52 protein-coding genes and 3 tRNA genes are annotated in these 48,439 nt (G+C 73.3%); 34 read left to right on the top strand and 21 right to left on the bottom strand.

Annotation, left to right across the window (positions count from 1 at the left end; genetic code table 11):
• The coding region (locus E1200_RS04760; RefSeq protein WP_165950195.1) for an MMPL family transporter at window positions 1-1,005 on the bottom strand (1,005 nt) is incomplete at its 3' end.
• A gap of 113 nt (window positions 1,006-1,118) precedes the next feature.
• Window positions 1,119-1,679, bottom strand: coding sequence for a helix-turn-helix domain-containing protein (locus E1200_RS04755; protein ID WP_131950543.1), 561 nt, complete (start codon window positions 1,677-1,679; stop codon window positions 1,119-1,121).
• Between the two features lie 161 nt (window positions 1,680-1,840).
• Between E1200_RS04755 and E1200_RS04750 the strand changes: the two genes are divergently transcribed.
• A complete protein-coding gene (locus E1200_RS04750; protein WP_131950542.1) occupies window positions 1,841-2,341 on the top strand; it encodes an XRE family transcriptional regulator in 501 nt (166 codons plus the stop codon).
• A gap of 66 nt (window positions 2,342-2,407) precedes the next feature.
• Here E1200_RS04750 and E1200_RS04745 read toward each other — a convergent pair whose 3' ends face one another.
• The 3 genes from E1200_RS04745 to E1200_RS04735 form a co-directional block, all read right to left on the bottom strand.
• The gene (locus tag E1200_RS04745; protein WP_131950541.1) at window positions 2,408-3,262 is read right to left on the bottom strand and encodes an MHYT domain-containing protein; all 855 of its coding nucleotides are present in this window, start codon (window positions 3,260-3,262) and stop codon (window positions 2,408-2,410) included.
• Between the two features lie 164 nt (window positions 3,263-3,426).
• Window positions 3,427-3,825 (bottom strand): NUDIX domain-containing protein, encoded by a 399-nt coding sequence (locus tag E1200_RS04740; protein ID WP_131950540.1) that lies wholly within the window; start codon window positions 3,823-3,825, stop codon window positions 3,427-3,429.
• A gap of 28 nt (window positions 3,826-3,853) precedes the next feature.
• The gene (locus E1200_RS04735) at window positions 3,854-4,669 is read right to left on the bottom strand and encodes an SAM-dependent chlorinase/fluorinase (protein WP_131950539.1); all 816 of its coding nucleotides are present in this window, start codon (window positions 4,667-4,669) and stop codon (window positions 3,854-3,856) included.
• Window positions 4,670-4,705: 36 nt separating this feature from the next.
• Between E1200_RS04735 and E1200_RS04730 the strand changes: the two genes are divergently transcribed.
• Window positions 4,706-5,617: a LysR family transcriptional regulator gene (locus E1200_RS04730; RefSeq protein ID WP_243708341.1), complete on the top strand. Its 912-nt coding sequence runs from the start codon at window positions 4,706-4,708 to the stop codon at window positions 5,615-5,617.
• A 49-nt stretch (window positions 5,618-5,666) separates the two neighbouring features.
• On the opposite strand, the gene E1200_RS04725 is transcribed toward E1200_RS04730, so the two are convergent.
• The 4 genes from E1200_RS04725 to E1200_RS04710 all read right to left on the bottom strand — a co-directional run bounded on the left by E1200_RS04725 (window position 5,667) and on the right by E1200_RS04710 (window position 9,953).
• Window positions 5,667-6,062 (bottom strand): RidA family protein, encoded by a 396-nt coding sequence (locus tag E1200_RS04725; RefSeq protein WP_131950538.1) that lies wholly within the window; start codon window positions 6,060-6,062, stop codon window positions 5,667-5,669.
• 129 nt (window positions 6,063-6,191) lie between these two features.
• Window positions 6,192-6,821: a MerR family transcriptional regulator gene (locus tag E1200_RS04720; RefSeq protein WP_131950537.1), complete on the bottom strand. Its 630-nt coding sequence runs from the start codon at window positions 6,819-6,821 to the stop codon at window positions 6,192-6,194.
• 61 nt (window positions 6,822-6,882) lie between these two features.
• On the bottom strand, window positions 6,883-9,204 hold the full coding sequence (locus E1200_RS04715) for a glycoside hydrolase family 3 C-terminal domain-containing protein (RefSeq protein WP_131950536.1): 2,322 nt from the start codon (window positions 9,202-9,204) through the stop codon (window positions 6,883-6,885).
• A gap of 29 nt (window positions 9,205-9,233) precedes the next feature.
• Entirely contained in the window at window positions 9,234-9,953 is a 720-nt protein-coding gene (locus E1200_RS04710) for an IclR family transcriptional regulator (protein ID WP_131950535.1), read from the bottom strand.
• A gap of 101 nt (window positions 9,954-10,054) precedes the next feature.
• Between E1200_RS04710 and leuC the strand changes: the two genes are divergently transcribed.
• The 4 genes from leuC to E1200_RS04690 all read left to right on the top strand — a co-directional run bounded on the left by leuC (window position 10,055) and on the right by E1200_RS04690 (window position 12,830).
• Complete coding sequence (leuC, locus tag E1200_RS04705; RefSeq protein ID WP_131950534.1) at window positions 10,055-11,452, top strand: 3-isopropylmalate dehydratase large subunit; 1,398 nt, start codon at window positions 10,055-10,057, stop codon at window positions 11,450-11,452.
• 9 nt (window positions 11,453-11,461) lie between these two features.
• Window positions 11,462-12,049 carry a 3-isopropylmalate dehydratase small subunit gene (leuD, locus tag E1200_RS04700; protein WP_131950533.1) on the top strand — a complete coding sequence of 196 codons (588 nt, stop codon included), beginning with the start codon at window positions 11,462-11,464 and terminating at the stop codon, window positions 12,047-12,049.
• A 111-nt stretch (window positions 12,050-12,160) separates the two neighbouring features.
• Window positions 12,161-12,394, top strand: a complete 234-nt coding sequence (locus E1200_RS04695; RefSeq protein ID WP_131950532.1) for a hypothetical protein — start codon at window positions 12,161-12,163, stop codon at window positions 12,392-12,394.
• Between the two features lie 157 nt (window positions 12,395-12,551).
• Window positions 12,552-12,830, top strand: coding sequence for an HU family DNA-binding protein (locus E1200_RS04690; RefSeq protein WP_021598708.1), 279 nt, complete (start codon window positions 12,552-12,554; stop codon window positions 12,828-12,830).
• Between the two features lie 64 nt (window positions 12,831-12,894).
• Here the strand turns inward: E1200_RS04690 and E1200_RS04685 are convergent, their stop codons facing one another.
• Both E1200_RS04685 and cofC read right to left on the bottom strand, forming a co-directional pair.
• Window positions 12,895-13,104 (bottom strand): hypothetical protein, encoded by a 210-nt coding sequence (locus E1200_RS04685; protein WP_131950531.1) that lies wholly within the window; start codon window positions 13,102-13,104, stop codon window positions 12,895-12,897.
• A gap of 120 nt (window positions 13,105-13,224) precedes the next feature.
• Window positions 13,225-13,887, bottom strand: coding sequence for a 2-phospho-L-lactate guanylyltransferase (cofC, locus tag E1200_RS04680; RefSeq protein WP_131950530.1), 663 nt, complete (start codon window positions 13,885-13,887; stop codon window positions 13,225-13,227).
• An 87-nt stretch (window positions 13,888-13,974) separates the two neighbouring features.
• Here cofC and E1200_RS04675 point away from each other — a divergent pair, with 87 nt between their 5' ends.
• From E1200_RS04675 to E1200_RS04665, 3 genes are all read left to right on the top strand, one after another.
• A complete protein-coding gene (locus tag E1200_RS04675; protein ID WP_131950529.1) occupies window positions 13,975-14,865 on the top strand; it encodes a lysophospholipid acyltransferase family protein in 891 nt (296 codons plus the stop codon).
• A gap of 17 nt (window positions 14,866-14,882) precedes the next feature.
• Window positions 14,883-15,872 (top strand): NAD(P)H-dependent glycerol-3-phosphate dehydrogenase, encoded by a 990-nt coding sequence (locus tag E1200_RS04670; RefSeq protein ID WP_131950547.1) that lies wholly within the window; start codon window positions 14,883-14,885, stop codon window positions 15,870-15,872.
• A gap of 97 nt (window positions 15,873-15,969) precedes the next feature.
• Window positions 15,970-17,091, top strand: a complete 1,122-nt coding sequence (locus E1200_RS04665) for a D-alanine--D-alanine ligase family protein (protein ID WP_131950528.1) — start codon at window positions 15,970-15,972, stop codon at window positions 17,089-17,091.
• A 165-nt stretch (window positions 17,092-17,256) separates the two neighbouring features.
• Here E1200_RS04665 and E1200_RS04660 read toward each other — a convergent pair whose 3' ends face one another.
• Complete coding sequence (locus E1200_RS04660; protein ID WP_131950527.1) at window positions 17,257-19,113, bottom strand: beta-propeller domain-containing protein; 1,857 nt, start codon at window positions 19,111-19,113, stop codon at window positions 17,257-17,259.
• A gap of 164 nt (window positions 19,114-19,277) precedes the next feature.
• On the opposite strand from E1200_RS04660, the gene E1200_RS04655 reads away from it, so the two are divergent.
• On the top strand, window positions 19,278-19,841 hold the full coding sequence (locus E1200_RS04655; protein WP_131950526.1) for an acetamidase/formamidase family protein: 564 nt from the start codon (window positions 19,278-19,280) through the stop codon (window positions 19,839-19,841).
• A gap of 106 nt (window positions 19,842-19,947) precedes the next feature.
• Here E1200_RS04655 and E1200_RS04650 read toward each other — a convergent pair whose 3' ends face one another.
• From E1200_RS04650 to E1200_RS04625, 6 genes are read right to left on the bottom strand one after another with little or no spacing between them, the layout of a single operon-like run.
• On the bottom strand, window positions 19,948-20,340 hold the full coding sequence (locus E1200_RS04650) for a carboxymuconolactone decarboxylase family protein (RefSeq protein ID WP_131950525.1): 393 nt from the start codon (window positions 20,338-20,340) through the stop codon (window positions 19,948-19,950).
• Window positions 20,333-21,202 carry an NAD(P)-dependent oxidoreductase gene (locus E1200_RS04645; protein ID WP_131950524.1) on the bottom strand — a complete coding sequence of 290 codons (870 nt, stop codon included), beginning with the start codon at window positions 21,200-21,202 and terminating at the stop codon, window positions 20,333-20,335. Before E1200_RS04645 ends, E1200_RS04650 begins: the two co-directional genes overlap by 8 nt.
• Entirely contained in the window at window positions 21,199-21,933 is a 735-nt protein-coding gene (locus E1200_RS04640; protein ID WP_131950523.1) for an SDR family oxidoreductase, read from the bottom strand. Before E1200_RS04640 ends, E1200_RS04645 begins: the two co-directional genes overlap by 4 nt.
• Window positions 21,930-23,396: an aldehyde dehydrogenase gene (locus tag E1200_RS04635; RefSeq protein ID WP_131950522.1), complete on the bottom strand. Its 1,467-nt coding sequence runs from the start codon at window positions 23,394-23,396 to the stop codon at window positions 21,930-21,932. The genes E1200_RS04640 and E1200_RS04635 overlap by 4 nt, the downstream gene beginning before the upstream one ends.
• A 53-nt stretch (window positions 23,397-23,449) precedes the next feature.
• On the bottom strand, window positions 23,450-24,010 hold the full coding sequence (locus tag E1200_RS04630) for a TetR/AcrR family transcriptional regulator (RefSeq protein WP_131950521.1): 561 nt from the start codon (window positions 24,008-24,010) through the stop codon (window positions 23,450-23,452).
• A gap of 10 nt (window positions 24,011-24,020) precedes the next feature.
• On the bottom strand, window positions 24,021-25,187 hold the full coding sequence (locus tag E1200_RS04625; RefSeq protein ID WP_131950520.1) for an acyl-CoA dehydrogenase family protein: 1,167 nt from the start codon (window positions 25,185-25,187) through the stop codon (window positions 24,021-24,023).
• A 269-nt stretch (window positions 25,188-25,456) separates the two neighbouring features.
• Between E1200_RS04625 and E1200_RS04620 the strand changes: the two genes are divergently transcribed.
• The 9 genes from E1200_RS04620 to E1200_RS04580 all read left to right on the top strand — a co-directional run bounded on the left by E1200_RS04620 (window position 25,457) and on the right by E1200_RS04580 (window position 30,472).
• Window positions 25,457-25,530: transfer RNA gene (locus E1200_RS04620), tRNA-Leu, on the top strand.
• 5 nt (window positions 25,531-25,535) lie between these two features.
• Window positions 25,536-25,608, top strand: a tRNA-Leu gene (locus E1200_RS04615).
• A gap of 27 nt (window positions 25,609-25,635) precedes the next feature.
• Window positions 25,636-25,722 (top strand) — tRNA-Tyr (locus tag E1200_RS04610).
• A gap of 94 nt (window positions 25,723-25,816) precedes the next feature.
• Entirely contained in the window at window positions 25,817-26,404 is a 588-nt protein-coding gene (locus tag E1200_RS04605) for a TetR/AcrR family transcriptional regulator (protein WP_243708340.1), read from the top strand.
• Window positions 26,405-26,414: 10 nt separating this feature from the next.
• Entirely contained in the window at window positions 26,415-27,611 is a 1,197-nt protein-coding gene (locus E1200_RS04600; RefSeq protein WP_243708339.1) for a cytochrome P450, read from the top strand.
• Window positions 27,612-27,613: 2 nt separating this feature from the next.
• Window positions 27,614-28,393, top strand: coding sequence for an SDR family oxidoreductase (locus E1200_RS04595; protein WP_131950519.1), 780 nt, complete (start codon window positions 27,614-27,616; stop codon window positions 28,391-28,393).
• On the top strand, window positions 28,390-29,730 hold the full coding sequence (locus E1200_RS04590; RefSeq protein WP_131950518.1) for a cytochrome P450: 1,341 nt from the start codon (window positions 28,390-28,392) through the stop codon (window positions 29,728-29,730). Before E1200_RS04595 ends, E1200_RS04590 begins: the two co-directional genes overlap by 4 nt.
• Window positions 29,727-29,921 (top strand): ferredoxin, encoded by a 195-nt coding sequence (locus tag E1200_RS04585; protein ID WP_131950517.1) that lies wholly within the window; start codon window positions 29,727-29,729, stop codon window positions 29,919-29,921. Before E1200_RS04590 ends, E1200_RS04585 begins: the two co-directional genes overlap by 4 nt.
• Entirely contained in the window at window positions 29,921-30,472 is a 552-nt protein-coding gene (locus tag E1200_RS04580) for a nuclear transport factor 2 family protein (protein ID WP_131950516.1), read from the top strand. The genes E1200_RS04585 and E1200_RS04580 overlap by 1 nt, the downstream gene beginning before the upstream one ends.
• A gap of 64 nt (window positions 30,473-30,536) precedes the next feature.
• On the opposite strand, the gene E1200_RS04575 is transcribed toward E1200_RS04580, so the two are convergent.
• Complete coding sequence (locus tag E1200_RS04575) at window positions 30,537-30,998, bottom strand: DUF3515 domain-containing protein (protein WP_243708338.1); 462 nt, start codon at window positions 30,996-30,998, stop codon at window positions 30,537-30,539.
• Window positions 30,985-31,218 (bottom strand): Lrp/AsnC ligand binding domain-containing protein, encoded by a 234-nt coding sequence (locus tag E1200_RS04570; RefSeq protein WP_131950515.1) that lies wholly within the window; start codon window positions 31,216-31,218, stop codon window positions 30,985-30,987. The genes E1200_RS04575 and E1200_RS04570 overlap by 14 nt, the downstream gene beginning before the upstream one ends.
• Window positions 31,219-31,352: 134 nt before the next feature.
• On the opposite strand from E1200_RS04570, the gene E1200_RS04565 reads away from it, so the two are divergent.
• The 3 genes from E1200_RS04565 (at window position 31,353) to thiD (ending at window position 34,093) form a co-directional block, all read left to right on the top strand.
• Window positions 31,353-32,273 carry a thiamine-phosphate kinase gene (locus E1200_RS04565; protein ID WP_131950514.1) on the top strand — a complete coding sequence of 307 codons (921 nt, stop codon included), beginning with the start codon at window positions 31,353-31,355 and terminating at the stop codon, window positions 32,271-32,273.
• Window positions 32,274-32,374: 101 nt separating this feature from the next.
• Window positions 32,375-33,226, top strand: coding sequence for a cellulose binding domain-containing protein (locus E1200_RS04560; protein WP_165950194.1), 852 nt, complete (start codon window positions 32,375-32,377; stop codon window positions 33,224-33,226).
• A gap of 54 nt (window positions 33,227-33,280) precedes the next feature.
• Entirely contained in the window at window positions 33,281-34,093 is an 813-nt protein-coding gene (gene thiD, locus E1200_RS04555) for a bifunctional hydroxymethylpyrimidine kinase/phosphomethylpyrimidine kinase (RefSeq protein ID WP_131950512.1), read from the top strand.
• Window positions 34,094-34,167: 74 nt separating this feature from the next.
• Here thiD and rpmB read toward each other — a convergent pair whose 3' ends face one another.
• A complete protein-coding gene (gene rpmB / locus E1200_RS04550) occupies window positions 34,168-34,362 on the bottom strand; it encodes a 50S ribosomal protein L28 (protein WP_030164391.1) in 195 nt (64 codons plus the stop codon).
• Between the two features lie 225 nt (window positions 34,363-34,587).
• Here rpmB and E1200_RS04545 point away from each other — a divergent pair, with 225 nt between their 5' ends.
• From E1200_RS04545 to smc, 12 genes are all read left to right on the top strand, one after another.
• Window positions 34,588-36,201, top strand: coding sequence for a DAK2 domain-containing protein (locus E1200_RS04545; protein WP_131950511.1), 1,614 nt, complete (start codon window positions 34,588-34,590; stop codon window positions 36,199-36,201).
• Between the two features lie 33 nt (window positions 36,202-36,234).
• Window positions 36,235-38,433: an ATP-dependent DNA helicase RecG gene (gene recG, locus E1200_RS04540; protein ID WP_131950510.1), complete on the top strand. Its 2,199-nt coding sequence runs from the start codon at window positions 36,235-36,237 to the stop codon at window positions 38,431-38,433.
• A gap of 54 nt (window positions 38,434-38,487) precedes the next feature.
• Window positions 38,488-39,054 (top strand): 16S rRNA (guanine(966)-N(2))-methyltransferase RsmD, encoded by a 567-nt coding sequence (gene rsmD / locus E1200_RS04535; protein WP_131950509.1) that lies wholly within the window; start codon window positions 38,488-38,490, stop codon window positions 39,052-39,054.
• A 30-nt stretch (window positions 39,055-39,084) separates the two neighbouring features.
• A complete protein-coding gene (locus tag E1200_RS04530; RefSeq protein WP_131950508.1) occupies window positions 39,085-40,539 on the top strand; it encodes a penicillin-binding transpeptidase domain-containing protein in 1,455 nt (484 codons plus the stop codon).
• Window positions 40,540-40,641: 102 nt separating this feature from the next.
• Entirely contained in the window at window positions 40,642-41,121 is a 480-nt protein-coding gene (coaD, locus tag E1200_RS04525) for a pantetheine-phosphate adenylyltransferase (RefSeq protein WP_131950507.1), read from the top strand.
• A gap of 129 nt (window positions 41,122-41,250) precedes the next feature.
• Window positions 41,251-41,898 carry a YceD family protein gene (locus tag E1200_RS04520; protein ID WP_131950506.1) on the top strand — a complete coding sequence of 216 codons (648 nt, stop codon included), beginning with the start codon at window positions 41,251-41,253 and terminating at the stop codon, window positions 41,896-41,898.
• A gap of 1 nt (window position 41,899) precedes the next feature.
• Window positions 41,900-42,079 (top strand): 50S ribosomal protein L32, encoded by a 180-nt coding sequence (rpmF, locus tag E1200_RS04515; RefSeq protein WP_131950505.1) that lies wholly within the window; start codon window positions 41,900-41,902, stop codon window positions 42,077-42,079.
• A gap of 282 nt (window positions 42,080-42,361) precedes the next feature.
• Window positions 42,362-43,174 (top strand): ribonuclease III, encoded by an 813-nt coding sequence (gene rnc / locus E1200_RS04510; protein ID WP_131950504.1) that lies wholly within the window; start codon window positions 42,362-42,364, stop codon window positions 43,172-43,174.
• The gene (gene mutM, locus E1200_RS04505) at window positions 43,167-44,063 is read left to right on the top strand and encodes a bifunctional DNA-formamidopyrimidine glycosylase/DNA-(apurinic or apyrimidinic site) lyase (RefSeq protein WP_131950503.1); all 897 of its coding nucleotides are present in this window, start codon (window positions 43,167-43,169) and stop codon (window positions 44,061-44,063) included. Before rnc ends, mutM begins: the two co-directional genes overlap by 8 nt.
• A 73-nt stretch (window positions 44,064-44,136) precedes the next feature.
• Window positions 44,137-44,445: an acylphosphatase gene (locus tag E1200_RS04500; RefSeq protein ID WP_131950502.1), complete on the top strand. Its 309-nt coding sequence runs from the start codon at window positions 44,137-44,139 to the stop codon at window positions 44,443-44,445.
• A gap of 178 nt (window positions 44,446-44,623) precedes the next feature.
• A complete protein-coding gene (locus E1200_RS04495) occupies window positions 44,624-44,821 on the top strand; it encodes a hypothetical protein (protein ID WP_083946295.1) in 198 nt (65 codons plus the stop codon).
• A 651-nt stretch (window positions 44,822-45,472) separates the two neighbouring features.
• The coding region (smc, locus tag E1200_RS04490; RefSeq protein ID WP_131950501.1) for a chromosome segregation protein SMC at window positions 45,473-48,439 on the top strand (2,967 nt) is incomplete at its 3' end.

The following is a 48,439-nucleotide window of genomic DNA, read 5'->3' as shown; positions in this document are numbered from 1 at the left end:
GGGGATGCGGGGCCAGAAGACCCACCGGCCGAGGACGACGAGGAGGGCGGGCAGCAGGGACATGACGACGGCGAGGCCGGCGAGGACGCCGATGGCGGCGACCGGGCCGAGCGCGTAGTTGAAGCCCATGTCGGCGGCGAGCAGGCACAGCAGGCCGAGCGCCACGGTCGCGGCGGACGCGGTGATCGGCGCGGCGGCGCGGCGCAGGGCGGCTCCCATGGCGCGGTGGCGGTCGCGGTGGCGGCGCAGTTCCTCCCGGTAGCGGGCGAGGAGCAGCAGGGCGTAGTCGGTGGAGATCCCGAAGACGAGCGCGTTCAGGATGGTGGACATGCCGTCCGCCACGTAGAGGCCGGCGTGCTCGCCGAGGAGGGAGACGACGGCGCCCGCGACCTGCAGCGCGATCGCCGCGTTCAGAATCGGCAGCAGCCACAGGACCGGGCTGCGGTAGGTCAGCAGCAGGACGGCCGCGACGACCAGAACCGTGGTGAGCAGGACCGGCTTGTCGATGCGCTCGAAGGCGTCGCCGACGTCGAGGGCGGCGCCGGCCGGGCCGGTCAGGCGGACCTCCAGGCCCGGCGGCGCGCCCTCCCGCGACGTGTCGCGGAGCCGCTCGGCCTTGTTGGTGAGGGCGTCGTCGTCGGCCAGCGGGACGTTCAGCATGAGCGCCTTGCCGTCGCGGGACGGCTCCGGCGGCGCGATCGGCGCGGCGGCGACCGGGGCGAGGGCGCGGCGGTCGGACTCGGCCTTCGCACGGTCCGCGCCGGTGATGCCGGACGGCCGGACGTAGGCGATGACGCCCGGCGCGAGTTCGCCGCCGGGGAACCGGGGCGCCAGCTCGTCGACCCGCGTGGACTGCGCGCCGCGGGGGAGTTCGGCGGACGAGTCGGCCTCGGCGACGCCGGGGAGCCGGCTCGCCGCCGGGACGGCCAGGACCGTGATCACGACCCAGGCGAGCAGGACTGCCCAGGCCAGTAGGCGGGGCGGTGGTTTGCGCGAGAGCAGCATCGGTGCTCTCCTCTCTGTGGGGGACTCGTGTTGCGTGCGAACACGCCGTCAGGCGTGGTGATACGGGCCTCCGCCCGTCCGGGCCGCCGAGCGGCAACTCGGCGGTCCGGGCTCTAGACCTCCGGGAACGCCAGGAACCTGGCGTGGAGGGTGCGCGCGTCCGGCGGCGGGTCGTCGTCGGCGCGCTTGTAGCGGTAGATGAGCGCGATGTACTCCTCGAAGAAGGGGCGTATCTGCTCCGGCGTCAGCGTGACGGTGGAGAACGAGAAGAGCAGGGCGTCGGCCCAGGGCCCCATGTCGTCGCGTTCCCGCAGGTAGCGGTCGAGCATGTCGAGTTCGTTGGCGAACTCCAGGCGGGTGACCTCGTCGACCGCCGCGCGCATCTCCGGTGACTGCTCCCGGCGCGGCGGGATGCGGCGGTCGGCGGGGACCGCCCGCCACCAGCGCTCCCGGCCGCGCGCCCGCTCCGGCACCTCCTCCACGAAGCCGTACTTGGCGAGCTGCCGCAGGTGGTAGCTCGTCGAGCCGGTGCTCTGGCCGAGTTCGCGCGCCAGGGTCGTGGACGAGACGGGACCGCGCCGCATGATCTCGGCGATCCGCCGCCGCAGCGGGTGGGCGAGCAGCCGCACCTGCTGCGGATCGGTGATCGTCTCGGGGACCGGCCGTTCCTTCATGCCCCGGACGCTAGAAGTTGCAAAGACCCTTTGCAATGCCTCTTGGCGAAGTTCACCGCGGAGAGGGAGGGCACTCGGGACCTGAGAGGGAGCGGCGTGTCATTGGCCCGGTGGCGCCGCCGTAGTCAACTAAAGTCACTGAGGTCGCTGAGAGGAGAACGATGCGCGATCGCACGGACGAGGTGCCGCCGGGGGCGTCGCTGGCCGAGAAGGTCGAGTGGCTGATCCGGAACCTGTGGCCGGCCCACGCGGGGCCGCCGCGCAACAACGTGGAGACGGCCGCGGCCATCGCCCGTGCGACCGGCGCGGACATCTCGTCCACCACGGTGTGGAAGCTGCGCACGGGACGCCAGGAGAACCCGCAGCTCAAGACGCTCACCGCGCTCGCCACGTTCTTCGGGGTGCCGATCGGGTTCTTCGGCTTCCCCGAGGAGTCCGACCCCATCGGCGACGACCTCACGCTCAAGGCGCTGCGCCGCGACGTGGAGCGCGGCGTCATCAGGCCCGAGGTGCTGCGCGCCCTCGTCGACCTGTCCCCGGAGGCGCGGTGGGTCGTGGACGAGATGATCCTCGCCGCGGCGGCCGCCGACCGGCGGCGGAGCGAAGGCAACGACCGCGGGCACCGCCCGGAGCGCGCGAAGCCCGGCGAGGCGAGCGCCTGACCCGGGGCGGAACGCGGTGCGGCGCGGCGGTGCCCGGAGTTCCGGGCCGCCGCGCCGCGGGGACCGTCAGCGGCCGTCGAACCACTGGCCGGCGTTGCGGCCGGGCGGCGGCGCGATGGACTCGGTCCGCGGGCGCGGGACCTCGCCGCGCTGCCGGGCCTGGATGCGCTCGTGCAGCTCGGCCTCGATCCGCATCTCCTCCTCGCTCGGCGCCATCGCGATGATGATCAGCAGGATGATCGACACGGCGCCGACGCCGCCCAGCAGCGGCAGCAGGAAGTCGATGGGGCGGGCGCCGGTCGGGGCCGCCATGTCCTCGTGCATGGTGACCCGCATCGCCGCCATGCCGGTGTAGTGCATGCCGGCCACCGCGAGGCCCATGACCGCGGCGGCTCCGGTAGTCGCCCACATGCCCTTGACGCTGAGGCTGAACCACAGGGCCGCGGTGGCCGCCCCGAGCGCGATCAGCACGGACAGGCCGACCAGGACGGGCTGGTACGCGACGTGCCCGGCCATGTTCATGGCCATCATGCCGGTGTAGTGCATGCTCGCCACGCCCGCGCCCATGATGAGGCCGCCCACGATGATCATGGGTGTGCGGGCGCCGGCGAACCCGACGATGAACAGCCCGATCGCGACGACCGCGATCGCGGTCAGGCAGCTCAGCAGCGTGAGCGGCACGTCGTAGCGGATCTCGTGGCCCTCGACGGTGAAGCCGAGCATCGCGACGAAGTGCATGACCCAGATGCCGGTGCCGCCGATGGCCAGGGCCGCGAGCCCCAGCCAGGAGGCGCGCGAGCGGCCGGTGGCGGCCCGCGCGCGGGCCGTGCACAGGAGGCCGAGCAGCGACCCGACGACCGACATGAGGTAGGCGATCACCGGTGTGAGCAGCCCGTAGGAAAAGTGATGGACCTCTGCCATACGGTCCCCCCGTAAGCGTTCTGACTGATCGCGGCATCCTAGTAGGTTCACCTGCGGATATGTCGATCCGGGGGATGTTTACAGCGCATTAGCGGTCGATGTCAGCATGGCTAACGGTCCGTCCGGTACTGCGCGGTAAGGGGTTTCGGGCCTTGCGTGACCCGTCAGGCCAGCAGCCCGTTATCTGTGGCGAGGTCCAGTGCCGCCTGGGACGCCGGGGCCAGGAGGTGGCGTTCGGCACGCCCGACGTAGACGTACTCGTCGACCTCCCCGGCGGGGGCCATCGTCCCCCGGTGGCCGGCGGTGAAGCACGCCATGCGCACGTGGGTGAAGTCCGGCTGGTCGTGGGCCGGCGCGCGGACGACGCCCAGCTCCCGGAACGACGTCCGGTCGAGTTCCAGGCCGAGTTCCTCGCGCACCTCACGGGACAGGGCCGACCAGTCGTCCTCGCCCGGCTCCCGCTTGCCGCCGGGCAGATACAGCAGGTCGCGGCCATGGGAGCGGACGGCCAGCATCCGGTCGCCCGACACCTGGACCCAGGCGACCACATCGAGATCCTCCACGGCGACGAGTCTCCCGCAGAGGACGGTCCTAGGCGCGGCGCAGGGTGACGGTCTCCACACCGGCCAGGCCCAGGGCGTCGACGGCGGAGCCCTGGTTGACCGCGAGGCCGACCAGTCCGGACGAGTCGATCCAGACGAGGGGCTCACCCGGAGCCGCGCCGCCGAAGGTCTCCTCATACGTGACCCGGGCGGACCCGGGCGCGGGGGCGGCCCACACGACGTCCAGGGGCGTCCCGTAGGGGAGGGGACCGAACGCGGCGGTCAGGTCGCCGGGACTCGCCCCGAGGACCAGGCTCCCGAACCGGTCGCCGTAGAGGACGGGCGCGGTCAGCTCTCCCTCGCCCACGACCGGCGGCGGGACGTCCAGTGGCAGCGGCTCGACCGCCGGCCCGAAGTCCGCCACGCTCACACCGGCGGCGAGGTGCCCGGCGGCGGGGGAGAAGACGTCCCGCCCGTGGAACGAGGTGGACACCGCCGGCAGCCGGTACGCCGCGTCCTCCAGGACGTGCGCCCGGACCACGCCGCCCAGCGCCTCTGCGGCAGGGACCAGCAGGCCGTTGTCCGGCCCGACCAGCACGTCCCCCCGGCCGGTCTCGATCGCCACGGGTCGCCGGGACGTGCCCACCCCGGGATCCACGATCCCCACATGGATCCCGGACGGCATGTACGGCAGCGCCTGGCGGAGCAGCATCGCGCCCTCCCGGACGCCGAACGGCGTGATCTCGTCGCTCAGCACGAGCACGTTCGCGGCGGGCGCGATCGTGTACACGACCCCCGCGCAGATCGCGGTGTAGGCGGCGCCGAAGTCGGTCGCCAGGCTGACGAACGGACGGCTCTCCGGCATGCAGGCGACCCTACCGGGCCCTCGTATGCTGCGTCCGTGCGCGCCGAAGCCCTCGATCCGGTCCTGCTGCGGACGTTCGTGGCCGTCGCCGACCTCGGCTCGTTCACCGCCGCCGCGGCCGCGGAGGGCTACACGCAGTCGGCCGTGTCCCGGCAGATCGCGGCGCTGGAGGACGTGTGCGGCGTGGAACTGTTCGCCCGCGGCGCCCGGGGCGTGCGCCCGACGCCCGCTGGGGAGCACCTGCTCCCGCACGCCCGCGCCCTCCTGGACCGGCTCGCCGAGACCGCCCGCGCCCTGGACGGGCTGCGCCGCCTCGACACCGGGACGCTGCGGATCGGCGCGTTCCCCACCGCGAACGCCGCGCTGGTGCCCCGCGCGCTCGCCCGGTTCCGCACCCGCCATCCCGGGGTCCGCCCCGTGCTGCGGGAGGGCACGACCGAGCGGCTGCTGCCGATGCTGGAGGCGGGCGACCTCGACCTGGCCGTGGTCAGCACGTACAAGCTCCCGGCGATCGCCGCCGACGACCTGGTCGCGCTGGCCGACGACGCGCTGCTCGTCGCGCTGCCGAGCGGGCACCGGCTCGCCGCCCGCGGCCGCGTCGCGCTCGGCGACCTCGTGGACGAGGCGTGGATCGTGGCCGACGACCCCGATGCCGTCGCGGCGCTGCGCGCCCGCTGCGAGACCGCCGGGTTCGTCCCGCAGACCCCGCTGCGGGTCGCGGAGTGGATCTCCAAGCTGGGCCTGGTCGCGGAGGGGTTCGGCGTGACCCTCGTCCCCTCCCTCGCCGCGTCGGCGGCGGCCCGGGAGGGGGTGGTGCTGCGCGCGGTGGCCTCCGACACGCCGCGCCGGTCCGTCTACGCGGCGGTGGGCCGCCATGCACGCAGATCCCCACCGGTGACGGCGTTCCTAGCGGACCTACGAGACACGGCCAGCGCCCTCAGCTCCTAGCGCGACGCCCAACCCGCCGCCCGCAAGTGAACGCACCCGGGGGGCCGCGTTAGGGGACTGCTGCGATGATCTCGACTTCCAGCAGGGCGTCCGGGTGGAAGAGGCGGGGCACCTCTACGGTCGTGCTGGTGGGCGGCGGGCCGGTGAAGTACTTCTGGCGGACGGTCCCGTACCCCATGCGCAGGTCGAGGTCGGTGAGGAAGGAGCGGATGTTGACGACGTCCTCGAAGCCGGCGCCGTGCGCGGCGAGGATCCGCTCCAGTAGCGAGAAGATCACCTCGGACTGGCGGGTGATGTCGCCTGGGGCGTCCATGTCCCCGTTCTCGTCCAGGGCGATCTGCCCCGACACGTACAGCATCGGGCCCTGTGTGACGTAGGCGGTGTGCGAGTAGGCGGTGTTCGGCGGTGCGGGGACGGTCTCGGGATTGCCGATCTTGACGCGCATGAATACGCCCTCCAGGCGGGTGCCGCGGATGCGATGAGGTGGCGTGACAGACGCTAAGGGCCGGGCGGCCATGCCACCAGCGAAGGCTTCGCACGGCAGTCATGCGTGCCCCGCATGGGAGGGAACGGCTCAGTGCCGGCCGAACCGGCGGGACGAGGCGTCCTCCTGCGCGAGCCGGTGCAGGGCGGTCAGCACCTGCTCGTACAGGACGGTCGAGACCAGCAGCGAATGCACCGCGCGGGCGCGCGGCGTCCCCTCGGCGACCCGGTCGATCTCGTGCTCGGCGATCTCGGCCGCGGCGTTCACGTACGGGCGCAGGTCGCGGAGGGTGATCGGGAAGCCGAGCCGGCGCAGCGCCACGAACGTGTGGGCGAGCAGGTCGCGGGCGGGGGCGCGGTCGCCGACGGTCCAGCCGAGCTCGCGGACGAGCGCGTCCACGTCCTCGCGGGCGGCGCGCCAGTGCGGGTCCTGCGGCGACGCGACGTGCGGGCCGATGGCGTACTGCGTGGTGCCGAACAGCTCGTGCAGGCTGACGCGGTCGTCCTCGATGGCCGCGATGATCTGCTGGATCGCCGAGACCGGGAGGTCGCCGACGTCGCGCAGGGCGCTGATCAGCCGCAGCCGCTCCAGATGCCGCGCGCCGTACTCCGCGCGCGTCGCGCTCACCGCCGAGCCCTTCGGGAGCAGGCCCTCCCGGATGTAGAACTTGATCGTCTGGACCGTCAGGCCGCTGCGATCGCTGAGCTCGGAGATCTGCACCGCCGTACCCTTCTCGACCGGACGTTCAACGCTATCCGGGTGTGCCGCCCGGATACCGGCACTATCCAATGTCCGTCCGGGTTGCGACGATTTCGACGTCATCGGCCAGGTCGGCGCGCTCGTCCAGCCGGATGCGGAGCGGCACCGACTCGCCGGGCTCGGCCTCGGCCACCGCGAAGCCCGCGAGCTGCTTCGTCCCGCCGGACACGGCGTAGAGCTGGACGATCTCGCGCCCGGGACGGCCGCCGGTGTTGGTCACCGTCACCTCGGCCACCCCGCCGGCGACGCCGACGGGCCCGTACTCCCACGTCGTGTAGCCGAGGCCGTGGCCGAACGGGTACGCGATCTGCTCGGGCGCGTAGTGCCGGTACCCGATGGCCGTCCCCTCCGAGTAGCGGAGGGTGCCGTCCTCGGCCGGTACGGGCGACAGGACGGCGTCGTCCGAGGCCGGGAACGTCGTGGGGAGCCGCCCGCCCGGTTCCGCCGCCCCGGTCAGGACGTCGGCGATCGCGTCACCGCCCTCCTGGCCCGGCAGCCACGCCCACAGGATCGCGGCGACCTCGTCCCGCCACGGCATCAGGACCGGGGCGCCCGCGTTCACCACCACGACCGTCCGCGGGTTGGCGGCGGCGACGGCGGAGACCAACTCGTCCTGGCGGCCGGGCAGGGCGAGGGTCGTCCGGTCGAAGCCCTCGCTCTCCACGTCGTCGTTCGTCCCGACGATCACCACGGCCGCGTCGGCTTCGCGGGCCGCGGCGACGGCGGCGGCGAGTTCGGCGTCCTCAGGCAGGTGCGGTTCGCGGTAGCCGAGGCCGAACACCGTCGCGAACCGTCCCGGCGCGCGGGTGTGCCGCAGCTCGACGGTGACCGGCCGGCCCGCCGGCAGTTCCACCGGGACGCGGTGCTCCGGCGGACGCATGAGCGCCTCGGCCGGGTCGCCGTGGCCGGGCGCCAGCGTCACGTCCGTGGCGGTGCCGTCCACCCGCAGCTCGAAGTCGCCGGTCCCGGTGACGGCGAACGTGTGGACGCCGTCCTCGGCCGGTGTCAGCCGAGCGCGCACGACGATCTGAGCCGTGCCCCTGGGCACCCCGCCGCCCAGGAAGACGAAATGCGCCGCCGGCCGGAGTTCGGACCCGAGCACGGCGCCTTCGGCGTCGCGGAACTCAAGCCGCACACCGCGTTCACCCGTCTCGGGATCGGTCACCAGGGCGAGCGGCACCGGCGCCAGCCGCTCATGTGGATACACCCCGGTGTGCACCGTCAGCTCGGTGCCGTCGCCGAGCGCTCGCCGCAGCCCCTCGACCGGCGACACGACGTGCTCGGGGTTGACGTGGGCGCTGCCGCCGCCCTGCGCGCTGAACCGGACCGCGTTCGGCCCGATCAGAGCGAGCCTGCGCGGGGCGGCCAGCGGCAGGACGCCGTCGTTGCGGAGCAGCACCGCCGCCCTGGCGGCGGCATCGCGCAACCGCGCGCGGGCGTCGGCGGGCGTCCGCACCGGCGGCGGTTCCGCGAAGCCCTCCAGGGCCCCCACGCGGGCCGCCAGCCGCAGCACGCGCAGGACCTTGTCGTCGATCAGCTCCTCGGCGACCCGGCCGGCGCGCACCGCCTGGACGAGCCGGTCGCGCCACGGGCTGGACGGCAGGCCGGGCATCTCCAGGTCCATGCCCGCGTTGGCGCTCTCCTCGGTCGAGCGGATCGCCGTCCAGTCCGACACCACCACGCCGTCGAAGCCCCAGCGCCGCTTCAGCACGTCCGTCAGCAGCGGCCGGTTCTCGGTCATGGACGCGCCGTTCACCCGGTTGTAGGCGGCCATCACCGCCCACACGCCCGCCTTCACCGCCTCCTCGAACGGGCGCAGGTACAGCGTTTCGAGCGCGTCGTCGCCGATGCGCGCGTCGTACGACATCCGGGACGTCTCGGAGTCGTTGCCCACGAAGTGCTTCACCGTCGCCGCGACCCCCGCGGACTGGACGCCCCGGACGAACGCGGCACCGATGCGGGCGGTGAGCAGCGGGTCCTCGGAGTAGTTCTCGAAGTGCCGCCCGCCGAGCGGGGTCCGGTGCAGGTTCACCGTCGGCGCGAGCTGGACGTGCACGCCCCGCTCGCGCGCCTGGACGCCGTTCAGCCGCCCGATCCGCTCGGCGAGCTCCGGGTCCCAGGTCGCGGCGAGCGCGGTGGGGCTGGGGAAGAGCAGGCTCGTGTCGCGCTCGTCCCAGCGCGTCCCGCGGATGCCGCTCGGGCCGTCCGACATGGTGATCCGCCGCAGCCCGATCTCGGGGACGGGGCGCAGCGTCCAGAACCCGTCGCCGGTGAGCAGGTGGACCTTCTGTTCGAGCGTGAGCCGCCCGAGCCTTTCGCGCAGTGCGGTCTCGTCGACGTCCATCCGGCCTCCCGGTGTGCGGTTGTCGCGGTTCAGGACGCGGTGCGGCGCATCCCCTCGGAGATCTTCTCGGCCGCCGCCGCGACCGGCGCGGCGTGCAGCCGGCCGGGGGAGCGGCTGAGGCGTTCGAGGGGACCCGACACCGACACCGCGGCGATCACCCGGCCGCCCGCGCCGCGGATCGGGGCGGACACGGAACCGACGCCCTGCTCGCGCTCGCCGACGCTCTGCGCCCAGCCCCGCCGCCGGACGGACGCCAGCGTCGTGGCCTCGAACTTCGCGTTGCGCAGCCCGCGGTGCAGCCGGTCCGGCTCCTCCCAGGCGAGCAGGATCTGCGCGGCCGATCCCGCCGTCATCGGGAGCGCGGCGCCGACCGGGATGGTGTCGCGCAGGCCGCTGGTGCGCTCGGCCGCGGCCACGCAGACGCGCACGTCGCCCTGGCGGCGGAACAGCGACGCGCTCTCGCCGGTCAGGTCGCGCAGCTGCGCCAGGATCGGCTGGGCGATCGCGAGGAGGCGGTCCTCGCCGGCGGCCACCGCGAGTTCGGCGAGCCGCGGCCCGAGGATGAAGCGGCCCTGCGTGTCACGATGGACGAGGCGGTGGTGCTCCAGCGCGACGGCCAGCCGGTGGGCGGTGGGCCGGGCCAGCCCGGTCGTCTGGACGAGCTGGGCGAGCGATGCCGGGCCCGCCTCCAGCGCGTTCAGCACGAGAACGGCTTTGTCAAGTACGCCGACTCCGCTAGAGTTGTCCATGTCTTGATATTGCCGTCTCGAAATTTGAGATGCAAGTCAGGGTGACCCGGACCACGGCGCGATGGGGCGCCGCCGATCGTTCAGCAGGTGAGGTGGGAGTGATGGGCCGAACACTGGCCGAAAAGGTCTACGACGCACACGTCGTACGGCGCGCCGAGGGTGAACCGGACCTCCTCTACATCGACCTGCACCTCGTCCACGAGGTCACCAGCCCGCAGGCGTTCGACGGGCTGCGGATGGCGGGCCGCCAGGTCCGGCGCCCCGACCTGACGATCGCCACCGAGGACCACAACGTCCCGACGACCGACCTGCTGAAGCCGATCGCCGACCCGGTGTCGCGCACCCAGGTCGAGACGCTGCGCAAGAACTGCTCCGACTTCGGGATCCGGCTGCACCCGATGGGCGACGCCGGGCAGGGCATCGTCCACGTGATGGGCCCGCAGCTCGGCCTGACCCAGCCCGGCATGACGGTTGTGTGCGGCGACTCGCACACCTCCACGCACGGCGCGTTCGGCGCCCTCGCGTTCGGCATCGGCACCAGCGAGGTGGAGCACGTCCTCGCCACCCAGACGCTGCCGCAGATCCAGCCGAAGACCATGGCCGTGACCGTCGAGGGCGCGCTGCCCGCGGGCGTCACCGCCAAGGACCTCATCCTCGCGATCATCGCGCGGATCGGCACCGGCGGCGGCCAGGGCCACATCATCGAGTACCGCGGCGAGGCGATCCGCTCGCTGTCGATGGAAGGCCGCATGACGGTCTGCAACATGTCCATCGAGGCCGGCGCCCGCGCCGGGATGATCGCGCCGGACGAGACCACGTTCGAGTACCTCAAGGGCCGTCCCCACGCCCCGCAGGGCGAGGACTGGGACAGGGCCGTCGAGTACTGGACGTCGCTGCGCACCGACGACGACGCGGTCTTCGACAAGGAGGTCGTGATCGACGCGGCCGAGCTGACCCCGTTCGTCACCTGGGGCACCAACCCGGGCCAGGGCCTCCCGCTCGGCGCGTCCGTGCCCGACCCCGCGTCCTTCGACGACCCGGTCAAGCGGCAGTCCGCCGAGCGCGCCCTGGAGTACATGGGCCTGACCGCCGGGACGCCGCTCCGCGAAATCGCGGTCGACACGGTCTTCGTCGGCTCCTGCACCAACGGCCGCATTGAGGACCTCCGCGCCGTCGCCTCCGTCCTGGAGGGCCGCAAGGTCGCCGACGGCGTCCGGATGCTGGTCGTCCCCGGCTCCATGAAGGTCAAGAAGCAGGCCGAGGAGGAGGGCCTGGACGAGGTCATCTCCGCGTCCGGCGCCGAGTGGCGCGAGGCGGGCTGCTCGATGTGCCTGGCGATGAACCCCGACAAGCTCACGCCCGGGGAGCGCAGCGCCTCCACGTCCAACCGCAACTTCGAGGGCCGGCAGGGCCCCGGCGGCCGCACCCACCTGGTGTCGCCCGCCGTCGCCGCCGCCACCGCCGTCACCGGCCGCCTCGCCGCCCCTGCCGACCTGTAAGGAACCACGATGGAAGCGTTCACCACCTACACCGGGCGCGCGGTCCCGCTGCGCCGCAGCAACGTCGACACCGACCAGATCATCCCGGCGGTCTGGCTGAAGCAGGTCAGCCGCACCGGCTTCGAGAAGGGCCTGTTCTCCGGCTGGCGGGAGGACCCCGAGTTCGTCCTGAACCAGCCGCAGTACGCGGGCGCGGGCATCCTGGTCGCCGGGCCCGACTTCGGCACCGGCTCGTCGCGCGAGCACGCCGTCTGGGCCCTGCAGCAGTACGGGTTCCGTGTCGTCATCGCGCCGCGCTTCGGCGACATCTTCCGCAACAACTCCACGAAGATGGGGCTGCTGCCGGTCGTCCTCACCGGCGAGCAGGTCGAGGACCTCCAGTCGCGCATCGAGAAGGACCCGGCCCTGGAGGTCACCGTCGACCTGGAGAACCGCGAGGTCCGCTGGGACGGCGTGACCGCCCGGTTCGAGATCGACGACTACACCCGCTGGCGCCTGATGGAGGGCCTGGACGACATCGGCCTCACCCTCCGCCACGCCGAGGCCATCGACGCCTACGAGGCCGGGCGCACCCCCTGGTTCCCCGTCACGGTGTGACGCGTTCCCCGGGGTCGGGGCTCCTTCCCGACCCCGGGTGGGCGGCCGCCGGTGGCGACCGTGGACAATTCCCCTAACGCGACGACTCGTTCGACCGTTGGGGGCATTGTTATGGGCACGGTCCCGTGGGCGGGGCCTCAGTGGGACGACCCTGAGCTGACCTTGCTCGCACGGCGGCTGCGGGACGCCCACCGGGCCGTCGCTCCGCTGCCCGCCGAGGACCGGCAGCGGCTCATCCGGCACCTGCTGGCGATCACCGACCTCGCCAAGCGGGACGCCGGACTCGCCGCCCGCAGGCTGGAGACGTTCCTCGCCGACTTTCACGAGACGCCCGACGTCGGTTAGCGTGCGCAGTGGCCGGATCCGGTCCGGTCACCCGGCGAGATGGGGGCGAGTGCGACAAAAACGCCAGCGACACGCCAACTCGTGCGTGCAGGTGATTGTGTCCATGCTGAGGGTCCCTTAGTTTCGTTCGGGCAAGGGGGGAACAGAGGAGTAACCCATGAACAAGCGTGAGCTGGTCGACGCCATCTCTGACCGGCTGGGCAGCAAGAAGGCCGCAGCCGAAGCCGTCGACGCCATCCTGGAGGCGATCCAGAACGCCGTCGCCAAGGGCGACAAGGTCGCGATCACCGGGTTCGGATCGTTCGAGAAGGCCGACCGGCCTGCCCGTACGGCCCGCAACCCCGCAACGGGCAAGACCATCGAGGTTCCCGCGACGTCCGTGCCGAAGTTCAAGGCCGGTGCGGACTTCAAGAACCTGGTGGCCGGCAAGAAGTAGCCTCGCCGCGACAGCGCCCGGGACCGTGCCATGACGGTCCCGGGCGCTGCCGCATGGGCGGGCCCTAGTCCCGGGGCGGCAGCGGGAAGGTCGACAGCGTCACGACCGAGATCCGGTCGCCGTCCATCGCGAGGTTCACCCGCTGCCCGAGCCGCAGCAGCCGCAGCCCGCCCGCCGCGAACGCCGCGCCGTCGAACGGCAGCTCCGTCCCGTCGTCGAGGAGCACGCTCCCCGACCGGGTGGCGGCATCGAAACCCTTGACCGTCGCCTGCATACCCGAACCCTAGTGCGGTGCCCACGAACGCCGCCCGGCCCGATACCCGTTGACTTGCGGCGTGTTGCCCTTTCCGGCGTGCCCATAGGGGCAACACGCCGCAAGTGAACGCGGCCGGCCCTAGGCGAAGGCGGGCAGGCGGGCTGCCACCTCGGTGGTGCGGGGGCCCGCGCCGAGCGCGAGGGCCGCCCTGAGGTCGTCGACGGTGTCGACGTCGCGGCGGACGCTCTCGGTCTCCGGCAGCAGGATCTCGCGGACGCCGCGGGCCCGGTGGGCGGCGCGGGACTCGCCGCCGAAGGCGGGGGAGAACGCGGCTCCGGGCCGGGCGGTGTACAGGGTCGTGCCGATGCCGGCCGCGTCCGGGACGAACGATTCCGGCGCCCGGGAGGCCGCGTCGAGCACCCGGGTGAGTTCATCAGGCCGCAAAGCGGGCAAATCAGCCGACAGTGCGCCCATGCCGGTGTCCGGGGCGAGTTCGCGGCCGTGGCCGGCGCCGTGGACGAGGGCCGGGTTCAGCCCGGCGTCCGGCACGTCCGGCACGACGCGGGCGCCGAGGGCGGCCAGCTCGGCCGCCGGGAGGGGGTCGTCGGTGACGACGATCACGGTCCGGACCCGGTCGCAGCGCAGCGCGGCGGCGACCGTGTCGGCCGCCACCGCCAGCGCGAGGGCCTCGCGGTGCGGGCCCGCCGCCGCGGACATGCGGGTCTTCGCCCGGGCCAGCACCTTCACCGGCACGACGAGCGACCACTGGAGATGAGACGCGCTGCTCTGTGATGTAGACATGGCAACTCGACACTATGCGGACGCACCCGCGACACTTGTGGGCACCCTGCGTTCGCTCGGGGACCGATTGAGGAGGGGAGACGGGGCATGAGCCACGGGTATTCGCCGGCCTGGCGGAAGCTCACCATCGTCATCCTGCGCCCGCTGCTTCTCGCGCTGCTGAAACGGGACTGGCGCGGCCGCGGCAACGTGCCGGGCGAGGGCGGCGTGATCATCGCGGCGAACCACATCTCCGAGGCCGATCCCCTCGCGCTCGCCCACTTCGTGTACGCGTCGGGCCGCTACCCCGTCTACCTGGCCAAGTCGACGCTCTTCGAGACCCGGTTCGTCCGGACCGTCCTGCGCGGCACGGGCCAGATCCCCGTGTACCGCGACCGGGCCGACGCCGCCGCGGCCCTGGAGGACGCCGAGCAGGCCCTCCGCGACGGTGAATGCCTGATGTTCTACCCCGAGGGCAGCTGCACCCGCGACCCCGAGCTGTGGCCCATGACCGGGCAGACCGGCGTCGCGCGGATGGCGCTGAAGACCGGTGCGAAGGTCGTCCCCGTGGCGAACTGGGGGGCGCACGAGCTCATGCCCTACCGCAAGGGCGCGCGGACGGGCCTCGCCGGACGCCTGAAGAAGGGGTTCCACCCGTTCCCGCGCAAGACGATGAAGGTGGCGGCCGGGCCGCCCGTCGACCTGGCGCGGTACGCGGGCCGCCCGCTCACCAAGGAGACCCTGCTTGCCGCGACCGATGACATCATGACCGCGATCACCGGGCTGCTCGGCGAGCTGCGCGGCGAGGAGCCGCCCAGGGAGCGCTACGACCACCACCGGGTCCTGGAGGAGCGGCGCGGCCCCGCCGGGGCGTTCAAGCCCGCGGTGCCCGAGCCCGCGGTATCCGAGCCCGCGGTGCCCGAGCCCGTGGTTTCCGAGCCCGTGGTCTCCGAGCAGGTGCGGCCCCGCAACGGCGACCCTAAGGCGGCCGACTCGTGACGTACCGCACCGCGGTGATGGGGGCAGGGTCCTGGGGGACGACGTTCACCAAGCTGCTGCACGACGCGGGCGGCGAGGTCGTCCTGTGGGGCCGCCGTCCCGAGGTCGTGGAGGCGGTCAACGAGCGCCACGAGAACCCCGACTACCTGCCGGGCGTCACGCTGCCCGAGGGCGTCCGCGCCACGCTCGACCCGGCCGAGGCCCTGGCGGGCGCCGACTTCGTCGCGCTTGCCGTCCCCGCGCAGACCCTCCGGCACAACCTCGGCGCGTGGCTGCCGCTGCTGCCGCCGGACGCGGTCCTCGTCAGCCTGATGAAGGGCGTCGAGCTCGGCACCTCCCGGCGGATGTCGGAGGTCATCGGCGAGGTCGCGAACGTCCCCGCCGAGCGGGTGGGGGTGTTCTGCGGGCCGAACCTCGCCCGCGAGGTCGCGGGCGGCGAGCCGGGCGCGGCGGTCGCGGCCTGCGCCGACGAGCACGCCGCGCGGCGCCTGCAGGCCGCGACGATGACGCCGTACTTCCGCGTCTACACCTCCACCGACGTCGTCGGCTGCGAGCTGGGCGGCGCGGTGAAGAACATCGTCGCGCTGTGCGTCGGCATGGCGGTCGGCCTCGGCTTCGGCGCCAGCACGCAGGCGCTGCTGATGACCCGGGGCCTCGCCGAGATCGCCCGGCTGGGCGCGGCGCTCGGCGCGGACGAGCACACCTTCGCCGGGCTCGCCGGCATGGGCGACCTCGTCGGGACGTGCATGTCCCCGCTGTCGCGCAACCGCACCTTCGGCGAGAACCTCGGCCGCGGGATGACGCTGGACGAGGTCATCTCCGTCACCAAGCAGACCGCCGAGGGCGTCAAGTCGGCGGAGGCGGTGCTGGAGCTGGCCCGCAAGCACAACGTGGAGATGCCGATCACCGAGGCGGTCACGGCCGTCCTGCACCACGGCATGCCGATCAAGGAGGCGGCCGTCTCGCTGATCTCCCGCTCCCCGAAGCCCGAGCGGTACGGCCTGTGACGGCGTCCCGGCGGCACCGGCCGCACCGGCCGGCCCGGCCGGCGTCCCGGAACCGCTCGTGGCCCGCCCGGGCTGATCACCGATAGGGTCGGACCTCATGTCCCAGGTTTCGAAGATCCGCGTGGCCGTCGTCTTCGGCGGGCGCAGCTCCGAGCACGCGATCTCCTGCGTCACCGCGGGGGCCGTCATGGCCGCCATCGACCGGGACCGCTACGAGGTGGTGCCGATCGGCATCGCCCGCGACGGGCGCTGGGTGCTGCCCCCGGCCGACCTCTCGCTCGCGATCGAGGGCGGCCGGCTGCCCGAGGTGACCGGTGCGGGCGGCGTCCTCGCGCTGCCGTTCGACCCCGGCAACCGCGGCCTGCTGGTCGTCGAACCCGGGCGGGTCCCGGAGACGCTCGGCGACGTTGACGTGGTGCTCCCGCTGCTGCACGGCCCCTACGGGGAGGACGGCACGATCCAGGGCCTCCTCGACCTCGCGGGCGTCCGCTACGTCGGCGCCGGGGTGCTCGCGAGCGCCGTCGGCATGGACAAAGGGTTCATGAAGCTGGTGTGGCAGGCGCGTGGCCTGCCCGTCGGCCCGTACGTCCTGGTCGGCGACCGGGAGTGGCGGCGCGAGCGCAAGCGCAAGATCGACGAGATCAAGGAGCTGGGCCTCGCGGACGGGCGGCCGGTGTTCGTCAAGCCGGCCCGCGCCGGGTCGAGCATGGGCATCACCCGCGTCACCGACGAGGCCGGCCTGGAGGCGGCGGTCGAGGCGGCCCGCGAGCACGACCCGAAAGTGATCGTCGAGGCGGCGGTCGACGGCCGCGAGATCGAGTGCGGCGTCCTGCAGGGCCTGGACGACGGCCCCGCCGAGGCGAGCCTCCCCGCCGAGGTGCTGATGGGCGGCGACCACGACTTCTACGACTTCGAGACCAAGTACCTCGACGGCTCGACCACCATGGCCATCCCGCCGGACCTGCCGCCCGCGGCGATCGAGGAGGTCCGCCGCATCGCCGTCCAGGCGTTCGACGCGCTCGACTGCGAGGGCCTCGCCCGCGTCGACTTCTTCCACACCCCCGACGGCGGCTGGATCCTCAACGAGATCAACACCATGCCGGGCTTCACGCCCGCGTCGGCGTTCCCGCAGATGTGGGCCGCGACCGGGCTCGAATACCCGGCCTTGGTCGACCGGCTCATCCAGACGGCCGTGCACCGCTCCACCGGCCTCCGCTGAACCTATTGCAGTCCAGGCCCACTTCGCTCGCCAGCGCTCGCTGCGTGACCTGGCCTGTGCGAGCGCGAATCGCTTCGCGATCTTCCCGGTGCGGCTCGCCTCCGGCTTCGCCGCACCGGTCAGGTCGCGCGCTCGCGTGCGGGCCGAGGTTGTCGGAGGGGCGGATCAGTAAGGCAGCCAGGTCGAGGTCTTCAAGGTCGTGGCGTTGGTGGCGCGGGTGCCGGTGTCGGAGAACGTCCACAGGGTGTCGCCGATGATCAGGGAGCGGTTGATGCCGCCGCCGCGGTCGCCGGGTGGGTGGCGGACGGTTCCGAGGCGGGTGATGGACGAAGCGGTCACCTTGAAGGCGAGCGCTTCGGACCTTCCGCCGTCGCGGGCGTTCACGGGGATGACGGTCAGGCCGGAGTCCGGCCAGTACAGGAAGGCGTGCGGCTCGAACTCCGCCTGCGAGGTCGTGCCGGGCAGGGTGTGGTGGTCGATCCTGCGGGGCTGTTCACCGGAGACGTCGAACAGCGAAACCTGCAGGCCCCTCGTGCGGCCGGTGCGGTCGGCGTCCTGCCCGACGCCGAGCAGGCGCCCGTCCTCGGCGGGGTGCAGGTACGCCGAATAGCCGGGGATCTTCAGTTCGCCGGTGAGGCGGGGCCGGCGCGGGTCCGCCAGGTCGAGCACGTACAGGGGGTCGATCTCGCGGAACGTCACGACGTAGCCGGTCGTCCCGAGGAAGCGGACGGAGTAGATCCGCTCGCCCTTGCCGAGCCCGTCGATCCGCCCGGCCTGCCGCAGCTGCGACCCGGCCTGTTCCAGGACGTACACCGAACTCTGCGACGACCGGTCGTCACCCGCGAACCGGCCGGTGGTCGTGGCCATGCGCAGCTTCCCGCCGTGCTCCGACATGGCGTACTGGTCGTGCAGGAAGCCCTTGACCGAACCCGACGCCACGTAGCGGGGACGCCCTTCGCCGCCGACGTCGAACTTGTACACGTCGGTGCGTTCCTCGCTCTGCTTCTCGCGCGGCCTCCACGGGGACGCGCCGGGGGGAGTGGCGGTGACGTACAGGCTCTTCCCGTTGCCGTAGACGGTGCTGCCGTCCGCGGTGACGCCGATCGCCTGCGGGTCGCCGAGGCCCTTGGCGAGGTCGAACGTCAGCACGCTCAGCATGGTCGAGCCCGCGTACGAGGCCGGGCGGCTGACCCGGTCGCACGGGACGCGGTAGTCGGTGGACCGGCCGCCGGCCTCGACCTGGAAAACCGGGAGCCAGGCGTCGAGCGGCGCCGTCACCACGGCCCTGCGCTGCGTCTCGATGTCGCCGCTGGGGAGGTGGATGTCGGGGACGGACTTCAGCACGACCCGGACCGTCCCGCCGGTCTGCCGCGCGTCCACGAAGCCGGCGTGGGTCGTCATCGTGCCGGCGACCTTCGGAGCGGCGGAGATGTCGACGAGCGTCAGGCGCGTGGTGGGCTTCGGGGTCTGCGGCGCGGGCAGGCCGCCGCCGGCTCCGGGCGCCGGACGCCGGAGCGGCGGGTCCACCGGGGACTCCTCGTCCAGCACGAGGACCCGGTCGCCGTCGAGCAGCAGCCGTGCCCCGCCGCGGGCGTCCCCGCCCGGCAGGTCCAGGGTGTCGGTGACCTTGCGCGTCGCGGGGTCGATGAGGACGAGGTTCCCGCGGGCGATCGTGACGATCCTGCGGCCGTCGGTCTTGACGAGGTCGGGTTCGTCGGCGTCCCGCTCGTGGGCGTTCGTGGTGGAGTGCCGCGGCGGCGCACCGGGCGCCGCGCCGGCGGCCCGCGGGCCCTTCAGCGCGGTGTCGCTCGGCATGTCGATCGGCGGCGGGCCGTCGCCCAGCCCGTGCGAGCCGACCCGGTCCGCCGTCGCCTCGCGCAGCTTCTCGTGGAGAGCGGCGCAGTCGTCGTAGGCGACGAGCCGTACCGGTGCCGCGCTCGGCCGGTCCGCGGCACCGGGGGAGCCGCTGCAGCCGGCCGCCAGCACCATCCCCGCGACCGGAATGAAGACACGACCACGCATGGGGGTTCGACGCGCGCGACGCCTCCCGGGTTCCCTGGCGCTGTCGGGTTCTTCGGGGTTTCCCGTCCGATCTAACGCGGGCTTCAGGGCACGGAAACCGGGCCGAAACAGCCGCCGGTCATGCTCAGAACGTCCGCGTGTTCCGACGCAAGGAGCGGCTCCCGATGTCCTCGTCCACCCTGTTCGGCCTGGCAGACCCCGGAACGCGGGACGTCCCCGGCCACGACCACTGGCATCCCGACATACCGGGCGTCGCGGAGGTCATCACCGGCGGCTCCGTCCGGATGGAGTGCCGGGTGCACGAGCCCGGGGAGAACGTCCTGCTGTGCGGGCCGCTCGTGGTGGTCGGCGCCGAACCCGGCGACGTGATCGCGGTGGACGTGCTCGCCGTCGGCCGGTCCGCCGGCGGCCACGACTCCGGCGGGCATCCCGGGATCATCGGGTGCGCGCCGCCGGCCCCGGTGGCGGTGCCGAGCGGCGCGCGCGGCCGGGACGTCGGCTGCTGCGCCGTCGCCCCGCTGGCCGCCGGGTCGCGGATCCTGCTGCCGGTGCGCGTCCGCGGCGCCAAGCTGTCGGTCGGCGACCTGCACTTCCCCGCGCCCGGAACGTACGACTGCGACGGCGCCGCCCGGCCCGGCTGGATCGACCTGAGGGTCAACCTCACCAGGCGGGGCGTCGACCGCTTCCGGGTGACCGCCCCGATGCTGATGCCCGACCCGACCCCCTAACCGGCCCGCGACTCGTTGACTTGCGGCGTGTTGCCCTTATGGAGCGCTCCATAAGGGCAACACGCCGCAAGTCAACGGACTCCGGCGGAGCTTGGTGGTGGTGTGGTTACCGGTGCTCGTCGGATTTGCGGCGGGTGCGCTTCTCGTGTTTGGCGATGAGGGTGTCGATCTGGACGCTCAGCCTGGACCCGAGCGGCCAGCCCACATAGTGGGTCAGGAAGATGCCGATCTCGCGCAGCTCGTCGGGCGACAGCTCCCCGTTGGCCAGCGCCGCCGGGATCTGGATGTCGAGGACGTCGTTCAGTCCTTGACCGGCCAGGGCGCCGACGAGCAGGAGCCGCCGGTCGCGCATGCTCAGCCCCGGCCGCGTCCAGATGTCGCCGAAGAGGTGGTCGACGGTGATGCCGAAGAACTCGCCGGGTGCGTCCTCGATCTCCCACCCGTAGACCTTGCGCATCATCTCCAGGCCACGCGCGCGCCGTTCGTCCATGTCAGTCATCCGCAGCTCCCGGCAGGCCGAGTCCAGGGCCGAACCGTTCCAGGGCGAGGCGGGCGAACGGGGTGTCCACCCCCAGCTCGCCGGCCAGTTCCAGGGCGAGGGACAGGTCCTTCTCGCCGAGGTCCCGGGTGTGGCACAGGATGTCGTAGAGATCGTCGTCCGGCTCAAGCGGCGCGGTCGTCGGCCGCAGCATGATCGACCCGGCGCCGCCGGTGATCGCGTCGGAGTGCCGGACGACCCGCCCGAGCTTGCGCAGCGACACCCCCGCCGCCTCCGCCAGCCGCTGCGCCTCGGCCGCCGCGGTGAACGAGATGAAGTGCAGCATGTTGCGGGCCAGCTTCGTGCGCGTGCCCGCGCCGACCGGGCCCATGTGCAGGACGAGGTCCGCCCAGTCGCCGAACGGCTCCCGGCAGCGCTCGAACGCCTCGTCCGTCCCGCCGACCATGACGGCGAGGCGGCCCGCGCTCGCCCCCATGAACCCGCCGCTGACCGGCGCGTCCACGACGTCGATCTCGTAAGGCCGCGCCTTCTCGGCCAGGTCCTCGGCGGTCTTCGCGCGGATCGTCGAATGGATCGCCAGCACGGTCCCCGGGCGGGCGCTCGCGACGACCTCCGCGCCCACCTCGGCCACCTGCGCGTCGTCCCGCACCATGATCGACACCAGGTCGCAGGCCGCCGCCACCTCGGCGATGCTCTGCGCCGCGCGCGCCCCCGCCTTCACCAGCGGCGCGACCGCCTCGGGACGGGTGTCGTGGACGACCAGGCCGCGCCCGAGGAGATGCTGCGCCATCGGCGCGCCCATCTGCCCGAGCCCGATGAACCCGACCCCCCGCGCCCCGTGCTCCCGGTCAGCTTCGCTCATGCTCGGAACACCTCGCCGCCGTCCACATTAAAGATCTGGCCGGTGACCCAGGACGCCTCGTCCGACAGCAGGAACAGGCACATTCCGACCAGGTCCTCGGGCGTGCCCATCCGCTTGAGCGCCATCTTCTCCTTGACGATCTTCTGCGACATCCCGCCGGGGACGACCGTCCGGTTGGCCTCGGTGTCGATCGGGCCCGGCGCGATCGCGTTCACCCGGATGTTCATGCTGCCCAGCTCGTGCGCGAGCTGCTGGGTGAGGCCGTTGACCCCGACCTTGGCCAGGCCGTAGAAGCCCGAGTACTGCCACGCCGCGGTGGACGACTGGTTGACGATCGAGCCGCCCCCGCGCTCCTGCATGTGCGGGTAGCAGGCGCGCGCGCACAGCAGCGCGCCGTCCATGTTCACCGACATGAACTTCTTGTAGTAGTCCCAGTCGACGGTGAACAGGAAGTCCAGCTTCATCGACCCGAAGATGGCGGCGTTGTTGACGAGGTGGTCGATGCCGCCGAACCGCTCCACGGCGGCCGCCGCCATCGCCTCGACCGACGCGGGGTCGGACACGTCCGTCCGCACGAAGAGGCCCTTGACGTCGTCGGCGACCGCCTGGCCGCGCTCGTCCACGTCGGCGACGACCACGGACGCGCCCTCGGCCGCCAGCGCCCGCGCGTACGCCTCGCCGATGCCCTGCGCCGCCCCGGTGACCACGGCCACCCTGCCCTCGAACCTCATGTGGTGCCCTCCGCGATCGCCTTGGTCTCCAGGTACTCCTCGAAACCGGCCACGCCCATCTCGCGGCCGATGCCGGACTGCTTGTAGCCGCCGAACGGGACGTCCGCGCTGTACCAGACGCCGCCGTTCACGCCGACCGTCCCGGTGCGCAGCCGGGCCGCGACCGCCCGCGCCCGCTCCAGGTCACCGCCGTGCACCGCGCCCGACAGCCCGTACGGCGAGTCGTTCGCGATGCGGACCGCGTCGTCGTCGCCGTCATGGGGCATGATCACCAGCACCGGCCCGAAGATCTCCTCGCGGGCGGTGCGGGCGTCGTTCGACAGCCCGGTGACGAGGGTCGGCTCGATCCAGAAGCCCTTGTCGCGGCCCGCGGGCCGGCCGCCGCCGCAGGCGAACGACCCGCCCTCCTCGACGGCCAGCCTCAGGTAGCCCTCGATGCGGTCGCGCTGCCGCGCCGAGATGACCGGGCCGCAGATCGTCCGGTCGTCGCCGGGGTCCCCGGCGCCGAGCTTCGCCAGCGACTTCGCGGTGATCTCGACGGCCTCGTCGTAGCGGTCGCGCGGGACGAGGATCCTGGTCGTGATCGCGCAGCCCTGCCCGGCGTGGGCGATGCCGGAGAACGCCGCGAACGAGCAGGCGGCCCTGAGGTCGGCGTCGTCCAGCACGATGAACGCCGACTTGCCGCCCAGTTCCAGGAAGACCCGCTTGAGGGTGGCGGCCGCGCTCGCCATGACGGTGCGGCCGGTGGCGGTGGACCCGGTGAACGTCACGAGGTCGACCCGCGGGTCCTCGACGAGCTGGGCGCCCAGCCCGTGATCGGACGAGGTGACCACGTTCACCACCCCCGGCGGGATGTCGGTCTCCGCGGCGATGATCTCGCCGAGGACCGCCGCGCACCAGGGGGTGTCGGGCGCCGGCTTGAGCACCACGGTGTTGCCCGCGGCGAGCGCCGGGCCGAGCTTGGCCAGGTTGATCTGGTGTGGGAAGTTCCACGGGGTGATCGCCCCGACGACGCCCACGGGCTCCCGGCGGATCCACCGGTGGCTCGGCATGCCCATCGGCTCGGCGCGGCCGAGGTCGCGCTCCCACTCGTAGGACTCGGCGAGCCCGGCGAACCAGCCGAGGTCGTCCACCGGCGTGTCGAGCTGGCCGCCGAACGTCAGGAACCTGGGGGCGCCGACCTCCCGGATCGTGAGCTCGCGGAGCTCGTCCGAGCGCCGCTGCATCGCCTCCCTGAGCTGCCGCAGGCAGCGGACGCGGAACGCCGGGTCCGCGGCCCAGGAGGTCTCGTCGAACGCGCGGCGGGCGGCGCCGATCGCGCGGTCCATGTCGGCCGGGGTGCCGTCGGCGGCCGTGCCGAGCACGTCCTCGTTGGCGGGATCGATGGTCTCGAAGGCGCCGCCCCCCGCGCTCGGGGTCAGCCGCCCGTCCAGCAGAAGCAAGCGATCGGTTGTTCTGGACACGTGTCCAGACTACAGTTCAGGGCCGGGTCGGGCGCAAGGGCGATCCCGCTGAATCAGGAAACGGCGGTGTCCGCGAGGAAGATGTCGAGCGTGCGGTCGGCGCCGGGCGCCTCGCCGCCGTCCGGGGCCGGGACGAGGTAGCCGCCGACCCACGTCCGCAGCATCAGCAGCGCGCGGAGCCGGGCCTCATCCGGGACGAGGCCCAGCCCCTCCAAGCACGCGGCGATGTGGCCCAGCAGCGCCCGGTCGGCGTGCCGCACCGCCTCCTCGGCGTCCGGGGAGTGCTGCGCCCACAGCCGCATCGCCCGGTCGACCGGCGCGACCTCGCGGCCGAGCGCCTGGATGCGCCGGAGCCGCTCCAGCGGGTCGGGCGTGCTGCCCAGCGCGAGCGCCAGCACCTCGTCGGTGCGCTCGTGCGCCCAGCGGTCCAGCAGCGCCCCCATCAGCTCGGACCGGTCCTTGAAGTGCCAGTAGAAGCTGCCCTTGGTGACGCCGAGCCGGGCGGCGAGCGCGTTGATGCCGACACCGCGCTCGCCGGCCCGCGCCAGCTCCTGGTAGGCCGCCTCGATCCAGTCCCGCCGGGCCACCCGCGCCCGGCTCGTCGTACCGCCCACCGCTCTCCGTTCAGACCAGGGTCATCGGATCGGGGTCCATCCCCAGCGCGGTCCTGCCGTACAGGGCGTACGTGGCGTCCGCGTCGAAGACCACGTGCGACGAGATCGTGTTCACGTCGCGCTGCGCGCGCTGGAAGGGGGAGTCCGTGAACTGGACGCTCGCCCCGCCGAACGCGCACAGCTCGTTCACGATCGTACGGGCGACGCCGGCGACGTGCGCCGCCACCAGCCGCGACCGGGCGCGCTCGGCGATCCCGTAGCTTCCGCCCGACTCGTAGGTCTCCATCACGTCGCGCACGGCGTCCTCCAGCAGGAGGCGCGCGGCGGCGAGGTCCGCGGTGGCCTTCGCCAGGCGGATCTGGCCGCTCATGAGGTCGCGCTGCTTCACGCCGGTGTACGCCATCACGCGTCCCTGCATGCGCTCCGCGTACCGGGCGAGCACGCCTTCGGCCACCCCCAGCACGGGCGCGGCCCCGGTGAGCGCGAACACCGGGACGAGCGGGATGCGGTAGATCGCCCCGTCGTGGACCTCCGCGCCGGGCGACCTGCCCTCGGTGAGGTCCATCAGCGGCACCGACCGGTGCGCCGGCACGAAGCGGTCCTTGATCTCGATGTCGTTGCTGCCGGTGGCGCGCATGCCGCTGGTGTGCCACACGTCGTGGACGTCGGCGTCCTCGCGCGGCAGCAGGAACAGCCGCGGCTCGATCGAGTCCGCGACGGTGACCAGCGCCATGACCATCACGTGGTCGGCGTGCATGACCCCGCTGCCCCACGACCAGCGCCCGGTGACGCGGTGCCCGCCGGCGACGGCCTCGGCCGTGCCGTTCGGTGCGAGGGTGCAGGGCACCAGCGCGTACGGCCGGTCGGCCCAGACCTCCTGCTGCGCCTCCTCCGGCAGCAGGGCGATCATCCAGTTGTGCAGGGTGTAGATGACGCTCAGCCAGCCCGCCGAGGCGTCGCCCGCGCCGATCTCCCGGCACGCCGACGCCATCGCGCCGAACTCCTGCTCGCCGCCCCCGAACCGGGCCGGCACGAGCATCTGGAACAGCCCGGTCCCGGCCAGGTCGGCGATGGTCTCGTCGGACAGCCGCCGCGCCTCCTCGGCCGCGCGGGCCCGCTCGTTCAGTACCGGTGCCAGCTCCCGCACCCGCCGCACGATCTCCTCGCCATACTTCATAGTACGGGGACCATACTCGTAAGTATGTGCTGACGGAAGAGGTCGGGAAAATGCGTTGCGGCAGCGCGTCCGGCGGTGGCACCGTTGACGACGTCAGCCCGTCCAAGGCGGACGACGCACGAGACCCGAGAGAGGAGGACCGGCCATGGCTCTGGAGCACTATCGACTCCGACTGCCCTCGGCGTCGCACGCCCGCCCCGGCCGGTATCCCGTCTCCCGGTAGACCCTGGCCGAGCCGCAGGCGAGTGACGCCACCTCGCGACGATCACGCGGCTCTACTCCAACGGGCAGAGAGGCCACTCTCAGGAAGTGGACGTTCCGGGTTCGAATCCCGGGGGCCGCACGCATGCCTCCGTAGTCCAACGGCAGAGACAGCGGCATGAGGTGCCGTGTGCTGGGGGTTCGAATCCCTCCGGAGGTACGGATGCGGATGTCTCGATCCGTACTGGGGGCGGCGCCGACGTCCGGAGAGTCGGGCCTGCCTGTAAAGCAGGTGCCTCGCGCTGAGTGGGTTCGAATCCCACCCGCCCCACCATCCGACCGGCCACGCTCCGACCGGCCACGCTCCGACCGGGGAAGTGCCGTGCCGGCATTGCGGTCCGCGCATTGCTGAACTAATGTCTGGACACGTGTCCGGCAATGAGCAGCTGACGACCGAGCCCACCCGCCGCCGTCTCACCGACCGGCAGGCCGACACGGTGCGGCGGCTGACCGACGCCGCCGTGGTGGAGGTCGGCGAGAGCGGCTACGACGGTCTCACCGTCCGCAACGTCGCCAAACGCGCCGGGGTCGCGCCCGCGACCGCCTACACCTACTTCGCGTCGAAGAACCACCTGATCACCGAGGTGTTCTGGCGGCGGCTCAGCGCGCTGCCGCCGGTGGAGGCCGACGGCACGCTGCACGAGCGGGTGGAGGAGGTCCTCCGCGAGATCGCGCTGCTGGTGTCGGACGAGCCGGAGCTGGCGGCGGCGTGCACCACCGCGATGCTCGGCACCGACCCCGACGTCCGGGAGCTGCGGGTGCGGATCGGCGTCGCGATCCGCGGGCGCATCCAGGCCGCGCTGCGCGACCACGACGACCCCAAGGTTCTCGGCGCACTGGAACTGGCCTACACCGGCGCGCTGGTGCACGCGGGCATGGGCTACACGTCCTACGCCCGGATGGCCGACCGGCTCGCCGAGATGGCGCAGCTCATCCTGCCCGAACCCGCCGAATGAGGTGACGGCCGTGGCCCCCGCCGCGCAGATCTTCTACAGCCCCTTCGACTACGCCGTCCACGAGGACCCCTACCCCTTCTACGCGCGGCTCCGCGACGAGGCGCCCCTCTACCGCAACGACGAGCTCGGCTTCTGGGCGCTGTCGCGGCACGCGGACGTGGCCGCCGCGTTCCGCGACCACGCGACGTTCTCCAACTCGCACGGCGTCTCGCTGGAGCCGAGCGCCTGGGGGCCGCACGCGCACCGGACGATGTCGTTCCTCGCGCTCGACCCGCCCCGCCACACCCGGATGCGGGCGCTGGTGTCCAAGGGCTTCACGCCCCGGCGGGTCAAGGAGATGGCCGACGGCATCAAAGCCCTCGCCAGGCGCCACCTGGAACCCGCGCTCGACAAGCGCGAGTTCGATTTCGTGGCCGACTTCGCCGGGCTGCTGCCCATGGACGTCATCTCCGAGATGATGGGCGTCCCCGAGGCCGACCGGGTGGAGGTGCGGCGGCTCGCCGACCTCGTCGTCCACCGCGAGGAGGGCCTGAACGACGTCCCGCCCGCCGGGATGGACGCCGCGCTCACGCTCGTCGGCTACTACCAGGACATGGTGGCCGAGCGCAGGCGGCGGCCCTCCGGCGACCTGACCTCGGCGCTGCTGGACGCCGAGATCGACGGCGACCGGCTCGACGACAAAGAGATCATCGCGTTCCTGTTCCTGATGGTGGTCGCCGGCAACGAGACCACGACCAAGCTCCTCGCCAACGCCCTGTACTGGGGCTCGCTGAACCCGGACCAGGCGGCCAAGCCGCTGGGCGACCCGGCGCGGGTGGACGACTGGGTCGAGGAGACGCTCCGCTACGACACCTCCAGCCAGATGCTCGCCAGGCTCGTCACCCAGGACGTCGAACTGCACGGGCGGCGGGTGCCCGCGGGCGACCGGATGCTGCTGCTGGTCGGATCGGCCAACCGCGACCCGCGGGTCTTCGCGGACGCCGACGCCTACGACCTCGACCGCGACACCTCGCAGCTCGTCAGCTTCGGCGGCGGCCGGCACTTCTGCCTCGGCGCCAACCTCGCCCGGCTGGAGGCGCGGATCGCGCTCGGCGAACTGGCGCGGCACGTCTCGTCCTACGAGGTCGACCACGCGGCGGCCGAGCGCGTGCACTCGGTGAACGTCCGCGGCTTCGCGACGCTGCCCGTTCGCGTGGAGGTGCAGTAGGCATGCCCAGGTTCGATCCCCATCCCGAACGGCGCCCGGTCGTGGTGGCGGGCGCGTCGTCCGGCATCGGCGCGGCCACGGCGACGGCACTGGCGACGGCAGGGCACCCGGTCGCGCTCGGCGCGCGGCGCGTGGACAAGTGCGAGGAACTGGCCGCGACCATCCAGGCCGGCGGCGGGGAGGCGTTCGCGCACGCGCTGGACGTCGCCGACGCCGACTCCGTCAAGGCGTTCGCGGCGGCCGTGGCGGACGCGCTCGGCCCCGTCGAGATCGTCGTGTCCGGCGCCGGTGACCTGTCCGCCGGGCGGCTGCACGAACTGGACTCCGCGGAGTTCGTCGCCCAGGTGCAGGTCCACCTCGTCGGCGCGCACCGGCTCGTGTCGCACTTCGTCCCGGCGATGGTGGCGCGCCGGCGCGGCGACATCGTGTTCATCTCCTCCGACACCGTCCCCGCCCCGCGCTCCTGGACGGGCGCCTACGTCGCCGCCAAGAGCGGCGTCGAGGGGATGGCCCGCACCATGCAGATGGAGCTGGAGGGGACGGGCGTGCGGGCGTCCATCGTGCGGCCGGGCCCCACCGCGACCGGCATGGGCCTGAACTGGGACGCCGAGACCACCGGCGCCGTCCTGGGGGACTGGGTGAAGTGGGGGCACGCCCGCCACCCGTACTTCCTGCGCCCCTCCGACATCGCCGCCGCCGTCGCCGCGATCGTCACCACCCCCCGCGGCGCCCATCTCCGGCTCGTCGAAGTACAGCCCGAAGCCCCCCTGGAGGAATCATGACCGCTTTGGTGGAGCCGCGCGTGGTGTCGGGCGGTCCCGACCACCTGGAGGAGCTGCGCACGGACCCGATCGGGCTGATGCGGCGGGTCCGGGACGAGTGCGGAGACGTCGGCGAGTTCCGGCTCGCGGGGCGGCGCGTCGTCCTGCTGACCGGCGCCGAGGCCAACGAGTACTTCTTCCGCGCCCCCGACGAGGAACTCGACCAGGCCGAGGCGTACCCGTTCATGACGCCGATCTTCGGCGAGGGCGTGGTGTTCGACGCCACCCCCGAGCAGCGCCGCGAGGCCCTGCACAACCAGGCGCTCAAGGGCTCCTACATGAAGGGCCACGCCGCGACGATCGCCGCCGAGGTGGACCGCATGGTCGCCGGCTGGGGCGACGAGGGCGAGATCGACCTCCTCGACTTCTTCGCCGAGCTGACGATCTACACCTCGTCGGCCTGCCTGATCGGGCGCAAGTTCCGCGAGCAGCTCGACCGCCGCTTCGCCGACCTGTACCACGACCTCGAACGCGGCACCGACGCCCTCGCCTACGTCGACCCCTACGCCGACATCGAGAGCTTCCGCCGCCGCGACACCGCCCGCGCGGCGCTCGTCGAGCTCGTCCAGGGAATCATGGACGGGCGCCCGCCGAACCCGCCGAAGGAGGACCGCGACCTCCTCGACGTGCTCATGTCCATCAAGAACGAGGACGGCACGCTGCGGTTCGACGCCGACCAGGTCACCGGCATGTTCATCTCGATGATGTTCGCCGGGCACCACACCACGTCCGGCACCGCCGCGTGGACGCTGATCGAGCTGCTGCGCAACCCCGGGGTGCTGGGCGGCGTCGTCCGCGAGCTGGACGAGCTGTACGCCGACGGCAGCGAGGTGTCGTTCCAGGCGCTGCGCGCCATCCCGTACCTGGAGTCGGCGATCAAGGAGGCGCTGCGGCTGCATCCGCCGCTGATCCTGCTGCTGCGCGTCGCGCAGTCCGACCAGGAGGTGTGCGGGCACCGCATCCCCGCGGGCACGATGGTCGGCTGCAGCCTCGCCGTCTCCAACCGGATCGAGGGCGACTTCCCCGACCCGGACGCCTTCCACCCCGAGCGCTACGTCGCCCCGCGCGAGGAGGACGTCCTCAACCGCTGGACGTGGGTGCCGTTCGGCGCGGGACGGCACCGCTGCGTCGGCGCGAACTTCGCGATGATGCAGCTCAAGGCGATCTTCTCGGTGCTGCTGCGGGACTGGGAGTTCGAGCCCGCGCAGCCCCTGGAGAGCTACCGCAACGACCACTCGAAGATGGTCGTCCAGCTCGCCCAGCCGTGCGCGGCGAGGTACCGCAGGAGGCGCCGGTGAGGATCGAGGCCGACCTGGACCTGTGCCAGGGGCACGCGATGTGCGAGCTGGAGGCGCCGGACGTCTTCGAGGTCCCGCGCAAAGGAAAGGTCCGGATCCTGGACGCCGAACCACCCGAGGACATGCGCGCCGAAGTGCAGGCCGCCGTCCGCTACTGCCCGACCCAGGCCCTGAAACTGCTGGAGGCATGATGCCCTCGTTCCCCCGGGAAGAACTCGACGCGATGGTGGAGCACTGGCTGGCGGAGAACCGGCGGTGCGAGGAGGCGGGCGACTGGCGCCCCCTCGCCGACCTCTACACCGAGGACGCCACCTACGGCTGGAACGTCGGCCCCAAGCAGGACTTCATGGCGGTCGGCCGCGACGAGATCCGCGACATCGCCCTCGGCCAGGAGATGGGCGGGCTGGACGGCTGGATCTACCCGTACCAGAGCATCCTGGTCGACGAGCGCAAGGGCGAGGTCGTCGGCTTCTGGAAGCAGATCGCCGACGCCAAGCGACCGGACGGGAGCGCGTACGAGGTGCTCGGCATCGGCGGCTCGTGGTTCCGGTACGCGGGCAACCGGCAGTGGTCGTGGCAGCGGGACTGGTTCGACCTCGGCAACGTCACCGCGGTGTTCGTCGAGATGATGAAGGCGGACGTGCTGTCGGACGGGATGAAGCGGCGCCTCGACCGGGCGGCGGCCCGCGAGCCGATCCCCGGCTACTACCGGCGGGGGGAGAGCCCGGTCCCGATCTGGTGACCCGTGCGGTCCCCGCCGGTCAGGTCCCCGCCGGTCAGGCCCCCGCCCCTGAGGCCCTCGCCCGTCAGATCTGGCCCTCGGGCTTCGCCGGGATCGTCGCCCCGATCGCCGGGCCGAGCTCGATGAGGACGTCCCCGGCCGGGTTGTACTTGGGCGGGACGGTCACCTCGACGTAGGCCTGCCGCGCGACCGCGGTGAAGGTGACCGGGCGGCCGGCGGGGTACCCGTACCAGACGATGCCGTTGATCGTCACCAGTTCGGAGGTGGCCTCCAGCGAGGCGGGCCGCGGCACCCCGCAGCGCAGCGCGATCGCGGGCGACCCCCAGGCGGCGGTCAGCGGGGATTCGGGGGTGGTGTCGCGGCGCTCCTGCCCGTGCACGCTCGCGGGGAGCCGCAGCCCCTCGCACAGCCGCCGCGTGGCCGCGTCGGGCTGCGGCACGGGGACCTGCACGGCCCCGCCGCCGCAGGCGGCGGCCACCAGCGCCAGCCCCGCGACCAGGAGCGGCTTCGGGCTAAATGTGGACAATCGGGCAGGTGAGGGTGCGGGTGATGCCTTCGACCGCCTGGATCTGCGCGACGACGAGCTTGCCGAGCTCGTCGACGTTGCGCGCCTCCGCCCGGACGATCACGTCGTACGGCCCCGTGACGTCCTCCGCCAGCGTCACACCGGATATGCCGGAGATGTGGCTCGCCACATCGGCTGCCTTGCCGACTTCGGTCTGGATGAGGATGTAGGCCTGCACCATCACGTCCTCCCCGGTCGGAGAATTGGCCGTCGGACGGTTCACCGTATCGTGTTACGCGCCGCGGCGGGCGGCCGGGGGAGCGCGCGCCGGGGACGGGCAGGACACGGCCGCGCGAACGGGGGAACCGCCGGGACATGGACACCATCGGCGACCTGGGCGAGTTCGGATTGATCGCCCGGCTGACCCGGCGGCTGCCGCCCGGTCCGACCGTGCGGATCGGCCCCGGCGACGACGCGGCCGTGATCGCCGCGCCGGACGGGCGCGTCGTGGCCACCACCGACCTGCTCGTGGAGGGCAGGCACTTCCGCCGCGACTGGTCGGACCCCTACGACATCGGCCGCAAGGCCGCCGCGCAGAACCTCGCCGACGTCGTCGCCATGGGCGCCCGGCCCACGGCGCTGCTCGTCGGGTTCGCCGCACCGCCCTCGACCCGCACCGAATGGGCCGAGCGCCTCTACGACGGGCTCGCCGACGAGTGCCGCGCGGCGCGCGCGTCCGTGGCCGGCGGCGACGTGGTCGGCGCCCCGGAGATCACCCTCGCCGTCACCGCGCTCGGCGACCTGGGCGGCGGGGCGCCGCTCACCCGGTCCGGCGCGCGGCCCGGCGACGTCGTGGCCGTCCGGGGGCGGCTCGGCCACGCCGCCGCCGGGCTGGCCCTCCTCACCGCCGGGGCGGACGGGCCCGCCGAGCTGATCGCGGCGCACCGCCGTCCCGAGCCCCCGTACGCGGCGGGGGAGGAGGCGCGGGCCCACGGCGCGACCGCGCTGCTGGACGTGAGCGACGGGCTCGTCCAGGACCTCGGGCACATCGCCGCCGCGAGCGGCGTCCGGATCGACATCGACTCCGCGGCGGTGCCCGTCGCGGACGTCCTCGGCCCGGACGGGCTGCGGCACGCCCTCACCGGTGGGGAAGATCACGCGTTCGCCGGATCGTTCCCGCCGGACGCCCGCCCGCCCGCGACCTGGAAGCGGATCGGGACGGTCGCCGAAGGATCGGGAGTGCGCGTCGACGGCCGCGAGCCGTCCGGCGGCGGGTGGGATCACTTCCGGACGTGAACGCGCCGCGGACGCGGCGCGTACAGCCGTAGGCGTTGGCGGAACCGGTAGGCATGGTTGGTACGGGTTTGGTATACATCCTGTGATCGAAGAGGGATGGGATGGGACGACACAGCAAGGCTGGGCCACCGGAGGACGACCCCCTACAGGGCGTCCGAGGGTCCCGGAGCCGACCCCACGGGCCTTCGTCCGGTCCGCCCTACGAGGTCTTCTCCGGCCCGACCGACGACCGGGTCTACGTGTCGCCGTACGACCGCATCTCCACCGGCCCGCCGCCCGGCGCGGAGCGCCGGAACGGGCCCCCGCCCCGCCGGTTGTTCGAGCCGCTCCCGGGCGACTACCCCGGTGACTATCCGGGCGGCCCCGCCGACCCGTACACCGCCGCCGCTCCCGAGCGGCCTCCCGATCCGCTCGACCCCGAGCCCGGCGGCCGCCGCTGGGTCGGCTTCCTGTCGATGCTCCCCATCCCGCTGATGCCGATCCTCGCGCTGGTCGTCGCCGTCGGGATCGTCTCCTACGCGCTGAGCACCCAGCAGATATCCCTGAACTTCGCCGGGGGAGCGCCCAGCAACACGCAGACCGACCAGCGCGACAACCAGATCACCGAGCGCGGCCCGGACGAGCGCGCCAGCCGCGGCGCCGAACGCTCCGACGGCCTCCTCGTCGCCTTCCGGGTGGCGTCCCGGACCCCCGGCGGCTTCAAGGCCACCGCCACGATCGCCAACCAGGGCTCGCAGCCCGTGGACCGGTGGGCGCTGGCGTTCAAGATCCCCACCGCCTCGGTCACCGCCGTCAGCGGCGCCACCGCCGTCCGCACCGGCGACGTCCCGTTCCTGCGGGGCCGCGCGGCCATCGCGCCGGGTGAGAAGGTCCGCATCGTCTTCACCGCGCAGGGGACCGCCGCCAAGCCGGCGTCGTGCGTCCTGAACGGCAAACCCTGCGTCCTCGTCTGACCCCGGCCGCCGGCTAGATCGCAAAACCCGGCAGGCCACCATAAAGTGGGCGGTATGACGACCATCCCGTCCCGCGTGCAGGCGCCCCCGCTCGTGCTCACCGTCGCGGGCTCCGACTCCGGCGGCGGCGCCGGGATCCAGGCGGACCTGAAGACCATGCTCGCCCTCGGCGTCCACGGGATGAGCGTCGTCGCCGCGGTCACCGCCCAGAACTCGCTCGGCGTCCAGGGCTACTGGGAGCTGCCGCCCGAGGCGGTGCGCGCCCAGCTCGACTCCGTCTTGTCCGACATCGGCGTCCACGCGGTCAAGACGGGGATGCTCGCGTCCACGGTGCTGGTCGAGACCGTCGCCGAGGCGCTCGCCGGCAGCGACGCGCCCGCCGTCGTCGATCCGGTGGGCGTCTCCAAGCACGGCGACTCGCTGCTCGCGCCGGACGCCGTGCACGCCGTCCGCTCGGCGCTGCTGCCGGTCGCGACCGTCGTCACCCCGAACCTCTTCGAGGTCGAGCAGCTCACCGGCGTCAAGGTGGTGGACGAGTCGGGCCTGCGGGAGGCCGCCGAGGCCGTCAAGGCGCTCGGCCCCCGCTGGGTCCTGATCAAGGGCGGCCACCTGCCGGGCGAGCCCGCCGACCTGCTGTTCGACGGCGAGCGCGAGCACCGCTTCACCGCGCCCCGGCACGACAACCGGCACACCCACGGCACCGGCTGCACGCTGGCGTCCGCCATCGCGTCCCACCTGGCCATGGGCGAGGACGTCCCCACCGCGGTGGCGAAGGCGAAGGAGTACGTTACAGGCGCGATCGCCGCCGGCTTCCCCCTCGGCTCCGGCATAGGCCCCGTCGACCACGCCTGGCGGCAGCGCCCCTGAACGCCCGGGTCCGGGAACGCGAAAGCCGGCTCACCGGAGGTCCGATGAGCCGGCCGGAGCCGTCCGGGTTCGGGTCAGACGGTCGGCTTGACGACCTTGCCGGCCTTGATGCAGGACGTGCAGGCGTTGATCCGCTTGGTGCTGCCGTTCACGACGGCGCGCACGCGCTGGATGTTGGGGTTCCAGCGGCGCGGGGTGCGGCGGTGCGAGTGGGAGACGCGCATGCCGAAACCGGGTCCCTTGCCGCAGACGTCGCAGACGGAAGCCACGGGAAACTCCAAGTGGTGTCGATGCTCTGAACCGGAGCGACGCCCCGATGCCACCGACGGCGGGCCGGACATCACGGGTGCTCACTGAGGGCGCCTCGGACGAGGCGCACGGATCAGAGTAGCCGACGCCGCGCCGGGTACGCGAATCGCCTCGCGCCCCCTCCGGCTTCCCGGGGCGGCACGCGCACGGTACAGAAGAGGCGAGACGGCGAGAGGGGCGGGTCCGTGGGCGAGGTCCTTGACGGGGTGGCGGTGCGGCGGTGGTGCAGGCTCACGGCGGAGGCGCTGGGGCGCGCGCGGGCGGAGATCGACGCGCTCAACGTGTTCCCCGTCCCGGACGGCGACACCGGCACGAACCTGTACCTGACCGTGATCGCGGCGGCGGACGCGCTCGACGAGCTCCCGGACGCCGGGCTCCCGGACGCCGGAACGCCGGACGCCGCGCGGATCTGGCACGCCCTCGCGCGGGGGGCGCTGCTCGGCGCGCGGGGCAACTCGGGCGTGATCCTCAGCCAGGTGTTCCGCGGGCTCGCCGACGTCCTCGGCCCGCTTGAGGGACCGCCGGACGCCGCCGCGTTCGCGGAGGCGCTGGCGCACGCGTCCGGCCTGGCCCGCGAGGCGGTGGAGCGCCCGGTCGACGGCACCATCCTGAGCGTGCTCGCCGCGGCGGCCGCGGCGTGCGGCGCGGAATCGTCCGGAACCGGACTCGCCGGGGTGACGCGGGCGGCGGCCGCGGGCGCCCGGCGGGCGCTCGGCCGCACCACGGGACAGCTCGACGTGCTCGCGCGGAGCGGGGTCGTGGACGCGGGCGCGGCCGGGCTCTGCGTGGTCCTCGACGTCCTCGCGGCCGTGGTCACCGAGGAGTACCCCGAGCGGTACGAGGTCCCGCCGCGCGCGGCCGGGACGGCGGCGCCCGCCGGGGCGCAGGCCCCGCCGCAGGGCCCCGGCTACGAGGTCATGTACCTGCTCGACGCGCCGGACGACGCGGTCCACCTCCTCCGCGAGGGGCTCGACGCGCTCGGGGACTCGCTCGTCGTGGTGGGCGGCGACGGCCTGTGGAACGTCCACGTCCACGTGGACGACGCGGGCGCGGCGATCGAGGCGGGCATGGCCGCGGGCCGCCCGCACCGCATCCGCGTCACCTACCTCGACGCCGGGGAGCGGAGGCACGCGCCGCACACCGGGCGCGCGGTCATCGCCGTGACCGCCGCGGACGGGCTGGCCGCGCTGTTCGAGGAGTGCGGCGCGCGGGTCGTCCGGCGGGAGACCGGGACGGTGCCGCCGCTCGCGGTGCTGGCGGAGGCGATCCTCGCGGCGGGCGACGAGGTGGCCGTCCTGCCCAACGAGCCCGAGGTCCTCGCCCTCGCCGAGGCCGCCGCAGAGCGCGCGCGGGACAGCGGCGCCCGGATCGCGGTCGTGCCGACGAAGGCGTCCGTCCAGGGCATGGCGGCGCTCGCCGTGCACGACCCGCTGCGCCGCTTCAACGAGGACGTCATCGAGATGACCCGCGCCGCCGGCGCCACCCGCTTCGGCCACTTGGAGGTCGCGGAGCAGGAGGCGGTCACGAGCGCCGGGCTCTGCCGGCCCGGCGACGTCCTCGGCCTGATCGACTGGGACGTCGTGATGATCGGCGCGGACGTCGCCGAGGTCGCGCGGCGCCTCCTGGACCGGATGCTGTCCGGCGGCGGCGAGCTCGTCACGCTGATCGTCGGCGCGGACGCGCCGCCCGCCCTCGCGGGCGGGCTCGAAGAGCATCTGCGCGGCGGCCGTCCCGACGTGGAGGTCGGCGTGTACGGCGGCGGCCAGCGAAGGTACCCGCTCCTCATCGGCGTCGAGTGATTCCCGTCCCCGCCATGGGCTAGAAAAGACTGCGTGGCGAATCTCGACGAGCCGTTGAGCAAGGTCTTGGGCGACAAGACGGCCAACGCGCTGAAGAAGGGCCTCGACCTGCACACGGTCGGCGACCTCCTGCACCACTACCCGCGCCGCTACGCGCACCGCGGGGAGCTCACCCAGCTCAGCGGCCTGCAGGACGGCGAGCACGTCACGGTCATGGCGGAGGTCGAGAAGGTCCAGGGCCGCAGCCTGACCCGCAGCCCCGGCTACGTCCTGGAGATCACCGTCACCGACGGGACCGGGCAGCTGAAGCTCAGCTTCTTCGGCCGCAAGGGCTCCTACCGCGCCGAGAAGGACCTGTCGCCCGGCACCCGCGGCCTGTTCGCCGGGAAGATCAGCACCTACCGGCCCCGCAGCGGTAAGGCGATGCGGCAGCTCACCCACCCGCAGTACAAGGTCGTCGCGGAGAAGGGCGCCGAGGAGGCCGCGCAGGAGTGGGCCGACGAGATCATCCCGATCTACCCGTCGACCAAGGCGCTGCCCATCGAGACGATCGGCACGTCCGTCGGCACCGTCCTCGACCAGCTGAGCCTGCCGGACGATCCGATGCCCGGCGCGCTGCTCGGCCGCCGCCGCCTCATCGGGCTGCGCGAGGCGTACGAGGGCATCCACCGTCCCCGCTCCTGGGACGAACTCGGCAAGGCCCGTGCGCGCCTCAAGTGGGACGAGGCGTTCGTCGTCCAGGTCGCCCTGGCCCAGCGCCGCCTCGCCGCCGCCGCGCTCCCCGCGACACCGCGCCCGCCCTCCTTCGGCGGCCTGCAGGCGGAGTTCGACGCGCGGCTGCCCTTCGAGCTGACCGAGGGCCAGCGCAAGGTGGGCGACGAGATAGCCGCCGACCTGGCTCGGGAACACCCCATGCACCGCCTCCTCCAGGGCGACGTCGGCGCGGGGAAGACCGTGGTCGCGCTGCGGGCGATGCTGCAGGTGGTCGACAACGGCGGGCAGGCGGCGCTGCTCGCGCCGACCGAGGTGCTCGCCCAGCAGCACTACCGGTCGATCACCGGGATGCTCGGCGACCTGGCGGAGGCCGGGCGGATCGGGGGAGCGGAGAACGCGACGCGGGTCGCCCTGCTCACCGGCTCGCAGGGCGCCAAGGCGCGCAAGGAGGCCCTGCTGGACGCGGCGTCCGGCACCGCCGGCATCGTCGTCGGCACCCACGCGCTCCTCCAGGAGAGCGTCCAGTTCGCCGACCTCGGGCTCGTCGTCGTGGACGAGCAGCACCGCTTCGGCGTCGAGCAGCGGGACGCGCTGCGCGAGAAGTCCGGCGGCGGCCGGCCGCACGTCCTGGTCATGACGGCGACCCCGATCCCGCGCACGGTCGCGATGACGGTCTTCGGCGACCTGGAGACCTCGGTCCTCGGGCAGCTCCCCGCGGGCCGGTCGGAGATCCGGACCCATGTCGTCCCGCCGGAGAAGCCCGCGTTCCTCGCCCGGACGTGGGAGCGCATCAAGGAGGAGGCCGCCCAGGGCCGGCAGATCTACATCGTCTGCCCGCGCATCGGCGAGAAGGAGGGCGACGAGGGCGACGCGATGGACACCGGCGACGCCGAGGACTCCGGCCGCCGCTCACCGCTCGGGATCATGGAGGTGCTGCCCAAGCTGGAGGAACTGCTCGCCGGCCTGCGCCTCGGGGTGCTGCACGGCAAGCTGCACCCCGACGAGAAGGACGCGGTGATGCGCCGCTTCACCGGCCGGGAGCTGGACGTCCTGCTCGCCACCACCGTCATCGAGGTCGGCGTGGACGTCCCCAACGCCACCGTGATGGTGATCATGGACGCGGACCGGTTCGGCGTCTCCCAGCTCCACCAGCTGCGCGGCCGCGTCGGACGCGGCTCCCTGCAGGGCCTCTGCCTGCTCGTCACGGACGCGGAGCCCGGCAGCAAGGCCCGGGAGCGGCTCGACGCCGTCGCGTCCACGACGGACGGCTTCAAGCTGTCCAGGCTCGACCTGGAGCAGCGCCGCGAGGGCGACGTGCTGGGCGCGGCGCAGGCCGGCCGCACGTCCAGCCTCCGGCTGCTGACCCTCCACCGCGACGAGGACGTCATCCGCGACGCCCGCGAGGAGGCCACGGCACTGGTCGACTCCGACCCCGGCCTGGCCGACCACCCAGGTCTGGCCACCGTCCTCGCGTCCCTCCTGGACGACGACCGCGCCGGCTTCCTCGAAAAGACCTGACGCGAGAAGCCCCGGCCGGCCCGCCGGCCCCGGGACGCCGGGATACTGAGGGCCATGACGAGGGTCATCGCGGGGATCGCGAAAGGGCGGCGGCTCGCCGTCCCGTCCGGACGGGACACCCGGCCCACCGGCGACCGCGCACGGGAAGGGCTGTTCGCCACGGTCCTCGCCCTGATCGGCCCGCTGGACGGCCTGCGCGTCGCCGACCTGTACGCGGGGTCCGGGGCGGTCGGGCTGGAGGCGCTCTCCCGCGGCGCCGCCCACGCGCTGCTCGTCGAGTCGCATCCGCGGGCGATGCGGGTGATCCGGCAGAACGCCGGGACGCTCGGGCTGCCCGGCGCCGTCCCGTGCCCGGAGAAGGCGGAGCGGCTCGTCCGCACGCCGCCGGACGAGCCCTACGACTGGATCTTCGCCGACCCGCCGTACCCGCTGCCGGACGCGTCCGTCACCGCCCTGCTGGAGGACGTCCGCGACAACGGATGGGCCGCACCGGACGCGCTGGTCGTCGTGGAGCGCGCCGCGCGGGGCCCGGCGCTGCGGTGGCCGGACGGCTTCGAGGCCGAGCGGGACCGCCGCTACGGCGAGGCGATGTTCTGGTACGGCCGCGCCACCGGCCGTTGAGATCACGGGGGTTCGGGTAGGAGGATCCGCATGCGTCCCGGGATCGACCGTGCGTTGACCCGTACCTGGGTCGTCACCTTGGTGCTGTTCACCGCGCTCATGGCGAACGTCACCTATGTCCAGGGGTTCCAGGCCCAGGAGCTGCAGGACTCCACGCTCAACTCCCGCCGCCTGGACGACCGCTTCAAGATCCACCGCGGGCCCATCGTGGCGGACGGCGTCCGGCTCGCCTGGTCGGAGCGGGCCGGCGACGAGCGCTACCGGCGCCGCTACCTGGAGGGACCCGTCTTCGCGCCGGTCACCGGCTACTTCTCGGTGTTCTCCCAGACCGGGCTGGAGGAGGCCGCCAACCACTTCCTCGACGGGACCGACGGCCGGCTCGCCACCGCCGACCTCATCGACAAGATCCTCGGCAAGCGGCTGCCGGGCGGGACGGTCGAGGCCGCCATCGACGTCCGGGCGCAGCGCGCCGCCTACCAGGCGCTCCGCGGCTCCGGCGCGCGGCGGGCGGCGGCCGTCGTCCTGGACGCCCGCACCGGCGAGATCCGGGTGCTGGCGTCCACGCCCGCCTACGACCCGAACGAGGTGTCCACCCTCGACGGGGAGAAGGCCACGGCGGCGTTCGAGCGGCTCAACGCCCAGCCGCTCAAGCCGCTGCTCGACAAGGCCGCGAAGGAGCTGTTCCCGCCCGGCTCCACGTTCAAGGCCGTGGTCGCGGCGGCCGCGCTGGAGGCCGGGGCGACCGCGGACTCCGAGGTCAGGGCGGGCCGCAGCTACCGGCCGGCGGGCGCCGGGCAGGCGATCAACAACGACGCGGCCGACATCGGCGGGGTGTGCGACCGCGCCCGCATCCCGCTCCTCGAGGCGTTCGCGCAGTCGTGCAACACCACGTTCGCCTACATGGGCGCGGAGCAGCCCGGCAACGGCGCCGTCCACGCCAAGGCCGCCGACTTCGGGTTCGGCGAGCGCATCGAGTACGCGGACGGCGTGCTGAGCGCCGCCTCGTCCTTCCCCGAGACGGGCGAGGCGGCGCTCAGCGCGCTCGGCGCCATCGGCCAGGGCAGCACGGTCGCCACGCCGCTGCAGATGGCCATGGTCGCCGCCGCGGTGCTCAATGACGGGGTGGTCATGCGGCCCCGGCTCATCGACAGGTTCCGCGCCCCGGGCGGGCGTACCGTGGACGACGTCTCGCCCCGCCGGATGTCCCGGGCGCTGAGCTCCGAGCAGGCGGCGCAGATGCGGCAGATGATGGAGGCCGTGGTCCAGAGGGGGACGGGCAAGTCGCTGAGGGGCACGTCCATCCTCGGCGGCAAGACCGGGACTGCGGACGTCGAAGGCGCCTCTTACAACGAGCGCTGGTTCATCGGCTTCGGCCCGCGCGAGGACCCCGAGTACGCCGTGGCGGTGCTCACCGAGGCCCCCGGCTACGGCATCGAGTCCGGCCCCATCGCCGCCCGGATCGTCGACGCGCTCACCCAGGAGTGAAGCCGGTGCCGCGCTCCGGGCGAGCCCGGGTGAAAGCAGGCAGAATGGGATTTGGTACGTTCGCGCCGCAGGTCAGAAACCGGGTCCGAAGGGGTTCGCGCCGTGCGCCGTGCAGTCTGTCCGGGATCGTTCGACCCCGTCACCAACGGGCATCTCGACATCATCAGCCGCGCCTCCCGTCTCTACGACGAGGTGGTCGTCGCCGTGCTGATCAACAAGAACAAGAAGAGCCTGTTCACCGTCGACGAACGGGCCGGCATGATCTCCGAGGTCACCAAGGAGTACGGCAACGTCCGGGTGGACACCTTCTACGGGCTCACCGTCGACTACTGCAAAGAGCAGGACATCCCGGTCATCGTGCGCGGGCTCCGGGCCGTCAGCGACTACGAGTACGAGTTGCAGATGGCCCAGATGAACCACCGCATAGCCGGTATCGAGACGCTCTTCATGGCGACGAACCCGGAGTACGCGTTCCTTTCGTCGAGCCTGATGAAAGAGGTCGTGAAGTTCGGCGGCGACGCCTCCGGCCTCGTCCCGGACCTCGTGCACGACCGGCTGGTGGACCGCCTGCGGGAGGGCTGACGGCCCGTCCCCGGTGAGGCCGCCGGGGGCGGCGGCCGGAGGAGGGGCCGGAGGAGGGGCCGCGAGTTGGGGGCACTCCCGATGCTTCGGTATCCTGTGACATCGGCCATCGACCGCCGCCGATCTTCCATGCCTCACGAAAGCAGGATTCCGCTGACTCGCCTCGACCCCAACGCACCGCTCGTGCTCGACACCCGGGCGCTGAGCAGGCAACCCGGGTCGTCGCGGGAGGAGCACCTGTCCGTGCCGGCACCGAAGGACTTCGGCGTCGAGATGGTGGGCGTCCCCGAGGGTGCCGCGATCGAGCTGGACCTCCGGCTCGAAGCGGTACTCGAAGGGGTGCTGGTCACCGGTACGGCGACGGTCCCCCTGCGGGGGGAGTGCGCCCGCTGCCTCGACCCGATCGCCTCGACCTTCGAGGCGGACTTCCAGGAACTGTTCGTCTACGGCGACACCCGCTCCGGCGGGAACGCCGACGACGAGGAGCTCCGCCTCGAGGGCGACCTGATCGACCTCGAGCCCGTCCTGCGGGACGCGGTGGTGCTCGCACTGCCGCTCTCCCCGCTGTGCCGGGAGGACTGCCCGGGCCTGTGCGCGGAGTGCGGGGTGCGGCTGGCGGACGCCGGGCCGGACCACCGCCACGACGCCGCCGACCCGCGGTGGGCGGCACTGCAGGATCTCGCCGGCGACCTGGCGCCGGCTCCCCCCGGCCGGGGGGACGGGAGCTCCGGCGCCCGTGGTTCATCCGACCGACGAGAAGGAAAGCAGGAGGGCTGACGTGGCCGTCCCCAAGCGGAAGAAGTCGCGCAGCAACACGCGGCACCGGCGTGCGCAGTGGAAGGCCACCGCGCCGAACCTGGTCGAGTGCCCGACGTGCCGCGACCCGAAGCTGCCCCACACCGCGTGCGCGACGTGCGGCACCTACAACCGGCGGCAGGTCATCACCCCGTCGTCCTGAGGTCTTCTCGCATCACGGGGGGCGGATCCGCGCGGACGGCGCGGCCCGCCCCCTGCGGTGCGGCAGGACCGGCACCCCGACCACCCGGCGCGCGACGTCGGCGTGGTGACCGGCGCGGAGAGCGCGCCCGGAGCCGTGGTGCACGCCGGGATCACCGACCGGCGCGCACCTCGTCTTCGCGGACCTCCCCTCGCCGAGCGTCCTCGCCGTCCCGGCCCCCGAGGCCGCGCGCCACAGACGCGACCGCGCCCCGCGCGGTGCACGGCCTGCGAGGAGGGCCCTGTGAGCGGCAAGAAGAACGACCCCGCGCCCGACCGCGCGGAACTGACCCGCGCGCTCGGCGTCGACGTCGACGCCGAACTGCTCGAACGCGCACTCACCCACCGTTCCTACGCCTACGAGAACGGCGGGCTCCCCACCAACGAGCGCCTTGAGTTCCTCGGCGACTCGGTGCTGGGGCTCGTCGTCACCGACACCCTGTTCCGCGGCCACCCCGACCTGCCCGAGGGGCAGCTGGCCAAGCTGCGCGCCGCCGTGGTCAACATGCGGGCCCTCGCGGGCGTCGCGCGGGGCCTCGGCGTCGGCGCCCACATCCGGCTCGGCCGCGGCGAGGAGGGCACCGGCGGCCGCGACAAGGCGTCGATACTGGCCGACACGCTGGAGGCGCTGATCGGCGCGGTCTACCTGGACCGCGGCCTGGACGAGGCGTCCGCCCTGGTGCACCGGCTGTTCGACGTGCTGATCGACCGTTCCGCGGGCCTCGGTGCCGGACTGGACTGGAAGACCTCCCTGCAGGAGCTCACCGCCGTGGAGGAGCTCGGCGTCCCCGAGTACCACGTCGCCGAGAGCGGCCCCGACCACCAGAAGACGTTCCGCGCCACGGTCCGCGTCGGCGGGACGACCTACGGGTCCGGTGAGGGCCGCAGCAAGAAGGAGGCCGAGCAGAACGCGGCCGAGGCCGGCTGGAACGAGATTCGCCGGATCGTCGTGGAGCGCGAGGCCACCGCGCAGGGCGAGCAGGCCGAGCAGGCCGGGGAGGCCGGGGAGGCCGGGGAGGCCAGGGAGGCCGGGCAGGCGGCGCAGGCCGGTGCCTGAGCTGCCCGAGGTCGAGGTCGTCCGGCGCGGCCTGGACCGCTGGACGACCGGCCGCACGATCGCGTCCGCCGAGGTGCTGCACCCCCGGTCGGTGCGGCGGCACGCGCCGGGCCCGGCCGACTTCGCCGGCCGCCTCGCCGGGCGGACCGTGCTGGCGCCGCGCCGCCGCGGCAAGTACCTGTGGCTGCCGCTGACCGCGCCGGACGGCACGGCGGACGAGGCGGTGCTCGCCCACCTCGGGATGAGCGGGCAGCTGCTCGTCGGCGAGCCGGACCGGGAGCGCGAGAAGCACCTGCGGGTGCGGATCGCCTTCGCCGACGGCGGCCGCGACCTGCGCTTCGTCGACCAGCGGACGTTCGGGCACCTCATGGTCACCGACCTGGTCCCCGACGCGGTCGGCGGCGGGAAGGGGCCGGGGCTCGTCCCGGAGCCGATCGTGCACATCGCCGCCGACCCGCTGGAGGACGCCTTCGACGCTGAAGCGTTCTTCCGCGCCCTCCGCCGCCGGAAGACCGGCATCAAGCGGGCCCTGCTGGACCAGTCGCTGATCAGCGGGGTCGGCAACATCTACGCCGACGAGGCGCTGTGGCGGGCCAGGCTGCACTGGGCGCGGCCGACCGACACGATGACCCGGGCGGAGGCCGCGCGCGTCCTGGAGGGCGCTCAGGACGTCATGGAGGCCGCCCTGGCCGTCGGGGGGACCTCGTTCGACAGCCTCTACGTGGACGTGAACGGCGACAGCGGCTACTTCGAGCGGTCGCTGGACGCCTACGGGCGGCGCGACCAGCCCTGCCGCCGCTGCGGGACGCCGATCCGCCGCGACGAGTTCATGAACCGTTCGTCCTTCAGCTGCCCGGTGTGCCAGCCGCGTCCGCGCCGCATGCGGTGACCGCGGGTACGGCGGTGGCGGCGGAGAGTTACTTTCGAGCACGTCGGGTGAGCGGGATCGAGGAGGGGCGCGGATGGAGACCGGGGACGCGGGGCCCGTGCGGCTGACGGCCTGGGTGCGCGGGCGGGTCCAGGGGGTCGGGTTCCGCTGGTGGGTGCGGGCCCGGGCGCTGGAGCTCGGCCTCGCCGGCAGCGCGACCAACCTCGCCGACGGACGCGTCGAAGTCGTCGCGGAGGGTCCCCGTGCGCGTTGCGAAATGCTTCTCGACCTGCTGAAAGGCGAGCCGCCCGCCGGATCGCCCGCCAGGCCCGGCGAGGTCACGGGCGTGGCGGAGCGCTGGAGTGAGCCGCGCGGAGAGGGTCCCGGTTTCCACGAGAGGTGACCGGGTAGGGGGTTCCGGTTTTTACCTGCTAAACTAGTAGAGGAAGGTTGTTACCGGCCTGTGATGTGCGTCTTGACCAGGACACCGGCCGGTGCGACTCTAGACGATACGCGCACCGACTTCAGTTCTTTCTCGTGCGCGATCCCTGCTGGTTACTCAGCGTGGAGGACCCTTAGTCATGGCGAAGGCTCTACTCGGCCACGTCGGCGGTCCCGACCCCCGGATGGTCGCGGAGATGCGGCGCCTTCAACAGCGCGTACGTGATCTGGAAGCCGAGCTCGTACGGCTTCAGGCAGAGAACGACGCGCTGGCGACGGCGCCGGACGACGATGTGATGTCCCTTGCGGTGAAGGACCGTGAACCGGCGCTGACCTGATCGGCGCCTTTCCTGAGCAGGGGCGCCGTCACCTGGCGTCCCTGTTGCGTTGAGAAGCAGTCACCCGCCGCGGTGTCCCTGCCGGTGGGGCCGCAGAGCTCCCATCACAGCGGGCACCGCCGGCGATCGCCGCCTCGCTCCCGCCCGTTACGGGGTCCCGTGGCGCGACCGGCTTACCCGCTTCCGCCGCACCCTGCCTCCGGCCGCGCTCGCGTCCGCCGAGGCCGGCCTGCGCCCGCGGCGGCGCGGCCCTTTCACCGGGTTCGGCCAGCCCCATTGCCACCGTCCGTGACGGTGAAGCCGGGAGCCGCACCCTACCGCAGTGTTACCCTCGGGCTGGTGCGTGCGGGACGGTCAGGATTCGGCCAAGCTTCAGTACATATTCGCCCTGTCCGAATCCATGACATCTGAGGCAATTGTCCGGGTTTGGGGCATCCGGTGGTTCATGGCCGTCGTGACCCGAATCCGGGTCGCCGTCCGCGCGTCCCGGCCATGGTCCGGGCGCGGCCGATGTATAACGAACACGGCGTCGCCCGCCCCCGTCCGAGATGTCGGCGCGCCTGGTAGGGCCACGGGTGGGGGGCGAGGCGCCGGAGCCGCGCCGGTGGCCCCGGGCGGTGCCGAGGGACACTCCAGGAGGACGGCGAGCGCGTGTACTTGAAGAATCTGACGCTGCGCGGCTTCAAGTCCTTCGCGTCGTCCACCACGCTGAAGTTCGAGCCGGGCATCACCGCCGTCGTCGGGCCGAACGGCTCGGGCAAGTCCAACGTCGTGGACGCCCTGGCCTGGGTCATGGGGGAGCAGGGCGCCAAGTCCCTGCGCGGCGGCAAGATGGAGGACGTCATCTTCGCCGGAACCGCCAGCCGGGCGCCGCTCGGCCGGGCGGAGGTCGTGCTGACGATCGACAACACCGACGGCGCCCTCCCGATCGACTACACCGAGGTGACGATCAGCCGGCTGATGTTCCGGTCCGGCAGCAGCGAGTACGCGATCAACGGCGACTCCTGCCGGCTGCTCGACATCCAGGAGCTGCTGTCCGACTCCGGCATCGGCCGCGAGATGCACGTCATCATCGGGCAGGGGCAGCTCGACCGCGTCCTGCACTCCGGCCCGGAGGGGCGCCGCGCGGTGATCGAAGAGGCGGCCGGCGTCCTCAAGCACCGCAAGCGCAAGGAGAAGGCGCTCCGCAAGCTCGACGCGATGCAGGGCAATCTCACCCGCGTCCAGGACCTCACCGGCGAGCTGCGGCGCCAGCTGAAGCCCCTGGGCAAGCAGGCCGAGATCGCCCGCCGTGCCGCCGTCATCCAGGCCGATCTGCGCGACGCCCGGCTGCGGCTGCTGGCCGACGACCTGGTCACGCTGCGGACGAGGCTGGAGCAGGAGGCCGCCGACGAGGCCGCGATCCGGGAGCGCCGCACCGAGACCGAGCGGGCGCTGGCCGAGGCGCAGGAGCGCGAGGGCGTCCTGGAGGCCGAGGAGGCCGAGCAGGCGCCCAGGCTCGCGCAGGTGCAGGACACCTGGTTCCAGCTCTCGGCGCTGAAGGAGCGGCTGCGGGGCGTCGCCGACCTCGCGGCCGAGCGGCACCGCAACGCCGCCGAGGCGCGGGAGGAGGAGCGCCGCGGCCGCGACCCCGAGGACATGGAGCGCGAGGCCGCGGAGATCCGCGAGCAGGAGGAGATGCTCCGGGCGGCGCTGGAGGAGGCGCAGGACCGCCTCTCCACCGCCGTCGACGAGCGGTCGGGCGCCGAGGAGGCGCTGGCCGCGGAGGAACGGCGGCTGCAGGCCGCCGCCCGCGCCGCCGCCGACCGGCGCGAGGAGCTCGCCCGGCTGCGCGGCCGCGTCGAGGCGCTGCGCAGCAAGGCCGCCGCCGGGCGCTCGGAGATCGGCCGGCTCGCGGAGGCGCGCGAGGAGGCCGAGCAGCGCGCCGAGTCCGCGCGGGCCGAGTTCGAGGCGTTCGAGGCCGAGGTCGTCGAGGACCCGGAGCTCGCCGCCGAGCACGAAACGGCCCAGGAGGCTCTCGCGACGGCCAAGGACGCCGCCGAGTCGGCGCGCGCCGCGCTGGACGGCCCGCGCCGCGCCCTCAAGGAGGCCCGCTCGGCCGTGGGCGCGGCACGGTCGGCGGACCAGGCCGCGCAGAAGAAGGTCGCGGCGCTGCAGGCCCGCATCGAGGCGCTCGGCCTGACGCTGGCCAGCGCCGCCGACGGCGGGGAGGCCCTGCTGGCCGCGGGCGCCGACGGCTCGCTCGACGGCGTCCTCGGCACGGTCGCGTCGCTGCTGACCGTCCGGCCCGGCTACGAGACCGCGATCGCCGCCGCGCTCGGCAACGCGGCCGAGGCCATCGCGGTCGGCTCCCTCGACACGGCCGAGGCCGCACTGGCGCTGCTGCGCTCCCGCGACTCCGGACGGGCCGGGCTGCTCGTCGGCGGCGGAGCGGCCACCGCACCCGGCCGGCTCCCCGGCGTCGACTACGCGGCCGACGCCGTCACCGTGCCGGACGGCGTGCGCCCCGCCATCGAGCACCTCCTGCACAACGTGGCCGTGGTGGACGACGTCCCGTCGGCCACCGCACTGATCCGCACGGAACCGTCCCTGCGCGCCGTCACCCGCGACGGCGACCTCATCGGCGCGCACTGGGCACAAGGTGGCGCAGCGGGCGGAGCACAAAGCCTCCTGCAGATGCGCGCCACGCTGGACGAGGCCACCGAAGACCTGGCCGTTGCCGAGACGGCGGCCGGCGCCGCGGCCGGCGAACTCGCGACCGCCGTGGAACGGGAACACGCGGCTCAGATGGCGGTCGAGGCCGCGGAGGCCGCCGCAGGCGAGGCCCAGTCAGGAGTCAACAACGCACAGGCGCAGCTCGACCGGGTCCGCGCTCGCCTGCGCGAGTTCGACGCGCGGGCCGCCCAGGAGGCCCAGCGCGCCGCCCGCCTGGAGGCCGGCGTCCGCGCCGCCCGGGGCGAGGCCGAGCGGCTCACCAAGGCCCTCGACGCGGCCGGCGAGTCCCTGGAGCGCGATACCGAGGCGGCCGAGGAACTGGCGATGCGGCTCGCCGAATCGGAGGAGGCCGCGGAGGTCGCCGAAGAGGCCGGCCACGACACCGACGCCCGCGAAGAGCTGGACGCCCGCTGCCGGGAACTCCGCTCCGCCGAGATGGAGGCGCGCCTGTCGGTCCGCACGGCGGAGGAGCGCGTCCAGGCCATCGCCGGACGCGCCGACTCCCTCGAACGCGGCGCCCGCCGCGAACGCGAGGAACGCGCCCGCGCCGCCCAGCGCCGCGCCCACCGCGAAGAGCAGGCCAGGGTCGCCAAGGCCGTCCACCGGGGCGCCCGCACGGCCCTGGAACGCATCGAGCACTCCCTGGCCGCGGCCGTCCGCCGGCGTGAGGCAGCCGAACAGGCCAAGGCCGCCCGCGAAGCCGAACTGAAGGTCGTCCGCACCCAGGTCCGCGAGCTGTCGGCGACACTCGAACGGCTCGTCAACGTCGTCCACGGCAACGAGGTCGCCCGCGCCGAGCAGCGCCTCCGGCTGGAGCAGTACGAGCAGCGGGCCCTGGACGAGTTCGGCCTGGAGGTCGAGTCGCTGGTCTCCGAGTACGGGCCCGACCAGCCCGTCCCGCCC

The organism is Actinomadura sp. GC306 (assembly GCF_004348665.1).
Lineage (GTDB): Bacteria > Actinomycetota > Actinomycetes > Streptosporangiales > Streptosporangiaceae > Spirillospora.
Note: the sequence above shows the minus strand (reverse complement) of the source record. Positions and strands in the feature narration are given on the sequence as shown.

Coding starts and splice junctions, on each gene's coding strand:
- E1200_RS04755 (WP_131950543.1), bottom strand. CDS start 1,679: ATGAAGGAACGGCCGGTCCCCGAGACGATCACCGATCCGCAGCAGGTG.
- E1200_RS04750 (WP_131950542.1), top strand. CDS start 1,841: ATGCGCGATCGCACGGACGAGGTGCCGCCGGGGGCGTCGCTGGCCGAG.
- E1200_RS04745 (WP_131950541.1), bottom strand. CDS start 3,262: ATGGCAGAGGTCCATCACTTTTCCTACGGGCTGCTCACACCGGTGATC.
- E1200_RS04735 (WP_131950539.1), bottom strand. CDS start 4,669: ATGCCGGAGAGCCGTCCGTTCGTCAGCCTGGCGACCGACTTCGGCGCC.
- E1200_RS04725 (WP_131950538.1), bottom strand. CDS start 6,062: ATGCGCGTCAAGATCGGCAATCCCGAGACCGTCCCCGCACCGCCGAAC.
- E1200_RS04715 (WP_131950536.1), bottom strand. CDS start 9,204: ATGGACGTCGACGAGACCGCACTGCGCGAAAGGCTCGGGCGGCTCACG.
- E1200_RS04710 (WP_131950535.1), bottom strand. CDS start 9,953: ATGGACAACTCTAGCGGAGTCGGCGTACTTGACAAAGCCGTTCTCGTG.
- leuC (WP_131950534.1), top strand. CDS start 10,055: ATGGGCCGAACACTGGCCGAAAAGGTCTACGACGCACACGTCGTACGG.
- leuD (WP_131950533.1), top strand. CDS start 11,462: ATGGAAGCGTTCACCACCTACACCGGGCGCGCGGTCCCGCTGCGCCGC.
- E1200_RS04695 (WP_131950532.1), top strand. CDS start 12,161: ATGGGCACGGTCCCGTGGGCGGGGCCTCAGTGGGACGACCCTGAGCTG.
- E1200_RS04690 (WP_021598708.1), top strand. CDS start 12,552: ATGAACAAGCGTGAGCTGGTCGACGCCATCTCTGACCGGCTGGGCAGC.
- E1200_RS04685 (WP_131950531.1), bottom strand. CDS start 13,104: ATGCAGGCGACGGTCAAGGGTTTCGATGCCGCCACCCGGTCGGGGAGC.
- cofC (WP_131950530.1), bottom strand. CDS start 13,887: ATGTCTACATCACAGAGCAGCGCGTCTCATCTCCAGTGGTCGCTCGTC.
- E1200_RS04675 (WP_131950529.1), top strand. CDS start 13,975: ATGAGCCACGGGTATTCGCCGGCCTGGCGGAAGCTCACCATCGTCATC.
- E1200_RS04670 (WP_131950547.1), top strand. CDS start 14,883: ATGGGGGCAGGGTCCTGGGGGACGACGTTCACCAAGCTGCTGCACGAC.
- E1200_RS04665 (WP_131950528.1), top strand. CDS start 15,970: ATGTCCCAGGTTTCGAAGATCCGCGTGGCCGTCGTCTTCGGCGGGCGC.
- E1200_RS04660 (WP_131950527.1), bottom strand. CDS start 19,113: ATGCGTGGTCGTGTCTTCATTCCGGTCGCGGGGATGGTGCTGGCGGCC.
- E1200_RS04655 (WP_131950526.1), top strand. CDS start 19,278: ATGTCCTCGTCCACCCTGTTCGGCCTGGCAGACCCCGGAACGCGGGAC.
- E1200_RS04650 (WP_131950525.1), bottom strand. CDS start 20,340: ATGACTGACATGGACGAACGGCGCGCGCGTGGCCTGGAGATGATGCGC.
- E1200_RS04645 (WP_131950524.1), bottom strand. CDS start 21,202: ATGAGCGAAGCTGACCGGGAGCACGGGGCGCGGGGGGTCGGGTTCATC.
- E1200_RS04640 (WP_131950523.1), bottom strand. CDS start 21,933: ATGAGGTTCGAGGGCAGGGTGGCCGTGGTCACCGGGGCGGCGCAGGGC.
- E1200_RS04625 (WP_131950520.1), bottom strand. CDS start 25,187: ATGAAGTATGGCGAGGAGATCGTGCGGCGGGTGCGGGAGCTGGCACCG.
- E1200_RS04595 (WP_131950519.1), top strand. CDS start 27,614: ATGCCCAGGTTCGATCCCCATCCCGAACGGCGCCCGGTCGTGGTGGCG.
- E1200_RS04590 (WP_131950518.1), top strand. CDS start 28,390: ATGACCGCTTTGGTGGAGCCGCGCGTGGTGTCGGGCGGTCCCGACCAC.
- E1200_RS04580 (WP_131950516.1), top strand. CDS start 29,921: ATGCCCTCGTTCCCCCGGGAAGAACTCGACGCGATGGTGGAGCACTGG.
- E1200_RS04570 (WP_131950515.1), bottom strand. CDS start 31,218: ATGGTGCAGGCCTACATCCTCATCCAGACCGAAGTCGGCAAGGCAGCC.
- E1200_RS04565 (WP_131950514.1), top strand. CDS start 31,353: ATGGACACCATCGGCGACCTGGGCGAGTTCGGATTGATCGCCCGGCTG.
- E1200_RS04560 (WP_165950194.1), top strand. CDS start 32,375: ATGGGACGACACAGCAAGGCTGGGCCACCGGAGGACGACCCCCTACAG.
- thiD (WP_131950512.1), top strand. CDS start 33,281: ATGACGACCATCCCGTCCCGCGTGCAGGCGCCCCCGCTCGTGCTCACC.
- rsmD (WP_131950509.1), top strand. CDS start 38,488: ATGACGAGGGTCATCGCGGGGATCGCGAAAGGGCGGCGGCTCGCCGTC.
- E1200_RS04530 (WP_131950508.1), top strand. CDS start 39,085: ATGCGTCCCGGGATCGACCGTGCGTTGACCCGTACCTGGGTCGTCACC.
- E1200_RS04520 (WP_131950506.1), top strand. CDS start 41,251: ATGCCTCACGAAAGCAGGATTCCGCTGACTCGCCTCGACCCCAACGCA.
- E1200_RS04500 (WP_131950502.1), top strand. CDS start 44,137: ATGGAGACCGGGGACGCGGGGCCCGTGCGGCTGACGGCCTGGGTGCGC.
- E1200_RS04495 (WP_083946295.1), top strand. CDS start 44,624: ATGGCGAAGGCTCTACTCGGCCACGTCGGCGGTCCCGACCCCCGGATG.